This window comes from Candidatus Methanosphaera massiliense (assembly GCF_028890305.1).
In the GTDB taxonomy this organism is placed as follows: domain Archaea; phylum Methanobacteriota; class Methanobacteria; order Methanobacteriales; family Methanobacteriaceae; genus Methanosphaera; species Methanosphaera massiliense.
In genome coordinates, this window is record NZ_JARBXM010000001.1 from 1,376,200 (window position 1) to 1,433,870 (window position 57,671).

The following is a 57,671-nucleotide window of genomic DNA, read 5'->3' on the forward strand; positions in this document are numbered from 1 at the left end:
CAGGTTCATGTAAGGATAATCTTCCATTCATGTTACATGACTTTGGTTATCGTGGATCTAGTTCTAATGAATCATCAATCCTCGGAGGTTCTGCTCATCTATTAAGTTTCAGTGGTACAGATACCCTAACAGCACTTACTATACCATGTAACTACTATAACGATGATAATATGTATGGCTATTCTGTACAGGCTACCGAGCATAGTGTGATGACATCTATGGGTAAAGAAGGAGAAATAAAACAGGCAATAAATGTTGTAGAACAGGCTCGTGATGGTGTATTATCAATGGTTATTGATAGTTATAATTATCGTAACTTCTTATTAAATGCATGTAGTAAGGGTTACAAGTTATATGAAACAATATGTAACTTCCTCAATCGTACAGAGGGTAATAAAGTTGTATTCCGTCCTGATAGTGGTGAACCAGTAAGTACTACCATTGATTGTTTAGAGATAATTGGTGAGGGATTTGGTACATATCTAAATGATAAAGGTTACAAGGTGTTTGATGCTAATGTTGGATTATTATGGGGTGATGGATTAGATTATCATCGTATTCGTGATATTCTCTTTGGTATGAAATCCTCTGGATGGGCTGCTGAGAACATTATCTTTGGTATGGGTGGTGGTATTCATACTAATGTTAACCGTGACACTCAACGTAACGCTTTCAAGTGTTCAGCTCAATTACGTGATGGTAAATGGTATGATATATATAAAAAACCATTAGATAGTAGTAAGAAATCTAAATCGGGTCGTTTTAAGTTAATTATGAATAATGGTAGATATCATACTGTTAAAATTAGTGATGATGGTGAGGATTGTCTTAGACCAGTATTTCGTGATGGTGAAATTCTTGTAGAGGATTCATTTGGTGATATCAGACGTAGAGCTGAATGTTACATTAATCATCCCTTAAGTTAATCAACTTTCTTCTTATTTTTTATTACTTTTAATGTACATAATATACATTAGATACATATTATACTTAATGTAGTTTAAGTACATAAATATTTATAGTAACAACAATAAACTAGAGAGTATGAAAAATTACACGGTTAAAGCTAGGGCTAGAAAAGGAACTAACTCTATAGATCTTACATTACCCGCAGATATACGTAAAGAATACTCTATCAGTCAAGGAGATATCTTTAAAATAGATACAGTAATAGAAAAGGATACTTTGAAGCTAGAATACACGTTAATTTATCAGAATAAAATAGACAAGGAATAAAGAAATGAGTAATGAACCAAAGATTAATATATTCATCTGCTACAACCACATTGATGAATACTTTAAAAATAAATTAAATGAAATCATAGGCGATAAATTCACAATAAATTCATCACCACAAAGATATGATATAAAAAATGATTTTAACAAATATGTAGAGGAATTAAACAAGGAAAATACAGGAGACCGTAATATATTCATAGTATTAATGGGACCAGACACATATAAAAGTAAAAATGTAAACTGGGAGATAGACTACGCCCTACATCATGATGCATGCATGCTAGGATTATGCCTACCTACAAACGATGACTACCTAAAAAGGAATATTAACACAAGTAAAATGCCAAGACAATTTGTTAACAACCTACTAGCAGGATACATATCATACTTTGACTGGACAGATGAATACGATAATCTCGCTAATTATATAAAATTCTCATGTAACCGTAAAAATCACTGCCACGCATTAATATAAGAAAAAATATTAGATTTCTAGCCTAAACTTTATAATACGAGAAATAATAATCTATTAAGACTGAAAATAGATACCTACTTTTAATTTTTTTTTAAAAAAATAATTACTTATAATCGTTTTTACATTTGTTTTTTGATATTATTGGATATTACAGTATCTAATTCATCACCTATTCTTTCATTTTTATAATTTTAAAAAATTCATCATTTTAAAATACAACATGACTTAATACTTGCCATTCATAGTATTTGCTAGCATTAATTAATCTATTCCATGTTTTATTAAACAATTCCATTTTTTTTCTTTATTATTAAAATCAGCTGTGTTCCGTCTTAATTTATTTTATTTTTAATAAGATTTAGTAAACTATGATAATTTTTGTTTACTTTTTTTCAATACTTTATTGAGTTTAAAAAAAAAATCATATTATATAAAAAAAATAAGTAGGAGGGGTAGAATTAATTTAAAATAATGTACTCTACTAACAATATTTATTAAATTTTATGCAATATTATATCCTTCCCAATGTTCACCAGTTTTATGGTTATAATATTCACTATAACCTGTTTTTTTTGTTATGTCTCCATGTTATACTAGGATCTGGATCAGATCCTGCACCATATCCATATTCCCAATCATCATCTTCAGATTGTTTTTTAGTTTTTTGCTTTTTTGTAGTTGTTTTTTTCGTCGGATTTTTTATTGTTGTATTATTAGTTGTATTATTATTAAGTGTAGTTGTATTATTTTGTAGAGTAATATTTGTATTATTTGTTTTATTAGTAGTATTATTTAGCTTAATGTGATTTGTTATGTATGCTACTGAAATTCCTATAGTATACATATGAATATGAGTATACATAATATAATTACATTTTTTTCTTTCATTTTTTTTCCTAACCTTTAAAATTGTTTAATTATACTTATATCTGTATATATTTTTTCATGGTAATCTTAATTATTTTTCTAGAAAAAGATAATTGATTATAAAGTTACCATAATTACTTTTTATCATCATTTATATCATTTAAAGCCTTATTCTTGGAGATAATAAGATTATTCTTGGAAATCATTTCATCCTGTAACTTCCTGTATGATTCATGAAGATTTGATAATTCATTTTTTAATTTAGTGATTTCATCGGATAATTCTTTGTTTTCATCAATAAGATTATTTATAACATTATTTTCATATTTGGTAATATTGACAATACTGTCACCTGCTTCATTCATATATAGTTTAATAGGTTCTGGAATGACATCCTTGGAATCTCTGAATCTATTAAATAATAATAGGAATTCATTGATTAAATCAGTTCTATCACTAGATGAAACATCACTTTTTATAAATCTTTTACTCCAATTGTCCAGATGATTAGCAATAGCCCAATGATAACTTTCATCATAGTTATCTAGTATGTCACCAACTAAATTATATACATCAAGATAATAACGTAAATTATCAGCACTTAACTGGCTGGTAATGGATTCATCATCATCACGTTTAATGTAATTAAGCACTGGTCTGTTAATATATACTATACCCTCAGCTTTTGTAAGACAATAGTAAACAAAATATAAGTCCTCACTAGGTTTATTTTCCAGGAATTGTATATCATTATCCTCTAGAAATTCTTTTCTATAAATTTTAGCCCATACAGATGGTGGAACTCTAAGAAGATTAGGATTATCTCTTAAACGTTCTACTCTAATTCTGTTATTTTCAAGTTCTAGAAAATCCCATGATTTAATCTCATTAAATGTACGGCCAACAAACATGTAATTACCAGATACAATATCCACATCCTCATCCACTATAATATTATATAATATTTCACATGATTCGGGATTATATGTGTCATCTGGGTCAAGAAACATTATGTAATCACTAGTAGCATGTTTTAATCCAACATTTCTTGGTTTACCAGCATATCCACTGTTTTCTTCAAGATAATAGCTTTTAACATTATCATATTCATTAGCATAAAGTTTTATTTTTTCATCACTATTATCTGTTGATTTATCATCTACGAATATTACTTCAATATTCTCAAATCCTATTGTCTGAGCTCTTATTGATTCTAGTGCTCTATCCAGGTAGTTGTTAACATTATATACTGGTAATATTACTGTTAATTTGTATGTCATGGCTTTTCAACTCTTATTATTGGATTAATTCTCTATTTCCAGAATTTCAGTTTTCGTAGTGGCTTTGTTATCTTCCAGCTAGTAGAATTATATACGTCTTTTTTGAATTTTTCTAATTCCTCTTTTTGTTCTAGGAGTATTCCGATCTTCTCGTCTTTTTCCTGTTCCTGTACGGTTATATCATCCACTTGTCTTGTTAATTCATTGATTCTTTCATTTTTTTCTTGTTCCTGTATAGCTGTATCCTCTATTTGTCTTGTTAGTTGATTGATTTTCTCGTCTTTTTCACTGTTTTTATTTAGTAATTGTTCCTGTTCTTTAGTGAATTTCTTTTCAGTATTGATTAGTTCCTCTTTTTTCTGAAGCAGTTTATTATTAGCTGTTATTAGTTCATTTTGTAATTTCAGTAATTCCTTGTTTGTTGATTCAAGTGCACTGTTTTTGTTTTTGTTGTCTTCTATGTATTCTCTGGTTTTTCTGGATTGTATTTGGATTAGGTTATCCTGGTATCTTATTAGTTTTATTATTGAAGTTATTATTTTTTCTGTCTTTAAGTCTATTTTTTTAAGTTCTGCTACTAATTTAATGTATTTAAGGATTAATCTTCTTTTATCAGTGCTTGATATCTGTGAGTTTAGTAGTGTATCCGTCCAGTTATTAAGATAAGCGGGCATTATGTCTAGTTTATCAGTATCTTGACTTACAAGTAGATCTATTAATCTTTTAAATACTGTTAATTGTGTTTCAAGATTATTAGTACATTTATAGCTCTTATTGTTAATGTAGCTATTAATTAGATTTGTATTTATTTTTGCTGTTTTTACTGCGGTTAAAAGTGTTTTTGCTGTATAGTATAATTCGTCATCGTATACATCTTCCATGAATGTGAGATTATTTTTTTGGAGGTATTTCTTGTTATAGATTATTGTTGATAGTTTTGGTATTTGTTTATCTGTATCTGATTGTTGTGTTCTTGTTATACTGTCAGCATATACTAATCCTACTCTTATAACATCATTATCCTGTGTTAGGTATGGTTCTATTATTTCTACCATGTTACTTGCTAGTGTGGTATCAGCATCTATGAATAATACATGGCTACCTGTAGCATAGCTTAATCCATTGTTTCTTAGTTTGCCTATGCTTAAAGTATTCATATTATCTGTGAATATATTCACATTACCATATTTTTCATTGTATAATTTGATCTGTGTGTCTAGTTTCTTTATTGGATTGTTGGATGCTATGATTACTTCTATTTTTTCAAATCCTACTGTTTGGTTAAGTAATGATTCCATCACATTAGTCAGATGATTATTATCATTGTTTGCTACTAGTATTATGGATAAGAGGTACTCATTAGGACGTGGCAGTATATTAAAGGAGTTATCCTTGAAGTATAATATATGTGAATTCTCTATAAGGTATCTTTTATGATCGGATAGTGCTGCTGTATTTGCAAATTTATTGGATAGATATGTGTATATAGTATTATTCTTGGCATTGTTTTTCTTGTTTTTATCATCATAGTATGTTAATCGTATATGTATATTACATTTATCATCCTTTTTCAGTGGTATATGTATTTCGAAGTTATGCTTGTATTGCCATGTTCTTGAGAGAAATCTTTCATCTACCCTGTTATAGTATTTAACATATTCACCAGGATAGATGTTTATTTCTCCACCATAGGACTCTTTAACTGCATCTATTCCTATATTATCTATGTCAAAGTGACTATTATAGAATCCTGTGATTACCAGCTTATCTTCATCTAAGGTTACTTCATCTAGCCATAAATTATGGTTTTTAAGATTATCTATTGTATAATCACCAGTCTTTATAATTACAGTATCATCCCTGTATTCCCTGTGTAATTCATTATACTTCAGGTATATGTAGAAGGTCTTAAACACTGGATTTGTAATGTTATCATTATCAGCAATAGTAGTGATACTAAGATGATCTAACACGTAATGTAAATAATTCCAGAATTCATCTAATTCACCACTGGATTCAAATGGTAACTCCCTGCTTTTCAACATCCACTGAAGATCATATGCTAATGTATACTGTATAAATAAGGGTACTTCACCCTCCTTTGATAGATAATAATCAATTAATTCAACATAATAATTCTTCAACTGATTAGTGAAGAATAACTTATTATCCCTTGTATTATCAATAAGAGAATCACCATTAAACCTACGTCTATAATAATAGATACAGGAATCTACAACTCCATACCTATGCTTCTCACCTAATAACTTATTAATTAAAATACAATCCTCTGCATGAATAACATTAGATGGAAAACTATAGTTGTTTACTATTGCACTTTTAAAAAAAGATGAAGCACTTGATAACTGCGGATTATTAGGCTCGGCATCCAAATCAATGACACGTGAAGATTCAAACTTATAATTAAGCATATGTTCATGATTTAAACGTTCAAAATAAGTTATAGGTATAGATACTAAATCCACTTCATCATAATGTTTCTCAAAGAAATTATAAACATCCTCCAGAGTATTAGAGGAGATGTAATCATCACTATCAAAGAAATTAACATATTTACCCTGAACATACTTTAAACCATTATTTATTGCAGCAGCACGGCCACAATTTTCCTGGTGTAAAACTATTATATTAGCAGGATATTTTTCCTTGTATTCATTCAGTATCCTAAGAGAATTATCTGTACTTCCATCATCAACTAGTATTAACTGTACATTGTCTTTAAAATCCAATGTCTGATCTATCAATGAATCAATAGCATTATGCACATACTCTTCTGTATTATATACTGCCATTACGATAGAAAACTTGTACCTGCTTGAAATTTCTGTATCATTCATATTTAATGACCTCTTTAATAGATAATAATAGTTGACATGATAATTTAATTATTAATAATTATCTCTTCAATATAATATAAATTTATTCAAAAGAGACTCAATTAGTAATACAAATAAACAAATTGTCTAAAATCTGTTTTAAAAAATAAAAAAAGAGTAATGATAAAACACTGACAATACATTTATCAGTGTCTGCGTATCCAATCATAAACACGTTTACAATTTAATTTATCATGATATTTGAAGAATTTATCTACACGTTCCTGGTAAATACTTTCCATTCTACAATCATGGGATAGATAATATGATATTTTTTCAAATAAATCATCCTTATTTTCTACTACTTCTCCAAATCCCATGTCTTCATAACTATAATAGCTTTTACCATGATGATAATCATCAAATGGATGATAATATATAACAGGCTTCTTTAAATATGCAAAATCAAAGAATACTGATGAATAATCGGTTATCAGTAGAGATGATTCACTAAATAGCTTCTGATATGATTCATCATAACTTAGTCTGACATCTGGATTAATATCGATCAAATCAATATATTTCTTACCGCTGTCACCGGTTATATACTTATTTAATCTTGGATGTGGCTTGAAAACAATATCATATCCATACTTCTTGGATAATGATACTATTTTACTGTTAAGAAGATTATTTATGCTCTTAACATAATTTGAGTTTTTAAATAACTCCTCATTACCTTCAAGGTAATTACGCCATGTTGGTATAATTAATATCTGTTTACGTGGATGATTCTCCAAGTTATCAAATCGCGGAAATCCTAGTGTCTGAATTATCTCTTCATCATAATTATATCCTTTAACAAGAAATGAATCATGTTCTTTATCAGATACTGTTGATATTAATGATAAATTCTTATCATACTTTTTAAGGTAATTTGAAATATTTCCCAGTGTAACACCATGCTGTAGGAAGTATATTTTCGGATTTCCTATACCATTATATAATTCCCTTAAATCTTTATTGGATGTATCTGAATAAAATGGATTAATCACGGGTTCATCAGGATGTGATGTTATGATCTTATCAGCTAAGAGAAACATTAGTTTATGTTTGAATGACCCGTAGGGTATAACATTACTATTACCTGATAATCTCTTGAATGATACTGAATCCTTTTTTACAGTATAGTATTTAGATATATTATCGTCCTGATTTATAGCATAATGGAATAAGTGTTCACCATTATCATCAGCTTGCTCTGGACGGTCCATAAACAGGTATACTTGTTTATTACGTAAATTCTTAATAGGATAGGCTAATAAGAATAGTGCTCTGAGTTTTAATGCTTCTTTATAACCATATCTTTTATCATTTAATATCTTTTTAAATATACTGTATTCATATCTGAGTATTGATTTATAACTATAATCATGTACATGGAATGATTTACCTTTAAGAAGCACTATTTTTGAATCATAGATTGAATATATGCTTGTCTTTGAAATACGAACAGTTTCCCTGAATGATAAATTCATATACATGGATATTATATTATCCTCATCATAATTTGTTCTGTCTCCATCGATATGGTAGGTTGTTCTTATCTTTACCTGACAGTTTTCATGATCTAATACTGGTATCTTTAAGTCAAAGTTATGTTTATACTGCCAATTTTTAGACAGATACTTTAAATTAACCCTATCTGTATAAAACACTTGTATATCAGGGTATGTACCTACTACTTCACCATCAACTGATTTAACACCATCAATTGTGATGTAATCAGAATTGAAATTACTGTTCAGAAATCCTGATATTTGCAGGTTATTATCCTTAAATTCTACTATATCCAGCCAGATTCTATGTTTATTAAGATTATATATAACATGGTTCCTGGTTTTTAGTAATGCATTGTTCTTTTTTAATTCTACATGTAAATCCTTATTTTTTAATGTTAAGAAGAATGATTTGAACATTCCTCCTGTTATGTTTCTGTTGTTTTCAAAGATTTCCATGTCCAGATTATCTATCACGTAATATAATAGATTCCAGAATTCATTGATTTCTTCCTGGGATTCTAGTGTTAGTTCTGGTTCTTTTAGCATCCATTGAAGGTCATATGCTATTAAGTATTGGATAAATAATGGTACATTGTCTTCTTTTTCTTGACAATATTCTATTAATTCTATGAAGTAATTTTTAAGTATGTCTGTGAAGAATTCCTTTTTTGTTGTGGACTGGTCTATTGTTGAAGTTAAATCTGCCCGTTTACGGTAGTAGTATGTTGCCGTGCTTACGGCTCCATATTTTTTCTTGCCTAGCAGTATTTTGTTGATTAATATACAATCCTCAGCATGAACAACATCTGTTGGAAATTTATTTTCGGCAAATACCTCCTTCTTAAAAAATGCTGATGAAGCAGATAACTGCGGATTATTAGGATTTTCAACTAAATCAATAACATGAGTCTTATTAAACTTGTAATTTAACATATGTCCAGCATTTTTACGTTCAAAGAAATTTATTGGAATAGCAGTGATATCTATTTCATCATAATGTTTATTAAAGAATTTATATACATCCTCTAAAGTGTTAGATGATAATATATCATCACTATCTAAAAAGTTAACATAATCTCCTTCCACGTAGTTAAGACCATTATTACGTGCTGTTGCCTGTCCACAGTTTTTTTGTGTAACTACTTTAATATTTTCCGGATATTTTTTCTCATATTTTTTTAGTATTGATAGTGAGTTATCAGTACTTCCGTCATCAACAAGTATCAATTGAACATTATCCTCAAATCCTATTGATTGATTGATAACTGAGTTTATTGCTTCCTCCACGTAGTTTTCAGTGTTATATACTGCCACTACTATAGAGAAAATGAATTTGTTTACTAGTGTAAAATCTTTACCATTACTGATAAGTTTATATTTTCCTGCTAGTAATCTATCACGTTTATGATGGGTAATTGTAATGTTTTTCGTGTATTGCTTGTTATTATCTAGTATTATGAAATGATATTTATCATTATTATTGTATGGGATTTCTACTGTGAATTTATAGTAATTACTCCATTCTATTGGAAAATGATTAAGATTGTAATAATTATCATTGGAATAAGTAGTATGTTTACAGTTAAATGTCTCGGTTTTTTCCTTATTTTCTTTAATTAGATTTATTATTACAGAATCACTGGGATGACTTGTTCCTAATACACCCTTAATTGTCAGTGTTTCATTGTTTAGTTCTGCATCCTCAATATATATATTATCAGATGTCTCAGAATCATATTTTTTTGATTTATTATTTATAGTAGAAACGGTAATCACACTCCAATTGTTTGATTCAATAAAAAATAATTCTATTTAGAAAAAATAATTTGCTTCATATTATAGTATTATCAAAGAATGTATAAATAATTTTTCTAATTGCCTGTAATTAGATATTTTCGTGTTTTTTCTATTTAAACGTTGATATTATAGTATTTTACCAAATGTTTATACCTAAATATTCATTAACCCAATTTGTGTAAAATGATGTTAAATCAACTATTTTATAGAATTCACGTTCAAATATTTCTATTAATTTGTTTAAATTTTCATACATTGATTTATATATTTTAGATTTAATTTTACGCCATACATCTTCAATTGGATTTAAATCAGGGCAATATGGTTTTAAAAAGATTAAATTTATGTTCAATATTTCACAGGCTTTTTCAACAATTTTAGCATGATGTATTCTTGCGTTATCTAAAATAATATTTATTCTTTTTTCTTTTGAGTTTATTTCCATTATTTTTGGATTTGATAGGTTATTCAGTAATCTTAATCTTTTTTCATACCCTATTTTTCTTGAATTGTTGTTGTCTTCTTTCCTGCAAATCTTTTGAATTTTTTCTATGGAAATTTGTTTGGAATTGTCATTATATAGTTCATCATTGATTTTATTTATCAAATCCATTTCATTTAGTGATTTAGAGGATAGATATTTTTTTATTTTTTCATCAGATAAGTTTTCATTGTTTATTGCATCTTTGATTAATTGTTTACCTAATCTATTAGTCATGTTTTCAATACGGTAATGGCATAAGGTAATTACAAAGTGAAATGCATTGTTTTTTGTATTTACCTCCATATATGAGTTGCAATTGATTCCTTGAAATCCAGTTACATTTATTCCAAATTTTACTGGATGTTTTGTTTGTATATTTTTTTCTCCAGGAGCATATAATATTCTTGTAACATTTGGAACATTTTGACAAGATGTTTCATCTAAAAAAGCAAAATATTCTGTTTGTATGTCTGTTGTCTTTAGTTTTTTTTAAGATCTTCTTCAGGATTCTTAGGACGTGTGTTGTATTTAATGAATGGTTTTCCATAGTTTAAATTTAATTTTTGTCTTGTAATAACCCATACTTGCTTCTCACTATATGTTATACCATATTTTTCTTTAATTAAGTTTCGTACATCTTTTAAATTATATTTCTCTTCATTTCCAGTTATGATTTCATTCAATTCTTTTAATTGTTGATCAGTTAAATATGATTTTCTTCCACAATTGGAATAATTTGAAAATAAACCATCAACGCCATTTTCATTATATTGTTTGACCCAACGTTCGCCTGTTTTTCTTGAAATATTAATGTTTTTTGAGGCTTTAGCAATACTTTCACCATTTGCAACCATGTTAATTAACAAAAGACGCCTATAAACAGTGTAATATTCCTTGTACTCTTTCAGCATGTCTGAAATTTCTGAAAGTTCTAAATGTTTTTCAATTTTATTATTAAATTTTTCCATGAATATACATTTATAATCCATTAGGTATAAACTTTTAGTAAAAAACTATAATAGTATTTTTGTTTTTATTGAATTATTATAGTATTTAGGAGGTTTTAATGTTTTAAAAAAAAATAGTAGAAGAGTAATTTTAGTTTAATGTTTTTATACGTATATGTTTCTATGTCCGCATTTTGGACAGTACTCTAGTCTTGAGTCATATACAGCTCCACATCCAGGATATTTACATGTTTTCATGTATCCAACGTTTTTATCTACTCCTGCTTGTTCATAGGTTACTTTGTTTGATGAGCTTGATGCTTTTGATCCTGAACTTGACCCTGAGCTTGAACTTGAACTCTGTGATGAATCACTAGTCTGTGAATCATTTGTTGTATTGTTTTGTTGTGTATCATTTAATTGTTGTTGTACTTGTTGTAATGATTGATTGAGTTCTTCGTTTTGTTCCTGCATATCAGTATATAAAGTATATGCTCCAAATGCTACACAGCATATTATAACAACAATAACAGCTGTCAATACTATTTTCATCTCTGACCTTATGATAAAACCTCCCTTTTAACTATTATATACATGTATTTTAATTTAATATCCTTAAAAACAATAAAAAAGATATCTCAGACACTTATCTTATCAAAAATATTAACTGATATTAACATGTTTTAGTCTTAAATTTGTAATTTATAATTATTAAATATAACGTGATTATTAATGGAATTCACGTAATTAAATCATGTTTTCTAATAATAACAATTATAGATAATACTATGTAATACAAAATACTGGTAAAAATATTAAATGAATGTATATATACTTTATGTTTTATAAATTAATATATAAGATAAAATAAGAGTTATTAAAACTCTAAATATAAATTAATAAACTACCCTTTTTTTATAAGACTTAACCTAAAATTACAGGGTTAAATAATATACTAACAAGTATGAGGTAAAAGAAAATGACAACATCTCATAATAAAATAAAAACACAAACAAAAGCAGAAATCACTGATTCTGATACTCACATGTTCACAGTACATGTAACTGTTACAGAACAGGGAACAGGAAAACCTGTAACTAAAGGAAGAGTAACTATAAAATCAAAAAAGGGTAAAATAATTGGTACAGGTAAAATAAAAGAAGGAACAGCTGATATAACAGCATCAATAACCAATAAAAATTATAAATTAACAATAATCTACGAGGGAACAGAACATACCTATGATGAAAGTGTTACAAAGATTGACTTCCAGAAAGAATACCTATTCTATAAGACAAGCTCATACTTATGGATTGCAATCATTGCAGCACTAATAATAATAGTATACACGATAGGATTATACACATTATTAATAACAGCATATCCGCAATCCCAGCTAGCACATACACTAAGTAGTATTATACCATACGTAGCAGTATCCAACACTACAATGCAACACTTCTATCTAGCAAACCTACACTACTTACAATTCTTTGTTAATATTCTTATATGGATATTGATAATATCCTTTATTACAGCAGGAGTATATGCTACACAATTTAACAGTAATTTCCACAATATAATTCGAAAAAATGTAACAAATCACAGTGTATTTCAGCATTTCTTTGGATTAATCATAGTAATACTCATGATAATTACAATAATCACAGTGATAATAGCATAAAATACAATCCTAAACTCCTACTATTTTTATATATTCTTTTAAAAGAAAATACCAAATTAAAAAGAAATTCATTACATTAAAGAATTCTTATATGATAATGAAGTATTAATGAAGTTTAATAAATTCAAAACTATATATAAACATTAAATATTATATTATATTATATATTATAAGAAAAAAATTTATAATAATTATACACAGGGGTGTAATTATGAAAGTAACATTAGTTAATCCACCACAAACAGCATCTAAATACAAATTCATGGGTGTAATAGCACCACCACTTGGAATAGCTTATATGGCATCAGTACTAAGAGAAAATGGTAAAGAAGTGGATATACTAGATGCATCAGCAGAGGATTTAACATTCAGTGAATATAAAGAAGAAATCAAACGAAGAAACCCGGATTTAGTAGCAATAACAGCTTTAACTCCAACCATTGGAAGAGCACTGGAAGCTGCAGAAATAACCAAAATGGTATTACCAGATTGTCTAGTAGTAATGGGCGGATATCATCCTACATTTAATTACGAAGAAACACTGCAAGATGAAAGCGTAGATATGGTTATACGTGGAGAAGGAGAATATATACTATTAGATCTTGTAGATACATTAGAAAATGATGGAAATCTAAGAGAAGTAAAAGGTATAGTATACCAGGAAGAAGATGAGGAAGGTAACAAGAGTACTATCATCAATGAAATAGCACATCCAGAACCAGATCTTGATAAAATACCGTTCCCTGCATTCGACCTGCTACCAATGGACAAGTACCGATTACTAGACATGGACACACATATGACAACAATGATAACATCAAGAGGATGTCCAATGCAATGCTCATTCTGTTCATCAGCAGCTATGCATGGTAAATTTGTAAGAGAACGAAGTGTAAAAAACATAGTGGATGAAATAGAATTCCTAACAACACACTACGATATTGATACAATAGCCTTCATGGATGATACTTTCACACTAAATAAACAGAAAGTAATGGATATCTGTGATGAAATAATGAACAGAAACATTAAAATATGGTGGGGTTGCACTTCACGTGTAGATACATTAGATGAAGAAGTACTACAAAAAATGAAGGATAGTGGATGTATAACAATATTCATGGGAGTGGAATCAGCAGATCAACAAGCTCTAGATAATATGAATAAAAACACTACCATTGAAAAAATAGAAACAGCATTCAAAGTATCACGTAAACTAAAAATCAGAACAATAGCATCTGTAGCACTTGGAATGCCTGGAGATACCAAAGAAATAATGAATAAGACAATAAAATTTGTACACTCACTTAAACCAAACTATGCAATATACAGTCTTGCTACACCATACCCTGGAACAAGATTCTATCAAGAATCATTTGAGAAAAATCTTATTAAAGTAAAAGACTGGTCTAAATATACATTAATCAGCCCTATCATAGAAACAGTAGACTTTTCACTGAAAGACTTAAGAAGAATACAGGCAAAAGCATTTATTAAATTTTATTTAAGACCACAATATCTTCTAAGTCAATTTATAAAAGACGGACCATACTTTATTAAAACAGTATTCGGTGTAATAAAAACAGCCTTAGGTAAAACTCCTAACACAACAGATTATAACAAACGAGACATTAAAGCACTAGAACCATAATTATACTAATATTATGTTAAGCTTCTCTTCTCCCTTATTTATTTTACATACTAATTTTTTTATAATATAAACTTATTAAATAATATAAAATCTATACTTAATATATTAACACATATGAGTTGATTACATGGACAACAAGATATTATCAGCAATCATAGTAATCATAGTAATAATTATTTCTTCATTATATGGAGGTCATATTGCTGATAGTAATGATACAGGAAATATAACAGGTAATAGTACTGTAAGTGTCATGGAAGACGGACAATACACTAGTATGGAGGATGTATCAGCCTACATTAAAAAATATCATAAATTACCTAGTAATTATATAACAAAAGAGGAAGCACGTGATTTAGGATGGACTGGCGGATCACTGGAGCCATATGCCCCTGGTAAAAGTATAGGTGGTGATGTATTTACTAACAGACAGGGAATACTGCCACGCAGTGATAAAAAATATATTGAATGTGATATTGATGCTAATAATACTAGTCGTGGAGCAAAAAGAATAGTATACTCTACCGATGATTACAGAGTTTATTATACAGAGGATCACTACAACACATTCACAGAGGTATAATAATTAATAATCTTATTATATTGAATAAGGAGGGAATTAATAATTGACAGAATATATAGAATTAGACGGACATAAAATAAAAGAATATTCACATGAATACCTAATTAAGACACTTGATTTACCAGATTATTATGGTAGAAACTTGGATGCATTATATGATTGTCTTACAGATATATGTGAAGATACAGAAATACATTTATTTAATAGTAACGAGGTATCACTTGACCTGATAGATACATTCTTTGATGCAGCATGTGCTAATAATTGTTTAACATTTACAAATGACTAATTAAACAATTAGCCTCACCCTCTTTAAAATAGAATTTAAAACTTATTTTACAAAATAAAGTTCTGAATTGATATAACTCTTTCTAAGCAAATATTGATTTTTACTTTTTCTAAAATTAGAAGAAAATCTTTAGAAGAGTGTTTTAATACTCTCTTCGATTTCCTGGTACTCTATTTATATTAAGTACTACTATTTCGGAATGTGTTCCCAGTCTTATTGGTGCTGCAAATGCACCTACTCCCTCAGTAACTGACAAATATGAGCGATATGTTTTGTCTTTTACTGTTACCTGTCTGTTAAATAAACCATTGCTGTATTCGAACATAAGCTTTGAAACATAGTTTACTGGGAAGAATTGTCCTCCATGTGTATGACCTGATAATTGTAATTCTATTCCCATCTTTGAGAATTCATCCCAGTATTGAGGAACATGGTATATGAGAATATTATTCATTGTATCAGATATTGGTAATTTGTAGCTGTTATCCAAATCTAAGTTATCAAATGAGAATCTTAATCCTATGATATTAAGATTTACATCATCATATATTAGATTATCATCATCTAGTATTATTACTCCAGCATTTTCTAATGCTTTTTTCACATGATCTATTCCCTGATAGTAATCATGGTTTCCTGGCGTAAATATTACAGGCATTATCGCATCTTTAAATCCCATGAATGTATCGGGAAGTATTGGACTTGAACCATCAGCTACGTCACCTGATATTATTGTGATTACTTTAGTATTTTCTTTCTGTTTTTCTTCAGCTATTTTATTAATATTATTTACCAATTCTGTTATTGTAGACTTGTGTATCATTGATCCTATATGTATATCTGACACGTGTATTATTGTCACAGGTTTACTTAGTTTTTCTGATTTTTCCTTTAGATATATTTCATATCCTCTAATGTAGTTATGATGTGCTACGTAGTATCCTATTATCATAAATAGAGGTACTAAGAGTACTATTATTGTTTTAATTGTCAGTGATAATTGTATGAAAAATCCTATTATATATAAAAGGATTATCTCAAATAAGTACATGAATGATGCCCATAGCCATAATCCCGATATTTCGACTAGTATTTCTGTTATTCTATGACTTTTATTTCGTTCTATTGACATTGGAATTATTCTGATAGCTACTAGTATTATTACTAAGCTTATTATGATATATAAGTTTAAATTGATTTCTAGTATAGTTGATAGTGATGTTATTATAAAGTAGTTATATATCATTAGCAGGAATGTGAATAGTACTCCTTGTATTTGAAATCGGCGTTCAGCATAATCTATAGTAACACTTCCTCTTATCCTTTTTTTAAATTATTTGTTGTTTTGTTAATTGTTTTTATACATAGTTTTTCCAGTTATCTGATATATCATCGAATGTTCCTCTTGTTATTCCTAATGATAATTCCAGGTTGTGTGTCATTGTTTTTATTACTTCGTTTTCATGGGTTTCTGACCATAATGGTTGGGTGTAGAAGAAGAATGGAATTGTCACTGCTAGATTCATAAGTAGCAGTACTAAGGTTTCCTCTTCATAGATTGGTTTGAATATTTTATTTTTTATTCCTTCATCTAAGACTTGTCTTATTAGTGGTTTGAATCTTTCTATTCTTTCACAGATGATTTTTATGAATATTTCACCATCTAGATTTTTTACATCGTGCATTAATGTTTCTTCTCTATGCATAAGAGAAATTATTTCATAAACCATTTCCTTAATTTTGTCTATTGTTGTTAAAGCTTTATTATTTAATATTGTAGTCATATTCTTTATCTCTTTATCGAGATATCTATTAATAAGGATATTTTTAACTTCTTCTTTATTTTTAAAGTAATGATAAAAAGTTCCTTTTACAACGTCTATTTCATTAATGATATCTGTTACTGTTACGTTGTTATATCCTTTTTCATTAAATAATCTCTCTGCTGTATTGAGTATTTCTTCTTTACGTTCTTCTGGTGGTAGAGAGATTCTGGTTTTTTTCATGTTATCTATCCCTTCTGTTATTATCGATAACTATATATATTATCATATTTAAAATTTTTATACAAGTAGTCAATGACTAGTAGTCAATGACCTTTGGTTAATGAATTATTAGGAATGATAAAGAAGAAAAAAAATAAATCGAGGTATTAAAAATGGAATCAAAAGAAAGTCATGAGGAAATAGAAACAGACAAAATGATACGAACTTTTGAGAACATCATAAACAATGGACTATCACAAAAACTATTAAACAGTGCACTAAACTACTGTGATAAATGTCAAAAGTCACATCTAGAATCTGCACTGGATTACTACCTGGGAAAACAAGATGAAATCTGTACAACCTGTAAAATAACCTACAAACTAATACAAAAAATAATAAAAAAATCATTAGAAACATTTGACACATCAGAAGAAGCATTAATAGAAACCATGCAAAATCCAGTATGGGAACGAGGATTACTAAGCACATTCAAAGGAATGAGCAGATTCAAAGTAAGAAAACCATTTACACCTGGAGCACCGTATCAGATAGTCTGGAACATAACAAGAGCATGCAATTTTAACTGCATACACTGTTACGAAAATGCAGGACAAAAAGATGAGGACGAACTAACAACACAGGAAATTCATGAAACTATAGACTTATTAGCAGATATTGGAGTAGTTTCCCTGGCATTCAGTGGAGGAGAACCATCAATACATCCAGACATACTGGAATTCATAAAACATGCATCAGACAGAGGATTATTTGTAAGCATGGCATCAAATGGATATGTATTTAACACATACGAAAAAGCTAAGCAATTCAAAGATGCAGGATTAGAGTTCGTACAACTAAGTCTAGACGGCTTAAATCCTGAAACACATGATTCATTCAGAAATGTTAAAGGTTCATGGAACAGAGTAATAGAAGCAATCAAAAACTTCCAGAAAGCAGGAGTATATACTGGAATATCAACCACGGTAACCAAAAGAAATAAAGACGAAATACCAGACATGATAAAATTCCTAAATGATTTAAATGTAGATTGGTTCATGTTATATAACTTCATACCAACAGGAAAAGGATCAAACATAAGAGACATAGATTTAAATCCACAGGAAAGAAGAGAATTACTGGAATTAATATACAAAGCTAACGTTGATACAGACATGAATATCATGTCAACAGCACCACAATTTGCAGATGTAGCAGTGAATAATGACACCGGTACCCAGATGGTACCAACTCACTTCTATAATGTAAATTACGTAAATCCGGCAATGAAGCAACTATCTGAATTCATAGGAGGTTGTGGAGCTGGTAGATTTTACATGAGTATAGAACCTAATGGAGACATATATCCTTGTGTATTTTTCCCACATAACAAGGATGTATTATTAGGAAATGTTAAAGATAAGAATATAGAAGATATATGGATAAATCATCCTTTATTAAAAGAGTTCAGAAGTAAAGATATTCTCAAGGACCATTGCGGTAATTGTGAATCAAAATATATATGTGGTGGTTGTAGAGCCAGAGCATATAATTACTTCCAAGATATATTATCTCCAGATCCTGGTTGCATAAGAAATCAGGATGCATGGAATAAGTTAGAAACCAAATAAAGCATAATTAAATAATAATTTTCAAAGAATCTAGAGATGATCTTCTTCATTGGATTTTATCATTAGTAATTTAATATGTATCAATACCTCGATATAATAATCAAAAATACATCATATGAATAAGGAAAGTTATCTAATATTATATTTTTTTAGAATCATAAATTAGGAACATATAAAACCTAATGAAGAAGATAATTTTTTATTTTTTTTTATTTTTAGAGGTATTGAATTAAAAATATTTTTTTCTACAAATATACTATTTTTTAATAAGATTAGCGAAATTATTCTAATAAGATAATTACTCATTTTATTCTATTTATCTAGTACTTCTTCACTTTTGCTTATGGAATTTTATCTTCTTCAACATTTAATACATTCAGTCCCCTGTTTATTCATATACAACTTGTTTTATTTTATTTATCCTCTAATTTTTATTAAATATAGACAGGTACTATTTTAAATCTATTTTTTTAGATATAATATATAGAAGTGGGTTAGTATTGTATTTTTCATTATTAAAATACCACAAGTCATAACCTCTGTTATAGAAAAAAAACTGGAACTGGACTTGTTATTGAATTTATTATAACAGTTAGATTATATGAAAAATAGTTGAAAATAGGTGATTTGTAGTTGTTAATTAATGTATTCTACAAATCAGATTGTACAGGTTATTGAATAAAATATTTTTAAACAATTTTAAGAACATCAGAATATTCAGGGTTTCCAATCATTAAATTACTTGCATATGGACATGAAGGAACAATTTTCACATCTTCAATACGTGCATGTTCTATAACTTTCTCTACTAATTTTTTAGCAATTCCTTTACCTGAATAGGATTCATCAACTTCTGTAAGAGTTATAACCCAGTTATCTTTTAATCTGGCGAAGTGACATTGCCCAATTTGTTTATTTCCATCATATGCAATACTACTATTATCTTTTTCTGCAAATTCTATGTTAATATTATTTTTATTTTTTAATTCATATTTAAGTGCTCCTGATGGACATTTATCAATGATTTCTGCTATTTCTGTAGCTGGTGCTACATTAATATCTACCCATGGCCTTTTTGTTGTGTCAAAGACTAGACTGTTACCTCTTACACAGTTGGTGGAATGCTGACATATTTCGGGATTCCAGAAAATATTAAGTTCATTATTTTCATATGTTTTATATCCCTTTGATTCTAATTCTTTTCTCATTGACATTGTTTTTACTCCTTATAATATTACTAATAAATATTATTTATTATTATACTATTTCCATCTATTCATATGTAATTTATCAACTGTAAAAAAACTAATTTTTATAACATTAATATATTATTTAGGTAAATCTAGTTTTATTTTTGTTTAATGATTATTGTTGTTATTAGGATTTGCCATATAAGTATTTATAACAGCAGTTATAAAATATACATTAACAATGTGAAGTGATAAAATGAATATAGTAAATGATTGGGACCAAGATTACATAGACAATTTAAGAGAATTTGATAAAAACATAAAAGAATCATCAGTAACACTAAACTATGATTTCATAACAGAACACTACTTTGAAATGTATGAAGTAGCATTAAATGCCGGAACAATAATGCCCTACAGATTCAATACTATAGGCCTAGCATACAAGGGACATGACCATGACAGACCAACAAAATTCAAAAACTTCGACCCAAAAGTAAAAGAAAGACTAGAAAATGCATACAAAAAACGAACAGAACTACAATTCAAATTCGCAGACCCAAATTCTGATCAAAAAGCCAGATACGATGAATTCCTAGATAAAGAAATCTATGATTTTATTGAAGAATTCCCACAATTCAGGGATATAATCTACCACGATGACGATGAAAAACAGGAATAAAAGAAAACATGAACACAACTGAAGAAGTAAACAAAATACTAGAAAAAGAACAAGACAAAATGATAAAATACCTTAAATGGTATGAAAATCTGCCTGGTAAGTATGCAAGCAAGATAAAACTTAACAGAAAATATGCAACAGAAATCAGGGAACAACTAATAAACAATCCAGATGCATATCCGACAAAACTAGTCTATATTCTAAATGTTAATCCTATGGACTATAATAAAAAATATCCTGGAGCTGTAATGTATGAAAACTATAAAATGAAAGCATACCAGATACTATACCTAGAAAATAATGATAATATTACAGGATATGATGAAGATATAGGTTTTTCTATAGGTTTAGAATTAATTATGAAGGAATTTGTTGATAATCATCCGCAATGGTCTGAACTTATAAAGATATAGAATAAAATAATTCCCTTCAATCTACTTTTTTTTAAATATATTTTTATATATTACTTATTAATTTAAAATATAAATTATTGTATAAATATAAATAGTTTTAGATGATATTATGGATTTAATGAAAAATGTTAAAATTTGCAAAGCTCTTAGTGATCCTACTAGATTAGAGATTGTTACTATGATTAATGGCACAGAAAAATGTGCTTGTAGACTTCTTGAGCATTTTGACATAACACAACCTACATTATCACATCATATGAAACAGTTAACTAATTGTGGCTTAGTTGATGTTAGAAAAGAAGGTAAATGGTCATATTATTCCATAAATACGGATGTTTTAACTGAATTTAAAGACTTTGTAAACAGTCTTGAATCTAATATGAATGATACTTGTATTGAATGTTAATTTTTATTTAATTTTTTGGCTTATTTTTTGTTATTTTTCTTTTTATTCTGATATTATTATAACACTGACATATAGATAATTATCAATATATTTAAATAAAATAAATTAAAAAAAATACTATAACAATAACACATTGATGATTATCAATGTATAAGAAGGTTTAGAAAATGACAAACGAATCAAAAATTAGTTTCTTTAACAAATATCTAACCATATGGGTATTAATATGTATGGCTATAGGTATCTTCATAAGCCAATACATACCTATCATTCCAAATTTCTTAAAACAATTTGAATATGCTCAAATATCAATTCCTATTGCAATATTAATATGGATAATGATTTATCCAATGATGTTAAAAATTGACTTTAAAAGTATTAAAAACGTGAAAAATAATATAAAAGGAATAATACTAACGTGGTGCGTAAACTGGCTAATCCAACCATTTACAATGTACTTAATATGCACAGTATTCTTTTTTATAATATATCAAGGAATATTATCAACAAACATGGCAACAAATTATCTTATAGGAGCAGTACTTCTAGGATCTGCACCATGTACTGCAATGGTATTTGTATGGAGTGAATTAATGAAAGGAGATTCAGCATACACACTAGTACAAGTAGCTACCAATGATATAATAATACTATTTGCTTATGTACCAATTGTTACATGTCTCTTAGGAATTTCAAACATATCAATTCCATATGATACCTTAATATTATCAATAATATTATTTGTTGTAATTCCATTCATAGCAAGTATAATAAGTAGAAAATTTATTATTAATCATAAAAGTAAGGAATATTTAGAAAATAAGTTTATTCCGAAATTCGATAATATTACTACTATAGGTTTATTATTAACATTAATATTTATTTTCTCATCACAAGGAAATCTAATATTAAATAATCCATTAGATATTATATTAATTGCTATTCCATATATTATCCAAATATTTTTAATATTTGGTATAGGATATCTTGGTTCAAAAGCTATTAAGTTACCACAAAATATTGCAGCTCCTGCATCACTAGTTGGTGCTTCAAATTTCTTTGAATTAGCTGTTGCTATAGCCATAGCTTTATATGGTGTAAGTAGTCCAGTAGCTTTAGCTACGACTGTAGGTGTATTAATAGAAGTACCGGTAATGTTGACATTAGTACGAATTGTGAATAATACTAAAGACTGGTATAATTCAGGATTAAATGATAAAAAAATCAGTGATAAATATTATAATTAGCTATAATAATATATAGCTAACCATAATTTTCTTTTAAAATAATATAGAACTTTATTAATATTATTGATGTATATTATTAAAAACATGATTAAAAAATTATTGATATACATCTAATATTTAATTTTTAAGAGTTCTGTAGAAATCATGTATGATACTATTAACTAATTCAAGATTAAGAGTACTGTCTAGCCATTCACGTGGAATAGAATCTAATCCATAATATAATGCTGCAAGACTACCAGTTATTATACCATTAGTATCAGTATCTCCACCAAGATTAACAGCCTTTAAAACTGCATCCTTATAGTTGTCAGTATTATAACAACAATATAAGGCTACTTCAAGTGAATCAACAACATATCCAGTACTTGAGACTACTGTATCTTTATTATCTAGGAAATTTTTACTGTATAACTTACTAAAGCAAGGATATTTATCTTCAATGTCATAGTATTTTCGTGATTCATTTAAACCTCTTTTTATTAGAGTTTTAAAGTTCTTAGTATATCTGTCATGTAATATTTCCTGGACTATAAAGTTATAAATATTACATGATGCCTTACTTATACTATGAGCATGTGTTAGTGAGGAGATGTCATCTATTAGTTTTATTGATTCATCCACTGGTATATTATTTGTGTAAATATACAGAAGTATAGGCATGATTCTCATTAATGATCCATTACCGTTATTACGTTTTCCATCTCCACCACATTCTATTGGCTCAATTCCCTTACTGTAGTTTTCTATAGCATATTTCGTTGTTCTTCCAACATCAAATGTTTCACCAAGTGGCGTGTAATCACCATTATAGTACCATTTCTGGAAGTTATTCATAATATCATCATAATCTACTCCTTTTTTTAAACTGTCCAGTAATGCTATTGTAAGAGAACTATCATCAGACCATGTTCCTACAGGCATGTTATATGTACCGTGACCCGTCATACCAGTAGCCGGGTTATCTAACATTTCTTCATGTGACTTAAACTCGTATGGCACTCCAAGTGCATCAGCTACTACTCCACCATATATTGCAGCTTTTATGTCTGTTATTGTTAATCTATGACTATCTTTTACTAATCTTCTGAAGTTTGCTGATGATTCACGCGGATTATCATGTTTCATTATAGCAGATACTATTGCTACTCCGTCAAATCCATATTCATTTATTACTTGTGGCGTGTTGTATTCCTTTACTCCGCCAATTGCTACTCTTGGTATTGTGATGTTTTCATCAACTTTTTTAAGGTCTTCCTTGCTAATTACACTACAGTCCTCTTTTGTTGAGGTAGCTTGTATTGCTCCTATTCCCAGATAATCTGCTCCATCTTTTTCTGCTTGAAGGGCATCTTCATAGTTTTCTGCACTTATACCGATTATTTTATCTGGTCCTAGTATTTGTCGTGCTATTTTGCATGGCATGTCATCCTGTCCGAGGTGTACACCGCTACTGTCAACAGCTTGTGCCACATCAATTCTATCATTAATAATTAATGGTACATTGTATTTATCAGTTATTTGTTTAACCTTCACAGCTAAATTATAGAATTCTCTTGTTGTACTATTTTTTTCTCTTAGTTGAACTATACTGGTTCCACCAATTATAGCTTTTTCTATTATGTCAAGAAATTCCTGTTCTGTGAAGTCGAACTGATCTGTTACCAGATATACACTATAATCAATATTCATCATAAAATTTATTACTCCATCTTTGTTAAATTAGACATTGAAGTTAATGTTTCCTCATCCATTAATGATAATTCATCTATTAAATCCACACCAAAGCTACCAGTACCCCTACCATCAGTTTCTACTTTTATAGCTGCTTTTTGTCCGGCTATTCCCATTACTAATGTTCCAGTGATAGCTGCTACAAGTGGTGTTGTTATAGCTGCATATGAAGCTATTACGCATCCTAGCATACAGCCGGTACCAGTTATTCTGCTCATCATAGCATCACCATTTCTAATAGTATAAACACTTTCACCATCGGAGATTATGTCTATTGGTCCGGAAACTGCTATAACAGTGTTTAATTTAGATGCTATATTTTTTACTAATACTGCCTGGTCACTTATAGTTTCCTCATTAATCACATCAGTTTCTGCTACATCTACACCTTTAGCCTTAGTACATTCATCTAATATTCCATATAGCATTGCTATTGCCTTGATTTCTGATAGGTTACCTCTGATTATGGTAGGTTTTGATTCTGTTATTATATCAATTGGTGTTTGATTTCTTATTTTACTAATTCCTACTCCTACAGGGTCTAATACTAATGGTATGTTTGATTGTACTGCTTTTTTTGCTGATTTTTTCATTGTTTCCACTTGGCTTGTTGTTAATGTTCCAATATTTATGAGTAATGAATTAGCAATTCCTGTTATTTCCTCTGCTTCTTCTGGTTCATTAGCCATTATAGGTGAACCACCTACTGCTAGCACTGCATTTGCACAATCTTTGACTGTTACTACATTTGTTATGCAATGTGTTAGTGGACTATCCGTCCTTAGTTGTTGTACTGCTTCTATTACTTTATCATTCACTGAATTATCAATCATGTTTAATCTCCTTATCTATAGTAATATTTCTAGTCTTAATAATTATTAAATTTTATTACGTAAACACGTTTTAGGATGTTTAGATTTTATTTAAAATAATTAAATTATAAAAAAGAGTTTTTAAGAGAAATTATCTTCTTATAATATATTTACTAATAATTGGCTCGAGTTTATAGTATAATTTTTCTGTTAATGGCAGTGATATTAATATGTATACATATATACTTAGAATTACTGAAATAAGGTTAGAAATTCCACTGTAAGCATATAATTGCTGTGAAATAGCAGGATATATTGTTGCTAGTGATGATACTGCTGCTACATTCATACTTGTACTTCCTACTCCACAGGCTAGTGCATATGCATATGGATGCAATGGTATCAGTGTTGAGAGTACTGATGCAATTATGCTTATAAATATTGTTCCTAATACTGCTCCTATTAAGTATACTATCATGAATCCGTTTACTTCTGGTGAATTAAATCCATATTTATCTATTATTACTGCCATTTGTGGTTCACGGCATATGGAGCTTGTCATTCCTATAGCTTCTCTTTTGAATCCTAGCAGTAAAGCAACTGGTAATGCAACAAAAATTGATCCAAGGTCTCCTATTTCTTCAAGTAGTATTAATGGCCCTGTATTAATAAGTAAGGTTATATTTTGACCACTTATTATTGCTAGTTTTGCTATTAAGGGTCCTATTAGTAGTAGTAATAGTTTAGATGATGTTCTTGATTGTTTTTCATCTATCCATTTAAAAGGTTTTAACTGGTATAATAACATCGCCAGAACTAGTGCATAGATTATGGGCAATATTACAAGACTTACCCCTTTTATTAGATGTATGTGAAATATTCCAATGTATTCTGATATAACTACAATTATTAATATTGTTAGATGTAGTTTATAGTCAAACATGTCAATATTGTCTGTTTTATCTTTTTTATCCATATCAATACATCTTTCATAGTTTTTAATTCTTTAGTAGTATTATGTATAAAAAAAGTAATATATTTATTGTAAAAAGAGTTTTATTGGAGGTTATGTGAAGTATTATTCTCTTTAAATACTTCTTATATGATTCCTGTGTACATTAATACACCCTGTGCTATTATTGCTGATCCGAGATAAGTTCCTATGATTACAAAGAAAGTTACGATAATTCCTCTTATTCCAACCTTTTTAAATTCTCCTAAGTCTTTTCCCATTGCTACACCAGCATATGCTAAGAGAATTGTTGTTAAAGATACTAAATCTACTTTGGATGTATAATATATGATAGATCCAGATATAGGACACCATGGAACTGCTAATAGTAATCCTATTATGCTTATATATATTATTGCAGGGATGTTATATGGAACATATTTCTCTATTATCATACCTATTAATGTTATCGCACATAATATAAGCATTCCTACTAATGATTCTTCAAATGGGTACTGATATCCTACCCAATTTCCAATAGCTGACATTACAGAGAATATTAATAGAATCAATATCCATTCTAGCACTGTGTTAATTGATAATACTTTTGACACTATATCATATCCTCATCTTCACTATTTTTTCTAGATAACAATTTACTTATAGGCGGTTCTAGAATTTTATATAACCATTGTGTTAAAGGTATTGCTACTAGAATATATACATACATTCCTGTTACCATTGACAGCATATTTGCCATTCCACTGAATGCCTGTAGCTGTGTTGACATGCTCGGAAATATAGCAGATAATGATGCTACAGCTGCAGCATTCATACTTGCACTTCCTATACCGCACGCCATTCCATATGCATATGGATGTAATGGAAGTAAATATGCTAATACACTTACTAATAAACTTATAAAAGGTGTTCCTAGTACTGTTCCTATGAGAAATACTGAGAAGAATCCCTTTGTCTCTGGTGAATTAAATCCAAATTTATCTATTACTACTGCCATTTGTGGTTCACGGCATATGGAACTTGTCATTCCAATGGCTTCTCTTTTGAATCCTAGCAGTAAAGCAACTGGGAGTGCTGCAAATATTGTTCCGAGATTTCCTACTTCCTGTAGTAGTAATGCCGGTCCAGCATTGAATATTATTTCTATATTTTGACCACTTGCTATAGCTAATTTAGCTAGTAATGGACCTATCAATAGCATCATAATTGTACTTGCTTTACTTGATTGTTCCTCTTTTATCCAGGTTATTGGTTTTGCTAGATAGCATGCTACTGCCAGTACTAATGAATATAATAAGGGCATTAATACAATTCGTATTCCACCTAAATTCAGTGTATACATACCTATGTATTCAGCTATTATTATAGATACCAGAATTGTCATATGCAGTTTATAATCTTTTCGTGCTGATTTTAGTTCTTCATAATTATCCGAGTCCTTTTGTTCCATTACCATTGAGTATCCCCCAGTCATATAATATTGTTCTTATCCCTACAAACTTTTATTATTGTTATATCATATGGCTTTTTACAGGTTTTGTGAAATAAATTTCTTAATAATTAATATTAATATTATACTTATATAAAAACATTCAATAATAAAATTAATAAATACTATAAACATTTTTTATATTATATTACCATATTATAAAAATTATTTTATTAAAAAGATATTTTTATTATAATTTATTTATAGTTCACATAAACTCTTAAAACAAAAAAATAATAACATTAAAATTCAAAGAAAAATTCAATTCCTAAAATAAGTATAAAAAAGCTAAAAATAGTATAAATAATAGGAACAAAGTTATTCCTGATATAAGAATAAATCAACCAGTTATTGCACTTTAAGAGAACATATAGTTCTTAATATCATATAATAAGGATAATTAAACATTTTAGATAATTTAGTAAATAAGGCGTTACAAGTAGTTATATAACAAATAAAGAGTATTCTATCCTTATTTTAGTTTATAAAAGTTAATTGAAAAGGTATAGTTAAAATAACACTCTTAGAATTGTTCCTAAAAAGTGATTTATAAAAGTTTATAGTTCCTAAAAAGTGTTTATTATTGTGCATATTTATTCATTAAACATGAACTAAAATTAATAATAATTCCTAAAATAGGAACTATAATACTTATTATATACATAGCTAAAAACTAAAGAGAAAACACTTCCAAATCATCAGGAATAAATAATCTACCAGAAAAAAACATGCACCCTTCATCATAAAAACGCTTTTTCCTAGAATCAATATCATCATCAACAGTATGATACAACACCAAATTCTCAACATCTAATGATTCAGCAACTAAACAAGCATCCTTAACAGTAGAATGATTCTTCTCATAAGGATTAAAAACATCAGCATCACTAAAAAGACAGAAAGCCTCATGAAGAAGCCACTTACTACCATAAACATAATCCCTTACACACTCATGAAAAGGCTCATCACCACAACAGCTAAACTTACCACCATCATCCAAAATCATGGAAAAACCATACTGTAAAGTCCTATCTGAACCAACATCAAAAAATACAACATCATGACCATTAATAATACAATGTTCACCATTAACAACAGACACCAAATGAACAACTGTACCCATACACTCCAATTCAACAGGACGAAGCAGCCTGGCAATAAAATCATTGATAATACTAATTACTTCACTATGACCACGAATGAAAAGTTCACCATCATAATCACCTCTAACAGAATATTGACAAACCAATCTTATAAGCCACAATACTCCAAATAAATGATCCATATGTTTATGAGTAACAAAAACTTCACCAATATCCTTCCAGTCAATACCAGCATATTCTAATTGACGAAAAAGTCCACTGCCTCCGCCACCATCAACAAGAAAATATTTATCATCATTATTTAAAATAAAACAGGTATTATAGCAATTAGTAGCAACAGCATTACCCGTACCTAACATGATAAGATCCATAAAAACACCTCTAGAAATAAAAAAAATTACATCTAAGTATACATTTAAAACAAGAATTTAATAAAATTTTCAATAAAAAAAAATGGATAGTTAGTAAAAGAGTTTAGAAATAAAAATAGAGAATCTAATGGGATTAGATTTACTTTAAAAAAATATAAAAAAAAATAGTAAAATAGGTAATACTATTACTTATATTTATTTAGAGGCTGAAGTTGCACTTTGAGGATTCTCTACTTCTACACCTTTTATATAATCACTGAAATCACGGTCATATAATGAAGCTGCTAACATTACAACAGCACATGAACCTATGTTATGTACTAATGCTCCTGTAACTGGGTTAAGTAATCCTAGTATAGAACATATTATAGCAACTGCATTAATAATCATTGATATAGTAATACTTAAGTGTATTGTGAATAATGTGGAGTTTGATAGTTTTTTAAGATATGGTAATTTTTCAATGTTATCACCAAGTAATGCAATATCTGCAGCATCGATAGCTATGTCACTACCCATACCACCCATTGCTACACTTACATCGGCGGTTTTAAGTGCTGGTGCATCGTTAATACCATCCCCAACCATACAAACTTCTTTTCCGTCTTTTCTTAATTGTTCTACGATTTCAACTTTGTTTTCTGGTAGTAATTCAGAGTGAATATTAGTTATTCCGACCTGACTTGCAAAGTAGTTAGCTGCTTTATCGTTATCACCAGTTAATAGTTCAACATCAGTTTCAAGATCATCTTTTAATGTTGAAACTACTACTTTAGCATTTTCACGTAATACATCTGATAATCCAACTAAACCTATAACTTCACCATCATAAGCTACTACTATTGAAGCTTTTCCTTCATTACGTAGCATGTCAAGTTTGTTTATACATTTATCTGTTACTTCAATGTTACTTTCTTCTATGAATCTTGTTGTACCAGATAGAATTTTTTTACCATGATAATTTACAGCTACACCTTTTCCAGGTACCATTTTAAAGTCATCAGGTTCTGAGTATTGAATTCCTTCACTTCTACCATAATTTACTACTGCTTTACCTATTGGGTGTTCTGATTTTATTTCACTGATTGTCACATATTTTGTTAATTCCTGTGAACTTACATCATCTTTTAATGGTATTATATCAGATACTTCTAGGTCTCCATATGTTAGTGTTCCGGTTTTATCAAATGTTATACAGTCTACATTACCCATGTGTTCTAGTGCTTCACCAGATTTGATTAGTACACCATGTTTTGTTGCCTGACCTATTGCGGCCATAATTGCTGTTGGCGTTGCTAATATTAGTGCACATGGACAGAATACTACAAGTATTGTTACTGCTCTTTCTATATTCCATGTTATGAAGTATGTTACAATTGCTATACCTAGTGCTACTGGTACTAGCCATGTAGCCCATTTATCTGCTATTCTCTGTGTTGGAGCTTGTTTTTCATCTGCTTCTTCTACCATTCTTATGAGTTTTTCAAGAGATGAATCTTTTCCTACATTGGTTGCTTTTATATCTATTGCACCATATAGGTTTAATGTTCCTGAAAATACATCGTCTTTAATTGTCTTATCAAGTGGTAGTGATTCACCAGTCATAATTGATTGGTCTACTGATGTATCTCCTTTTATTATAACACCGTCTACTGGTATTACTTCTCCAGGTAGTACTCTTAGTATATCACCTTTTTGGATGTCTTTAGCATCTATCTGTTTTTCTGTAGTTTCGCCATTTTCAGTGATTAGTAATCTACCTTTCTGTGGTTTAAGGTCAATTAAATCCTTAAGACCTTGTTTTGATTTGTTTACTGTGTAGTCTTCAAGTAGTGCACCAAGTGCCATTATGAATACTACTTCACCAGCAGCGAATATTTCGCCTATCATTATTGAAGCTACCATTGCTATACATATAAGTAGTGCTGATGATACCCAGTGTTGTCTTACTAGTCTTTCTAATGCTAGATATAATAGTGGTAATCCACAAATCACTATTGTTACCCATGCTGGATCAACGGGTACTTGTATGTTTAATAATAGTATTATTAAACTAAACAATAGGAAAACTCCTCCTACTATGGTCATCTTCAGACCTTCAAAGAAGTGCATTAGTTGTTCAAACTTATTCATTAGTATTACCTCCTTTATATACTTTAATTTTATAATTATTACTATAGTAATACTAGTATATAAAGGAATTTACTAAAAAGTAATACTATTGTATTACTTAACCCCTTGAAACTAAAATATTATATAAAAAATAGTGAAAAATAAAAAAAATTTTAAAAGTAATTCAAATTATGTATAATAAGAAAGGATTAATTTCTAATCCATTCCATTATACTTCTTAGTAAAAGTAGTTTTCTTCTGATTCTTACAGTTAATAAAGTAAGTCCACTCTATCTTGTCACCATCATGAAGCCTGTAAGCATCAATAATCTCAGAAGGAATTTCTACATACATTGGTTTATCTTCATCATCATTTTCTCTGATAACTTTCTTACTAAATGTTAATTCTACCATGTCAACCACCCTTATAAATTACTAATCTCTTCATCAATATCTTTTATTGATTCTTGCTTCTTAGCAATGTCAGATTCTAATTCTGTGATTTGATCCTTTAAATCCTTAATTTCCTGATTAAGAATGAATTTCTGAATTTCCAATTTGCCTTCCTTTGTTTCTGACCATTTCTTAGCATTTTCAATAAATTCCTCTTTTGTCATGCCCATATCTTTCAATGATTCCTCTTGGTCATTTGCAAAGCTGGTAAATATATCTTCTAATCTATCCATAATATACTCTCTTATATTACTTGTAATATTACTAAAATATTATATATTCTATATTATTATAATTTTCCAATAATACTTTTCCTATCTTTAACTTTAATTTTAACACGAATCATTAATAATAACATTACTGCTAATAATATTATACCAAATATGAAAATATTATCCATACCTGTCAGGAACTCTTGTATACCTGAACCTCTTATTATAGTATTTGTAAGTAATCCCTCTGGAATTGATAAAGATAATATAATACTACCATAACTAGATGCCATAGCTATACCCATAGACCTAAATAGTGTTAGAATTGAAGATGCAGATGTCTTATTATTTATTGATACAATAGACATTACAACCTTATTAATAGGTGCCTGAGCAAATGCAATTCCTATACCCATAATTGTATAATATACTACTAATTCTAATATAGTACTATGTTCATTCAATGTTAATAATAATAGGAATGAAATTATAGATAAACTAAATCCTATGACTACAGGTAATATAGATCCAATCTTATCAGCTATGTAACCGCTTATAGGTGTGAATACTATCATTACAATTGGTGCTGCTGATAATACTATACCAGTCATTGAGGAACTTATACCTAATATTTTTTCTGTGTAGAATGGTAACACATAAAGTAATACGTACTCGCAGATGTATAATACGTGGAAGCTCACATTAAATGATGTGAATGTAAAATTCTTCAGTAAGCCCCAGTTAACCATTGGACTGTCAGAACGTTTCTCAACATATAAAAATGATATCACTAATATAATTGATATTATACCATACAGTGATGCCTTTATGTAATCTCCTAATTCTACTATACTTAATGTATATATAATAAGCGCTACTGCTATTAATTCCAGAAATCCACCTAGGAAGTTAACATGTAATGGTTTATTAATTTTCATTTGAACATATTTTATAGATAATGGTAAAACTATTAAACATACTGGTATATTTACTAGAAATATGGCTCTCCATCCAAAGAAATCCTGAACTAATCCGCCAACTACCGGACCTAAACCTAATCCAATAGCTACCATCATACCATAAACTCCCATTGCCCTGCCTAACATATTAGTAGGGAAATAATATTCAATAATTACTAATGGACCTGCTAAAATCATGGAAGCTGCTAATCCCTGAAGTAGTCTTGATCCTATTAGAAAATCTATCGAAGGTGAAATACTACATAGTATTGAAGATATCAGAAATAGTAATATGCCTATAGAAAATATTCGTCCATGACCTTTAAAATTACCAATATCTGCAAATAAGGTTACAAGTCCTACATATGTTATAAAGTATGAAGTAATAACCCATTCGGTCTGATTAAGTGAAATAGTAAAGTATTCACTTATTGCTGGTAGAGATACATTAGTAATACTCATGTTTAATGAAATAATCATTACTCCTAGACAAACAGTGAATAATACAATCCATTTATTGTTTGGATTATCATTGATATTGTTATCTACAATAAATAACACCTTCTCTATTAATGTTATGTAATCTTTAATATAAATATGTTAAAAAAAGTAAAGAAAAGGGGAGAGAGAATGTTTATTTAAGTTTAAGACTACTTAAAGTAACATTGAATGAAGATTGAGCCTCATCATAAACTGTTGTTGGTGCTTGGCTTAATACACGGTAATAATGGCCATTTGCTTCAATCCATGTATCCTGGTATACTGTATATGATACAGTGTATACAAACTGATGTGCTGTATGACCATTTATATCAAATGTTGTCTGATTATTTAATTGGAAATTACCTGTTCCTTCCATTAATTTATATATACTATCAGACTGGTATGCATTATCTATAGTTGTTCCGTTTGGTAATGAATCCATTTTTGTAATTTCTGTCTGAACAATAACTACATCAGTAGCATTAGTTGCACTAGTATTTAATATTGTACCATTACCTGTCTCGTTAAGAGTACCATTAGAATAACTGTACTCTGATTGATTAGCAGGATTAATAATTATATCCTTTGGATTATTAGATAAGAATGGTGTTTTTATTGGATCATCATACTCATAAACAGTCCAGGCAGCAGGTAAATCAAAAGACATATCTCCATCCTCGAAATGTTTTAAATCACCATTAGTCTGTATATATGATGGAGTTAATGCAAAGAATCCTGCAATCAATACAACAGATGCAATTAAAAGAATTGGTAGAATTATTTTTGTTTTCAAAATTAATCCCCCTTTTTTAATCGTCACGTTTATACAAGTTATTATTATTAGAATCCATTGTAACAATTAGAGGTCCAAATCTTTCAACATCTAATTCCCATATAGCCTCCGGCATTCCTAAATCCAGCCAGTGAACAGAATCAACTTTATTAATACTACTTACATATAATGCAGCACATCCACCAACAGCTGTGAGAAATACACAGTTATTATCAACTAATGCTTTCTGAGTATTATCATCCATACCACCTTTACCAATAATAGCTTTAACACCCATTGAGAGTACTTCAGGCTCATATGGATTCATACGCATACTAGTTGTAGGACCAATAGCCACAATTTCATAGTTATCTTCACCGGTTTTCTTTATGATAGGACCTGCATGGAATAATACAACTCCTTCTAAATCAATAGGAGCTCCTTCTTCTATTATTCTTTTATGCGCACTATCACGAGCTGTGTATATCTTACCTGTTAAATAAACTGTGTCTCCTGCTTTTAATTTGTTAATATCATCATCATTCAATGGTGTTTTTAATTCATGTTCCATTATTATCCCCATTTTAGTTAATAAATAAAATTCCATTAGAAAAATTATATACTTAAATATATGTTTTTTACAGATAATATATTTTTATTAGTATTGAATAGAAATAAAATAAATAATTTAATATAACATATAATAAATACTAATATAAATTATAGGGAGGTATTTAATGGCCGTTTCAGATAGAATTATGGATGCCACTAAATATATGATTTCACTTCCGAAAACTGAAATATCAGTATTTCTAATAATAATTGTAAGTTTTCTATCGGGTTGTTTTGTAGGATGCCTGGAACCTAACCCTTCAGCACATGCAATGGTATTTTCAGTTTTTAGTGAAGGTACTACAGCCTTTTTTCTATTAGGACTTACAGGAATTGCTTCAGGTGGAATCATACACGGGTCTATAAATCATTTACATAAACGTCATATGAAACTAAAACAAGCAATGTTTGTAGCATTTGTAGGAACTTTAATACCTAGCATATTCTACTTAATAGGATCAATTCTTTCAGTAATATTTCACAATTCATTGACCCTTAACATATTATTATTAGGCGTCTTATTCGCATTTGCAATAGAAGTACTAGTATTATGGTCAACATCAAACATACGATACATAGAAGGAGTAGTTATAGCAGCAATACAACCAGTGTTAATACTCAGCATGCTAGTACTGATAAATTATGTGACAGTGACAACAAGTGCCAGCGCAATACTATCATTATATCTTAAAGCTATAATAGGAGCATTTGTTTTAGCAGTAGCAGTTTATGCCTTTATATCTATTGTTCAAACACCTATAAAAAATAATCTTGGAGTTGGAGGATTAGAATTATTAAGCTTATTTATAGCTCAAATTACTGAAGGTTCCAATGCAATGGAAGAGATATTTAATGTTATGGGAGAACCTATTGATACTAGTGTTAGTCTTATTAGCTTCAGAACAAGTAAGGGAATTAAAGCAAATTACATATCACCACATGTACATCCAGGACCTGTTGGTTCAATAGGTGGAGGAAACTTACCTACCATAGTAGCAAATCAATTAGATGACTTTGCAATAATAGCACATGGAGCAGCAACTCATGACTTTAATCCTGTAAAGGAAAGTGAAATACAGAAAGTTACAGATTCTATTAATAATATACTAAAAGATCTGATATATAGTAAAACAGCAAGTAAATTCCAGAGATATCAAGCAGGAGATGCGAAAGTAGGAGCACAATTCTTTAATAATGGACTTATACTACTAACAACCTTCGCACCAAATCCTGGTGATGATATAGATTACGGAGTAGGAAAAACATTAATGTATGAAGCACAATACTTAACAGGAGCAGATGATGTAGTATTTGTTGACTGTCATAACTGCCTGGAAGGAAACTATGATCGATTACTACCAGGACATAACCGTGTAATACAATTAGAGGATGCAATAAAACAGATAAAAAAACCAGAAGAATATCCTATAAAAATGGGATATGCATATGATGCTCTTAATGAAATACCCGTAAAGGACGGTATTGGTGAGAGCGGAATTAAATTAATGTTAACTGAAGTAGATACTCAGAGAATGTTATATGTAGTAATTGACGGAAATAACATGAAAAAGGGATTCAGAGAAGAAATAATAAAAACAATCAACAATAAATACCCCGACATTGACATGATAGAAGTAATGACAACTGACACACACCTAGTTAACACAATATCCGGTGGAGGAGTAACAGTTGGTGAAAAACACTCCGAGGAAATTATCAATGCAATACTAAAATTAATACCTGAAGCAGTAAATGACCTTGAATACGTAGAAGTTGCATCAGGAACATCAAGAATAAATATTAAAACACTTGGCCCTAACAATTCAACAGAATTAATGACAACAATAACATCCGTATTATCTATAAGTAAAATACTTGCCCCATTTGTATTCTTTGTGGCAGCAATAATTACAATACTATGGATATTCTGATGTTTTCATCCCCCATGACTTTTTTTATTTATTTTTATATATTCTAAAAAATATATATTATAAAATTTATATAAAAACTACTTATATTATAATCAATTTAAATATAAGAAAGGATAATATTAAACAACCTAAAAATTATTACTAAAATAATAAAAAATGTAATACATAAAAAAATAAAATATAACAATATTTAAATACATGAGAGATTGATAAATAGTATTATACTAAAATATATATTATTTCAAAATAAAATATATTTAAAAACAGTAGGTGATTTTAAATGGTAAAAACATTAGAAAATTTATCAAAAGCATTCGTAGGAGAAAGTCAAGCTAGAAACAGATACACAATGTATTCTAAAATAGCAAAAAAAGAAGGATACGAAAAAATAGCAGAAATATTCTTATTAACAGCTGATAACGAATTCCAACATGCAAAAGTATTATTCAAAATGATACAAGAATTAAAAGAAGACATAGACGCAGTAACAATTGATACAGACGTATGCTTAGATTATGGAACTACAGCAGAAAACCTTGCATCAGCAGCAGCTGGAGAACACGATGAAGCAACATCAATGTACCCAGAATTTGCAGATGTAGCAGAAGAAGAAGGATTAACTGCAGTAGCAGCAAGATTAAGAAACATTGGAAAAGTAGAATCACACCACGAAGAAAGATACCGAAAATTATTAGCAATGGTTGAAGGAAAAACATTCTTCGAAAGAAGCGAAGAAATCACATGGGTATGCAGAAAATGTGGATTTGTATACAAAGGAGAAAAACCACCTGAAAAATGTCCAATCTGTGAACACCCATCCAGTTACTTTGAAAAATTAACAGATGACTTCTAAATAAGAAAATAGTAAATATAAAATATTAAGGAGCATGAACAAATGGCTAACTTTGATTACACTGATATAGTAAGATGTAAAAACAGTGGAAACCTTCTAGAATTAATTTACCCAGGACCAGAAGTAAACGTAGAAAACTTAAACATTGAAGAAGCAAAAACCAGCGGAGAAGGAGAAGCTAAACACAAACCTGTAATCACAAGAGTAGATGACGGATACAATGTAAAAGTTGGAGAAGTAGAACATCCAATGGATGAAGACCACTACATTGCTGTTATTGAACTAATTGCTGATGGTCAAGTACATAAACAATACTTAAATCCGGGAGATAAACCAGAAGCAACATTCAAAATACCAGAAGCAACAGATTTAAAAGCTAGAGAATTCTGTACTAAACACGGCCTATGGCAATCTTAAGTATAGAATATTAATCTCCTATAACCCCCCTTTTAAAACTAATTATTTAATCATGAATTATTACACTATTTATTTATACTAAGATAATTTTTTACTAAACAAGATTTATATTCTATATGACTCTATATACTCGTTTTCCAGTAAATAACCCCTATATAACACTATTTTAAAGTTTTATTATAAAAATAATTATCAATATCAATTAACAGCACTTCTTACATGTTAAATTATGGTATAATCTTAATTATAATCAAAATAATATTTCTTAATAGATTAATCTTCAATAAAAATATAAATAATAAAATAAATATTATTTTAGTAGTGAATAGTGAATATTCCTATAAAACTTAAGGAAGAATGAAAATATGATAATAAAAGCAAAAGCACCAAAAATTGCAGATGATATATATTTTGTAGGTACAATTGACTGGGACAGAAGAGAATACCACGGATACACATTAAATGGTACAACATACAATGCATTCCTAGTATTCTGTGGAGATAAAACTGTATTAATTGATAACGTATACCCAGGAGAAGTATACTCAGCACAAATGTGGGGAAGAATCCAAAATGCATTCGAAGCTGAAGGAAAAGAAATGAAAATTGACTACATCATACAAAACCACGTAGAAAAAGATCACAGTGGAGCATTATCACAGATACATGCAAAATTCCCTGATGCACCAATTTACTGTACACCAATAGCAAAACCAGGATTAATAAAACACTACCCTGACCTAGCAGATGCAGAATTTGTAACAGTGGAAACCGGAGATTCACTAACAGTAGGAGACAAAACATTCGCATTCATGGATGCAAAAATGTTACACTGGCCAGACAGTATGTTCACATTCTTACAGGAAGAAGGAATACTCTTCTCTAACGATGCATTTGGACAACACTTATGTAAAATGGACAGATTCGACTACGAAGTACCAGAATCAGAACTAATGGAAGCAGCACAAAAATTCTATGCAAACCTATTAACACCATTAACACCATTACTCAACAAAAAATTAAATGAAATTGTAGAACTAGGATTACTAGACAAAATTAAAACAATTGCACCATCACACGGTCAAATCTGGACAGAACCAATGAAAATTATCACAGCATACCAAAACTGGGCTAGTGGAGTATGTCAAAGAGATCAAGCAACACTCGTATATGATACAATGCACTTCTCAACTGAATACATGGCACATGCAATTGCAGAAGGATTAATGTCACAGGGAGTAAATGTAAAAATGCATTTCCTCAAAGAAGATGAAAGAAGTGAAACAGTAAAAGATATGCTTGAAAGTAAAGCAGTACTCATGGGAGTTCCAACATTATTCAACAAAGTATTCCCAAGTATAGCAGATGTATTATTATACACTGATGAATTACAGTTTGCAAGAACTGGAATCAAAAGACTAGGAGCAACATTCGGTTCATACGGATGGGGTGGAAACGGACCTGCATGGTTAAATGATAAAATGGCAGCAGCAGGATTTGAAATGGTTGACAATCTAGAAATCAACTATGTACCTACTGATGAAGAACTAGAAAAATGCTTCGATTTAGGAGTAAAAATTGCAGAAGAAATGAAAAAGATGTAAATATAACATATTTATATCCCCCTCACCTTCTTATAATAAATAAAACTATTTTATACAAATAATTTGTTTAAAAAATTAGAATTAATTTTATAATTACAAAATAAGTATTAATCTGATAATTATATTTAATTTAATAAAAATAAGATGATTTTAAAAAAAAAGAGTAAAAAGAAATTAATCTGCATCGTTTTCTAAAGTTTCTCTTTGTTTTTCTTTAATGATTTCCTCAATCATTGTATCAATAGTATTTGTTACCTCAATATTCTCGATAACCGGAGTGTTATGTTTATGAGCTTCTCCAACAATGTAATCATGTGTCTTTCTTATAGCTGAGAAGTTTTTAAGATATCTTTTTAATGGTCTGCGTGCCCATAATTGACGACACCTTGAATAAAATCTACTTTTATGTACTTCTTCATCAGATAATGATAAGACAAATAGATATACATTAGGTTTACTTAGTAATTCCTCGTTAACAAATCCTGGAACTATATGAACTCCTTCAATAACTATACTAATACCTTCCTTTAGAGCACGTTCTATTACACCAGTCAATCCTACATTTACAGTAGTAACATGATCCTTAAATCCGATTAAAGTTCTATCAAACTCTGGAGGTGCAGGTGTTGTAAGTGCATCTGCAGCTGTGTAACTTGATTCAAATAATGTTGGACATAATTCTTTAGAAACGATTTTTCTCATTACTTCCCTTACCATGTCAGTACTTAACATGTTTTTAATTCCAAGTCTGTTTGCTAATTCAAAAGAAATAGAGGATGTTCCTATTCCTGATGCTCCTCCTATCAATATTATTAACGGATCCTCAGACCTTCTGATTTCCTTCCATGTTAAGTATTTCTTTGCTAATAACGGATCTTCCTTTTCTAATCTTTCTTTTACTTTTTGAATTAAATCTGTTAATGAAATTACAGTAGTACCGTCTTCTTTGATTGATTCTTCTATTTCTGCTGCTATTTTGTATGCTCTTTCCGGGTCTACTTCTGAACGTGTCAATGATTTAGAGAGTATTCCTTTTGAAAATGGTTCTCGATATTTTTTTCCACCAATTTCACCTTCAACTAATAACATTCTTCACCGCCTTAGCTATTTTTTAATTAATAAATATCAATATTATATTTGATTATTATTTAATTTAAAGGTTATTATTTAGTTTATTAAAAATAACGGTTTAATGAAAATTTTTTATTGAATATAAAACAAGATAGAACGTAATAATATAAAATATGTAAAAATATTAGAACAAGTAATAATTATTAGTTAAAATAAGCTTATAAAAAAAATAAGAGTAATAGAATTTAAATTCTCATTACATCTATTCTACTTTTTCAAACATGTCTTTTGATGCACCGCATAAAGGACATTTCCAGTCATCTGGTAAATCCTCAAATAATGTTCCTGCATCAATTCCGTGGGCAGCATCTCCTTTTTCTGAGTCGTATACCCATCCACATAACATACATTTATATTGTACCATATTTTATCCTCCTAAATATTATTATACTAATAGGTTTTATTCTCTTTATTTATATAGTTAAAGTTTTTATTTTTAACCTTAATAATATTTTTAACAGTCTATGTATTTTAAATGAATATTCTTATTGTATATCTACAAAGATATTATATGCTAATTCCTTGTCTATGTTAACTTCTTTTGATTCAACTAATACATTAACAGGTCCATTTAAAGGTGTTGAATTCAACAAGGTGATTTCTGTCTCTAATGTAATGCCTAAATCTAATAATTTTTGTAATTTATCTTTGTCTCCTCTGATAAATTTTACTTTACCCCTTTGATTCGGCATCATGTTTCCCACAGCTATTAGATTTTCTATTCTTTTTGGTATTTCTGAGATATCAGATATCTGTGAACATTCATAACAGGTTGAAACGTTAAGGTTACATACTGGAATTACATTATGATCATCTGGGCACTGGTCTGGATAGTTGAGTAATTGACAGATTTTTCTTTCTGCCTCATCGGATAATGAATGTTCCATTGCACATGCCTGTTCATGTAAATCTTCTATATTAATTCCCAATATCTCATAGAGGAATGTTTCTAATAATCTGTGTTTACGTACAATGCTTCTTGCAATTTTATATCCTTTATCAGTAAGTTTAACTCCTTTATATTGGTAGTAGTTAACATAGCCCTCTTCTTCTAATTTTTTAAGCATCTGTGTTACACTACCTGGAGCTATGTCTAAATCTTTAGATATCTCCGTGGTTTTAGCCATGTTATCTTTAAGACTTTTTTTGTAGATTGTTTCAAGATATTCTTCTACATTTTCACTTATTTGTTTTCCATGCATTTTTTAACACATTCCACAAGATATATACTTAATTTATTATTGATATTCTACATCATTTTATTTGAATTTCTATATTACTATATTAAACAAATTCTATTATATATTTTTTAACTAATAATAGAAGTGAATATTATTCTATAGTAAAGATATACTGAACTAGAATTTATTCATAGAACTGCTTTCTTAGTTCTCTTCTAAGTAATTTCCAACCATTTACTCTTGGCAATGTATCTGTTGAGTATATTTTACGAGGTATTTTATATCTTGCAAGGTTTTTTCTTGCAAATTCTAGTAATCCGCTGACATCTTCCTCGTCTTTCCATATTACTGCTGCTACTGGTATTTCTCCTCTATGCTCATGAGGTATGCTGAATACTGCTATTTCATCTATTTTATCATATTGAAGCAATACTTCTTCTACTTCTGTTGGATATATCTTCCATCCTGACATGATTATCATATCTTTTTTACGGTCTGTGATAAATAATCTGTTATCATCATCAATATATCCGATATCACCACTTAAGAACCATCCATTTTCTAGGAATGTTTTCTTGTTTGCCTCTGGTTTATTCCAGTACCCTAGTGCTACTGATGGTCCACGTAATGCAATTTCTCCTGGCTTATTTCTTTCCATTTCAATTTCTGGGTCATCTGTATCCACAATTTTTATTTCACTAAAGCATACTGGATGACCTACACTTTCAAATCTATCAGCAAATGCATAGTCTTCCGGTCTTATTACAGTTCCTGTACCTATTACTATTGTTTCTGATGAACCGTAAGCATTTAGTACTGGTATTCCGTATTTTTTATAGAATTTCTTCCATATTTCCTTATGTAATGGTCCTCCACCTGATATTATGCTTTTTACTGTGTATAATTTATTTCCTACTAGTTCTGGATTAGATACTATGGAATGTATTACTGGCGGCATTCCTGTTGCATGTGTTACTTGATTTTTAAATATTATGTCAAGATATTCCTCGAATGTATACTTGTTTTTGGTTATGCATAGTGCTGCTGCTCTTAGTGCTGATATTGCCCATGATATTCCTACATGTGCCATTGGATATATACAGAACATGACACTGTTATGATCCATTTTCAGTACATCACATTCATTTTGTATTGCACTAAACCAGTTACCATGTGTTAGCATTGCACCTTTTGGTTTACCTGTTGTTCCACTAGTATATTGTAGTTGACATACATCATCCCAGCTTGTATTACATGCTTCCAGTATTGGTGCATCCTTATATTCATTCATGTTAGGCATTATATAGGAATCCACTGATAATTCATCCATTTCTTGGTCGGTTATTATTAGTTTTGCATCAGAGTCATCAATGAAGTATTGTAGTTCAGGAACTGTATATATCCTATTAGTTGGTACTGCAACAGCACCTATACGCCATAGTGCAAGAAAAGAAAATAGATATTCCGGACTGTTATCTAGATATATTAATACTCTATCTCCCCTTTCTATTCCTAAATCTATTAATCTTCTTCCTATTTCTGATATGATTCCTAGTATATCTCTTGAACTATATCTCATTTCTTCATCTATATTATAATATACTGGTTTGTCTAATCTACATGCATTAGCATCTAAAAAAGTCGTTATATTTATCATAAAAATAAGTTCCTTCCATTTATAATCTATTATTATATATCTAATTAATTTATATTAAGTTATACACATAATTATATTATAATAAATTATTTCTAAAAATTAGTATCTTTCTAACTATAGACTACAATGATAACATGAATGTAACAACAAGAATAATAAAGAATTCAGGGTTACTGATACTAGCTAGTATAATTAATAACTTAATGACCTTCATTCTAACACTATTTACAGCTAGATATCTTGGAACCTATGACTATGGTATTATATCATCAGCAACATCACTTGTTGGTGTTTTTGGTATATTTTGTGACCTCGGACTTGCAACATATGCTATACGGGAAGTGTCACGGGATAAACAGCGTACTAGCGTATACTTCGGTACAGTATTCTTCTTAAGGGTAGTGTTTTCACTGATAACACTAGGTATATATACAATATTCATACTGATGAGCCACTTTAATCCAGTGGAAACTGATGTAATGCTATTATTTGGTTTATACATGGTATTTAACTCATTAACATTATGTTTATACTCATTATTCCAGAGTAATGAGAAGATGGAATACCAGACAATAGGTAACGTGATTTATAGTGTATCAGTGCTGTTAATAATACTACTTCTAATATATATCCATGGAGATGTGAAAGTAGTAGCATCAGGATACCCTATAGCAATAGTATTATCATTTTCATACTCACTATACATCACATATAAACACTACCCTAGACTTAGCATATCATTAGATAAATCATTCATAAAGGAATTATTTGTCAAAGGAATACCATTTGGTATAACATCAGTATTCACATCAATATACTTCTGGATAGCTCTAATCCTGTTAACATTTCTATCAGGAAGCTATGCAGTGGGATTATTCAGCTCATCACAGAAACTACTGCTTGTATTCTCAGCTATATTCACATTAATATCAAATGCAATCTTCCCAGTAATGAGTGATTTATACATAAAAAACAGGGACGAACTAGCAAATGTATATCATAAACTAATGAAATATATGCTAATGCTAGGATTACCAATAGCAATAGGATCAGCAATATACTCAAAGGACATTATATACATAATCTATGGTAGTGAGTATGTGGTAGGAGCTAATGCTTTAACAATACTAATATGGGCTGGTGTTTTCATGTTCCTAAGCAGCACCTGTTCAACATTACTGGGAGCAATTAATAAGCAATTCACTGCTACAAAAATAGCTGCTATAGGTGCAATGTTCAGTGTAGTTCTAAATACGTTTATGATAATGAAATTTTCTTATATTGGTGCTAGTGTATCAACAGTATGCACAGAATTTGTGATATTATTATTAATGCTATTAACACTTAGAAGAACAGAGTACAGCATATCTCCACGTAAATCAGTTAAACCTGTGATACAAATAGTACTTGCTAATATTATTATGACAATAGCTATTGTTTATCCTCATTTAACTTTCCTGGCAGCTGTTCCTGTAGCTGCTATAGTATATGTTGTGGCTCTTCTAATTACTGGTGGAATTAATAGAGATGATCGTGAGATAGTCCTGGATTTTATTGATAAATTCAGAAATAGAAATAGATGAAAAAAAATAATATTGTTAGATAAAGATAGGATTTATATTCTTTACCTAATTTTCCGTTTTTCTACATTAAAGTGTAGTTTTTTTTATAATACTTTTTTTAGGATATTCAAATACGTTAATATTACTTTTTGTTAGGTGATAAATTAGGATAATTTAATTTATGAGCTTTTATTTAGTCATATTGTTAAATCATTACCTTATGTAATGAAAATAGTGGGAGTAGAGGTTGGGGGTTAGTATAATAAAATTGGTGATATAATACTTGCATATAATTAAATTCTATTCATAGTAGAGTTTTGATAACCAGTCAACACTAAGGTATCTTTCACCAGTATCTGCAAGTATTGCAACTATTGTTTTTCCTTTGTTTTCTGGTCTTTTAGCTACTTCTAATGCAGCGTGTACTGCTGCTCCTGATGATATACCTGCAAGTATACCTTCTTTTTGTGCTAATGCTATTGTACCGTTACCAGCATCTTCATCGGTTACTGTTATAATTTCATCGATTACGTCAAGATCTGTTGTTTCTGCTACAAATCCTGGGCTGATTCCCTGTATTTTATGTGAGCCTTTTTCTCCTCCACTGAGTACTGGGGATGATGCTGCTTCTACTGCTATTGCTTTGAAGTCTGGGTTTTCTTTTTTGATTGCTCTTGCAATACCTGTTACTGTTCCACCAGTTCCTACTGCTGATATTAGTATATCTACATTTCCGTCTGTGTCTTTTAGTATTTCTTGTCCTGTTAGTTTTTCGTGGATTTCTGGGTTTGCCTGGTTTTCGAATTGCTGTAGGATAATTGAGTTATCTATTTCATTGTTTAATCTTTCAGCTTCTTTGATTGCTCCTGGTATTCCGTCTGCTGCTGGTGTTAGTACTAGATCTGCTCCGAATATTTTTACGAGTTTTCTTCTTTCTATGGAGAATGATTCTGGTAATACTATTTTTAGTTTGTATCCTTTTGCTGCTGCTGCAAATGCGAGTGCTACTCCTGTGTTACCACTTGTTGGTTCGATTATTGTTGTATCTTTGTTTATTTTTCCTTTTTTCTCTGCATCTTCTATTAATGCTACTGCTACTCTGTCTTTTACACTGCTTACAGGGTTGAAGGATTCTACTTTTACTAGTACTTCTGCATCTATTCCTTCTGTTAATTTGTTTAATCTTACTAATGGTGTGTTTCCTATTGTTTCTGTTATATCATTTGCAATAGGCTTTTTGAGTATTTTTATATTTTCTATTGCCATGTTTTCACTTCCGTTTTTTATTTTTTCTTTTAGTATATTATTATTTTTATTTTGATTATTTTAAATTAATTTGTTTTTTGTGTTATTTTGCTAATAACAAATAATTAACAATGTTAATTTTAATTTATTAATATATCATATTCATATAATAGTTATGTTTTATGACTATATAAATATAACTATTGTTATATTTTTATAACTATTGTTATATTCTTCATCATAAAAAAATAATTAAATTCATAATTAGAAAATAATACTTATAATTAAATTTAAAATACAAACTATATAAAATTAACGATGTTAATTAATTAATTATTCAATAAAAAAGAAAGAATATTTTATAACAATGTGAACATAGTATATAATAGAATCACAACAAATTACTAATAATAAAAAAATCAAATTTCTATATAATAAAGAGGAGCAAAAAATGTTTGATACCATCAAAGAAGATATACAAACCGTATTCTCGAATGATCCTGCTGCCAAAAGCACAATAGAAGTCATACTATGTTATCCAGGATTACACGCACTATGGCTACACAAAATAGCCCACTGGTTCTGGATAAGAGACCACCGCCTAACCGGAAGGTTTATATCACATATAAATAGATTTCTAACCGGAATAGAAATACATCCCGGAGCAACAATAGGCAGAAGATTCTTCATAGACCACGGAATGGGAGTAGTAATAGGAGAAACCACAATAGTAGGAGACGACGTACTACTATACAAAGGAGTAGTACTTGGAGGAACAAGCCTAGAAGATAAAAAAAGACATCCAACAATAGGAAACAACGTAGTAGTTGGAACAAACGCAATAGTTCTAGGAGACATAGAAATAGGAGACAACTGTAAAATAGGAGCAGGATCAGTAGTAACAAAACCAGCACCACCAGGATCAACCATAGTAGGAATACCAGGAAAAACATTAGACTCCATCAAAAAACAAAACAAACGCACACACGACCTAGAACACGGAAAAATACCAGACCCAATAACAGAAATACTAAACTCAATAATACAAAGACAAGAAGACCTAGAAGAAATAGTATACCATGAAAACCGTTCAGCAGAAGATAGAAAAATAATGTACAGAGAACTAAAGGATTTAGCTGACAATACTGATGTCTGTGAAGAATTACATAAAAAACAAGAAAAAAAAGAAGAAAAATAACAAACTATATTCCCCCTCATCTAACTCCTCACCTAACCTTTTTCTATTTAAAATACACATTAACACTATCATACCCCTTAGATGAATTAATCCATTTAACCTCCGTATTATAATACCAGCGCTTATTAAGATAAGAATAATAATAACCAGGATTATTATTAAAACTAACCTTACAAGGAACCTGAACCCTCACCTCTTTTGTAGAATTATCTGACAGTAACACATACGTGTAAATATAATGCTTATTACTAATAGATTTATAATAAACTCTGGATTTTATAGGACAATCCACACTAATAGTACGTACACTACCATAATCCGATGAATAAACCATGTTAACAGTACCAGCTATATTAACCAGCATATTCTTAGCCTTAACACTGCTAGCCACATCATTGACATTATTAATTTCATCACTAACAAGAGGAACTGATATTGTTGAAAGAATAATAAGCACAATAAAGAATATTAACATATACTCCATGGCAACCTGACCTCTTCTATCCAATTAGATCAACTCCATCAATTTTATTATAAGAATACCTGTATTTCCAAACACTAATGTCAGAATCAATCCTGATAATATAAATGGAGCAAAAGGTAAAGCTCTCTTAATAGGAATCTTATCAATCATATTACTATTACTAAGAGTAGTTAACAGCACTATATCCTCATTATTTAATCCAGCAGCATTATTAGAAATTATCCTATTACCTTCAGATTTATTAAACAAGTTTCCTAAATTATTTCTCAATGAGTAACTAGAAAAATAATATTTACCATTACTAGAATATAAGGGATTTGATAAAATCATTCCCTCCTCTAATTCATTTACATCATAGTAATCAGTGAATACTTCACTAACTATACCAGTACTTATCAGATTTTTAAAGATTAAAATAAATTCCAGGATAATAAATTCTATTATATAAGATATTAACTGGCCAGTATACACCTGCTGTGAAATTACAGGTATGGATGTTAAGATGATGAAATTTCTGTTATCACCTATTATCTTTTCAACTAATAATGTGAATAATAGCATAAACACTATTTTTATTATAGGATTATCTATATTTAATAATGAAAAAATCCAATACCCAATGATTAATAGATTTAAACTCTTTAAACACTCACTTATTTTAATAGTATCAGTTAACTTTTTAATTAAATAAGGCTTTTTATTAATAATAGTATAGTTAATTACACAGGTTAATAGTGGCACTACTGAAAATATACTATTAACAATAACCCATAACGTAGGTATACTAAAGCCACTAGAAACCAAAGGTAACCTAATATTAAACAAGAAACACCCTGGAATAATATCCATAAAATCAGGTGTTAAAAGTGTAGATATTGCAGTGAATAACTTGACATCACCACCAGCCCACACACCTAAAATCCACAGGATATAAGAAAATATGAAAACTAATACTACAGACAAGTAATAAAATAAGTTAAAACTACCAGTCAATAGATAATAACAAGTAACCAGCACTAATCCCACAATGATTGCAGATACTGTCAACTTATTAGGTATTAAACCATATTTAACATCGGTATATGTTGCAATTATACAACAGATTACTAAAATTGTTATTCCAAAAAATTTTATTAAATTTAATATATCCATAACTTACTTCTAAAAAAAAATATTAAAAAAAAGGGAAGAGATAAATTATATTTTATTCTGTTTTTTATCCTTAGCAGCTTTAATGAATGACTTGAATAATGGATGTGGTTTATTAGGTCTGGATTTAAATTCTGGATGGAATTGACATCCGAGGAACCATGGATGATCCTTCAACTCTATCATTTCCACTAAGAAGTTATCAGGAGAAGTACCTGATATTACAGCACCAGATTTCTCAAGTAAATCCCTGTATTCATTATTTACTTCATACCTATGCCTATGTCTTTCTGATATATTAGTATCCTTATATGCATCATATGCAAGAGTTCCCTCTTTAATAGTACATGGATATGCACCAAGTCTCATAGTACCACCCATATTCTTAATCTTCTTCTGTTCTTCCATCATATCAATAACAGGACATGTGGAATTTTCATCAAACTCTGTACTGTTAGCATCAGGATAACCATTAAGCTGTGCAAGAGCTATTGTCATAGCATGTAAACCTAGACAGATACCAAATATCGGAACATTATTCCTAATAGCATACTTAACCGTTTCAATCTTACCATTAATACCTCTTTCACCAAAACCACCAGGTATAAGTAATCCATCATATTCATCAAGAATATCAAGGTTAAAGTCATTATCAGCTTTTATCCAGTCAATATCAACTTTAACTTTATTAGATGCACCTGCATGTTTTAATGACTCACGTATACTAATATATGCATCCTCTAATTCAATATATTTACCTACAACTCCAATTTTAACTTTCGGAGTTTCAATTTTCAAGTCCTCTACAATCTGACTCCACTCATAGAGATCCGCTTTTTCTGCCGGTGCATCAATATTCAATCTGTTTAACACATAACTACCCACATTAGCAGAGTACATTATTAATGGTACTTCATAGATTGAATGAGCATCAGGAGTGTTTATCACTGCTTCTATTGGCACATCACAGAAATGTGCAATTTTTTCTTTAATATTCTGGTCTAATGCTAACTCTGACCTACATACAATCATATCAGGATTTATTCCCAGACCTCTAAGCTCCTTAGTACTATGCTGTGTTGGTTTTGTCTTAAATTCCTTTGCAGCCTTCAAGTATGGTACATATGTTACGTGTACGAACATACAATTATCATGACCCTCCTCATTCTTAAGCTGTCTCACAGCTTCAATGAAAGGCTGACTCTCAATATCACCAACAGTTCCACCAACTTCAACCATGACAACCTCAGCCTTAGTTTTTTTGGCAACATTCCTGATCATCAATTTAATCTCATCAGTAATATGAGGAATTATCTGAACACAGGACCCAAGATATTCACCTTTTCGTTCCTTCTCAATAACAGATGAATAAACTTTACCAGTTGTAATATTAGCCTTTCCAGATAGTTTCACATCAAGAAATCTTTCATAATGACCAAGATCAAGATCACACTCCATACCATCATCAGTTACATATACTTCACCATGCTGATAAGGATTTAAAGTACCAGAATCCCAGTTGAGGTATGGGTCGATTTTAATTGCTGTTACATTAACTCCATAAGACCTTAAAATTCTACCAATAGATGCAGATGTAATTCCTTTTCCAATAGAACTAACTACACCACCAGTTACTACTATATACTTTGACAAAATTATCAACTCTTCCCTAAATGTTATAATATTATCAATATAATTATTATTTTAATAAACAATACAATAATAATTATACTAAAACTATGTTCAATATTTAATATAAATCTTTGTAAAAATTAATTATTTAATATTAATTAAATATTTCTCTCAACTTATATTTACTATTTTAGAAAAAAGTATTCATAAAAAATAGAAACATTATACTAATATAAATCTAAACAACATGAATAAATAAAGATAATCTAAAAAAAATAATTATAGTTTTTTACTAAAAGTTTATACCTAATGAATTATAAAGATATATTCATGGAAAAATTTAATAATAAAATTGAAAAACATTTAGAACTTTCAGAAATTTCAGACATGCTGAAAGAGTACAAGGAATATTACAATGTTTATAGGCGTCTTTTGTTAATTAACATGGTTGCAAATGGTGAAAGTATTGCTAAAGCCTCAAAAAACATTAATATTTCAAGAAAAACAGGCGAACGTTGGGTCAAACAATATAATGAAAATGGCGTTGATGGTTTATTTTCAAATTATTCCAATTGTGGAAGAAAATCATATTTAACTGATCAACAATTAAAAGAATTGAATGAAATCATAACTGGAAATGAAGAGAAATATAATTTAAAAGATGTACGAAACTTAATTAAAGAAAAATATGGTATAACATATAGTGAGAAGCAAGTATGGGTTATTACAAGACAAAAATTAAATTTAAACTATGGAAAACCATTCATTAAATACAACACACGTCCTAAGAATCCTGAAGAAGATCTTAAAAAAAACTAAAGACAACAGACATACAAACAGAATATTTTGCTTTTTTAGATGAAACATCTTGTCAAAATGTTCCAAATGTTACAAGAATATTATATGCTCCTGGAGAAAAAAATATACAAACAAAACATCCAGTAAAATTTGGAATAAATGTAACTGGATTTCAAGGAATCAATTGCAACTCATATATGGAGGTAAATACAAAAAACAATGCATTTCACTTTGTAATTACCTTATGCCATTACCGTATTGAAAACATGACTAATAGATTAGGTAAACAATTAATCAAAGATGCAATAAACAATGAAAACTTATCTGATGAAAAAATAAAAAAATATCTATCCTCTAAATCACTAAATGAAATGGATTTGATAAATAAAATCAATGATGAACTATATAATGACAATTCCAAACAAATTTCCATAGAAAAAATTCAAAAGATTTGCAGGAAAGAAGACAACAACAATTCAAGAAAAATAGGGTATGAAAAAAGATTAAGATTACTGAATAACCTATCAAATCCAAAAATAATGGAAATAAACTCAAAAGAAAAAAGAATAAATATTATTTTAGATAACGCAAGAATACATCATGCTAAAATTGTTGAAAAAGCCTGTGAAATATTGAACATAAATTTAATCTTTTTAAAACCATATTGCCCTGATTTAAATCCAATTGAAGATGTATGGCGTAAAATTAAATCTAAAATATATAAATCAATGTATGAAAATTTAAACAAATTAATAGAAATATTTGAAGATGAATTCTATAAAATAGTTCATTTAACATCATTTTACACAAAATGGGTTAATGAATATTTAGGTATAAACATTTGGTAAAATACTATAATAATGGAACTAATATCTGAACACCAAATGATTTTTAAAATACCCTGAAATTAACTCTAAAATAATAATTTTCTAAAAATAATATAATAAAAAAAATAATAATCCTGTAAAAAAAAAATAAAAAAAAGACTCTTTGAAAATCACACTTTTTTTATATAACTCCGTTATAGAGGAATTATATTATTTTTAAAATACTATTTTTTCTTAAGTATATTAATAATATGATTTTGTAGAGAAAATATATTATTTTGGACTAAACATCCATATAATCATTGGCATTAATTGCCAAAAGATACTGAGAGGTCCATAAACTGAATAACCTTTCTGGGATCTAATATCATATTCAAAGTGTTCATTAACTTTTTCAGGAAAAATTAACAATGTAACATTGAAAAACTCAAATAAAAGCAATATAAACAACCATATATTATATGGAAAATGAGTCATAAAATTAATTGACTGGATAGCCATAAACAATGAACATATACCCAAAGTTGCTAGAGGTTCATAAACTAGTTCATAATATCCGATACATACTAAATCCTCCTCATCAGTACTGATTCCACTATGAGTCCGGGGAATACCTGCTACACCAAAATCTACTGGCTCGTCATAAACAGATTCTTCACTAAAAATATGAGGTCTGAAATAAATACCTAAACCAAGATATAATATAGATAATCCGAAAGTCATTAGACCAACAAATAGCCATGCTATAAATAATAATGGAATAACACATATTGTGAAATAAATACCCATATGAATGATAAAATTAACACTAGGGTTTGTTATAAGTTTAATATCATGGTGAGAGTACATATATGATCTAAATTTATCCATAACTTTAAGTTTACTTATGATTTTTACAAATACAATATATCCAATAAGTATAATAAACCATAAGATAAAAATACGATACACGATATCCATCATTAAAACCTCCATTTAAGTTAATGTTTCGCTCCTATTCTCAGAAGGACTGATATGATTAATCAGAATTTTTAATGAGTCTTTTAACATTTTAGATCCTAACTTTTCATTAGCAACTACGTAAGATGTTATCAGGGATATTATAGTATTTTCTTTATTAATTTTATAATCTCCTTCAAGAATTTTTATTATTGTTCTTTTTGATTCATCTGTTTTTATCACAGTTTTAATACTTTTTACCATGTTTTTATCCAACATTGTTGATTTGCTAGGAAGAGAATTTAAGAATATATCTATTCCTAATTCTTCATCTGTTTTCCCTGTTGTTGCTTGAAGAAATGATTCACCGACATAGGTTATAGCCCCATGGAATACTACGTTACCAAATACGCCTAATTCACCAAAACTATAATCATTAAGTGTATCTATCAGCACTCTTCCATATCTACTCATATTGTATTCTTGTGCAAAACATCCTTTTCCATCAGCATCTAAGAATAGTCCTGTTGCAATTAATGGAAAAGAATAGGGTCCTATTGCTGGCATTAATATAAATCCTGCTGTGATTAGCACATTACCTATCATTTGCTCGTACTGTGCCCATTTTGAATCTAATTTAAATCCTAGTATGGTTTCATTTTCATCTTTATTCCATTGTTTATATAAATCACTCTTACTATAATCACTAATGCTGTCTATGATTTCTGTTCCATTTACTGTGGGTGCTGGTGTGTTATTGATTGGTGAGCTTTCCGTGAAATTATATAATACTTGTGACATGTTTGAGTTTTCTAATATGTCTGTTAGGTTTATTTCCGTGTAATTCATGGTTTGTTGGTATATTAATGGAATTACTATTTTGATTATGTTTTCAAAGGATTGTTTATTCGTGTTGTTTGTTGTTTGTATTGTTATTGCTAGTGAGGAGTCCAGTACTTCTAAGTCTAGTTTATTAGTGTTTGTGTATGTTAATATTATTGTTGTTGTGTTTCTGTACCATGATGTATTGGTGTTTGTTATTTTTTCTATAGTATTTGCAAATGTATCTGCTAGGTATAGGAATTCTAGTCCTTTATAGAATGTTTGGTATATTGCATTGTTTTTGTATGTTGAATTTTTATTTATCCATTCATCTATGATTGTGTTGTTTATTTTTATTTTTGTAGCTGTATATGTTTGTATTGTGTCTATTGTTTTATTGTATATTGAATTCTGGTATTTAATTTTTTCTTGTTTAGATATTTGTAGTCTGTTACATTGGAACTGTGTTAAAATATATTCTGTAAGATTATTTTTAAGTAATTTGTTAGAGGAATAATTCACTCTTTCCTTTGTAGTTGTGTAATTAATCCTTGGATAATTAGCCATTAGTTTTGTATATGTTATTGTTTCGAAGTTTGCTGTTTGTTTTGTTTGTTTATATATTTGATATTTTAGTCCTGTGTCATCGTAGTTAATTCCTTCTGTAAATAGTATTTTTGTCCTATTTTTATTATTTACATTTATAATCATTTGTTCTGCATATAATGAATTATTAATTCTTGGTAAACTATTGTTATCATATGTTTTACTTATTGCGCTAGATATGATGCTAAATTGGTTTATGTTGTTTATTAAGTTATTATGATATTTGATTATTATGTTATCGTTTTGTGTGTATATTAGTAATCCTTCTTTTATTGATGGATAGGTTATGCTACAATTCATTTTTCCATCTTTTGTTATGAAACATGCAGTTTTTCCTAGATTATGAATAGAGTTAGTTATATTTTTATTACTTAGGGTGTATGTTTTGTTTGTTTCTGTAAAGGTAATGTTTATTATTCTCGTGTTAGGTATTTTGATTATTCCATTAGTTCCTGTTTTTATTATATATTTATCATATTGAGTATTATTTGTTTTTATCACATTTGGCAACGTTATGTTTGTATAGCAGGGTATTGTAATATTATAGTCAATTGGTGTTTCGCATGATGTTTTTGTTAGACTTGTTATTTTTATTGTTTCAGGCAGTTTTTTATTTTGGTATAAATAATCGACTATTTGTGTATATAAGTATATAGTATCATTGTAACTTAAATATCCAAAATTACTTTTTATTATTGTTGGAGTTTTTCCTATTGTTTTATAACTGTTTAATAGGATATTTGCCAGTGATTTATATTCTGTTTTATTTATTGTGGTTTGTGTGCAGGATGTTGTTGTGTATGTTGTTGTATTATTGAATTTACCATTGTAATATGTGTTATTATTTGTTACTAGATTACATAGTAAGAATAGATAGTCTGTTGTTGTTATATTTTCATTTGTTATGTTTATATTATTTGGTAGTTTATTATTTTTAATATTTATTTTTGTCCAATGAGCACTTTCAAGAACTTGGCTGTACGTGTATTTCTTCATGTTTTCTGTTATTCTTAAGTACACAGTTAAATTAGATCCCTTGCATAAATCATTTTCATTATATGTTATAGTTATTTTATTTATTCCAGTCGTATTTACTTTGAATGATAATTTTGATGTACCATTTATTATTTTTGATAATCCTATTTTTTGATTGTTCATTGTATAATTTAATGTACCCTGTGTTATTGTATGGTTATTTGCATCCTTAACTGTACTTGTTATGTTAACTATTGTATTGTTTGTTATTATCCAAGAATTTGAAATTATTTTTGTTGCTTTTTTTATCATGTTTAAAGTAGCGGTTGTATTAGCAGAGTTATATTCTGTTGTTCTAAAAGTTTTTATCAATAGATTTGATGTTTTCACTGTTTTTGGAGTGTATGTTATTTTTGCTACTCCATTAATTATAGGTGCTGTACTTATTGTCACACCATCTATGATAAATGTTGCATTTAATCCATTTACTTTATGATTATTTAGGTATGTGAAGTTTGCAATTAGTGTTATTGTTTCATTTACATAACATGTTCTTGATGCTGTAGTAATGTTTATTGATTGTCGATTATAACATACTTGATAGTCACGTACAGTTGCATAGTTTGGAAGTCTACTATTAGTTTTTTCAAATTGACTAATTCCTGAAAACAAGTAGGCTGCATCCTCAAAGCTTAGATTATAAGTATCATATGTAATTTTATCAGGATTTGTACCATATATTTCATAACTTTCTATTATATTTTTAGCAATTTTAAGGTAATCCTCCTTGTTAATTTGTTCATAGTAACAGTTTGTCGTGGTTGTAGTTTTTGTATGGAAATAATTATTATTTAAAGTGATTATTGAGCTGTTATATAAAGTTTTACATGTTAAGTATAGGAAATCATTTACTGATAATTTATCTTCTTTTACTGTTACATAGTTAGGTAATCTATTATTATTTGAAACAAAATTTCTAAAATTATTTGCTGCAGTAAGTATTTGTGTTTTTGTATAATTACCTGGCTTATATATTGTTAATGTTTGATTTATTATTTCATTCTTGTTTATTACTTGAACGCATAATGTTAAATTTCTAGAATCTATTGAACTTAAGTTTAAATTAGTCGTTATTGTATTTATTTTTATATTAGTGATTTTTTTAACTAGCTTATTATTTATATAGAAGTTTATTGTTGCATTTGTTATGTTATTTGAGATTATTTTTGTTGTTACTTCTAATGTTGTGTTATTTAAACTTGTATTAACTTTGATATTCTGATTTGTTTTTATGGTATATGTGTTTAAACATGCAATATATTTATA

At 29.1% G+C, this 57,671-nt stretch carries 52 protein-coding genes (2 of these 52 only partly in view); 20 read left to right on the forward strand and 32 right to left on the reverse strand.

The features are described 5' to 3' along the window. The 3 genes from OTK55_RS06655 to OTK55_RS06665 form a co-directional block, all read left to right on the forward strand. Positions 1–926 carry the 3' portion of a nicotinate phosphoribosyltransferase gene (locus tag OTK55_RS06655; RefSeq protein ID WP_274871367.1) on the forward strand. 493 nt of this gene lie to the left of the window's left edge, so the window shows 926 of its 1,419 coding nt (coding positions 494–1,419); its start codon lies beyond the left edge, outside the window; its stop codon occupies positions 924–926. Between the two features lie 118 nt (positions 927–1,044). Beyond that, positions 1,045–1,236: a hypothetical protein gene (locus OTK55_RS06660; RefSeq protein ID WP_274871368.1), complete on the forward strand. Its 192-nt coding sequence runs from the start codon at positions 1,045–1,047 to the stop codon at positions 1,234–1,236. 4 nt (positions 1,237–1,240) lie between these two features. After that, complete coding sequence (locus tag OTK55_RS06665; RefSeq protein ID WP_274871369.1) at positions 1,241–1,714, forward strand: TIR domain-containing protein; 474 nt, start codon at positions 1,241–1,243, stop codon at positions 1,712–1,714. A gap of 556 nt (positions 1,715–2,270) precedes the next feature. Here the strand turns inward: OTK55_RS06665 and OTK55_RS06670 are convergent. The 7 genes from OTK55_RS06670 to OTK55_RS06700 form a co-directional block, all read right to left on the reverse strand. Beyond that, positions 2,271–2,576, reverse strand: coding sequence for a hypothetical protein (locus OTK55_RS06670; RefSeq protein WP_274871371.1), 306 nt, complete (start codon positions 2,574–2,576; stop codon positions 2,271–2,273). Positions 2,577–2,715: 139 nt separating this feature from the next. Then, positions 2,716–3,861, reverse strand: a complete 1,146-nt coding sequence (locus OTK55_RS06675) for a glycosyltransferase family 2 protein (RefSeq protein ID WP_274871373.1) — start codon at positions 3,859–3,861, stop codon at positions 2,716–2,718. A 32-nt stretch (positions 3,862–3,893) separates the two neighbouring features. Then, on the reverse strand, positions 3,894–6,719 hold the full coding sequence (locus OTK55_RS06680) for a glycosyltransferase (protein WP_274871375.1): 2,826 nt from the start codon (positions 6,717–6,719) through the stop codon (positions 3,894–3,896). 185 nt (positions 6,720–6,904) lie between these two features. Further along, on the reverse strand, positions 6,905–10,036 hold the full coding sequence (locus OTK55_RS06685; RefSeq protein WP_274871377.1) for a CDP-glycerol:glycerophosphate glycerophosphotransferase: 3,132 nt from the start codon (positions 10,034–10,036) through the stop codon (positions 6,905–6,907). Between the two features lie 157 nt (positions 10,037–10,193). Continuing rightward, positions 10,194–10,844, reverse strand: a complete 651-nt coding sequence (locus tag OTK55_RS06690; RefSeq protein WP_274870718.1) for a transposase — start codon at positions 10,842–10,844, stop codon at positions 10,194–10,196. 176 nt (positions 10,845–11,020) lie between these two features. Continuing rightward, positions 11,021–11,509, reverse strand: coding sequence for a helix-turn-helix domain-containing protein (locus OTK55_RS06695; protein WP_274870716.1), 489 nt, complete (start codon positions 11,507–11,509; stop codon positions 11,021–11,023). 144 nt (positions 11,510–11,653) lie between these two features. Further along, entirely contained in the window at positions 11,654–12,040 is a 387-nt protein-coding gene (locus tag OTK55_RS06700) for a hypothetical protein (protein WP_274871378.1), read from the reverse strand. 427 nt (positions 12,041–12,467) lie between these two features. On the opposite strand from OTK55_RS06700, the gene OTK55_RS06705 reads away from it, so the two are divergent. The 4 genes from OTK55_RS06705 (at position 12,468) to OTK55_RS06720 (ending at position 15,695) form a co-directional block, all read left to right on the forward strand. Beyond that, entirely contained in the window at positions 12,468–13,172 is a 705-nt protein-coding gene (locus OTK55_RS06705; RefSeq protein WP_274871379.1) for a DUF2462 domain-containing protein, read from the forward strand. A 211-nt stretch (positions 13,173–13,383) separates the two neighbouring features. Further along, positions 13,384–14,823, forward strand: coding sequence for a B12-binding domain-containing radical SAM protein (locus OTK55_RS06710; protein WP_274871381.1), 1,440 nt, complete (start codon positions 13,384–13,386; stop codon positions 14,821–14,823). A 127-nt stretch (positions 14,824–14,950) separates the two neighbouring features. Then, complete coding sequence (locus OTK55_RS06715; protein ID WP_274871382.1) at positions 14,951–15,406, forward strand: ribonuclease domain-containing protein; 456 nt, start codon at positions 14,951–14,953, stop codon at positions 15,404–15,406. A gap of 43 nt (positions 15,407–15,449) precedes the next feature. Continuing rightward, the gene (locus OTK55_RS06720) at positions 15,450–15,695 is read left to right on the forward strand and encodes a barstar family protein (protein ID WP_274871383.1); all 246 of its coding nucleotides are present in this window, start codon (positions 15,450–15,452) and stop codon (positions 15,693–15,695) included. 142 nt (positions 15,696–15,837) lie between these two features. Here OTK55_RS06720 and OTK55_RS06725 read toward each other — a convergent pair whose 3' ends face one another. Continuing rightward, on the reverse strand, positions 15,838–16,827 hold the full coding sequence (locus OTK55_RS06725; protein ID WP_274871385.1) for a metallophosphoesterase: 990 nt from the start codon (positions 16,825–16,827) through the stop codon (positions 15,838–15,840). Positions 16,828–17,053: 226 nt separating this feature from the next. Further along, positions 17,054–17,701, reverse strand: a complete 648-nt coding sequence (locus OTK55_RS06730; RefSeq protein ID WP_274871386.1) for a TetR/AcrR family transcriptional regulator — start codon at positions 17,699–17,701, stop codon at positions 17,054–17,056. 152 nt (positions 17,702–17,853) lie between these two features. Here OTK55_RS06730 and OTK55_RS06735 point away from each other — a divergent pair, with 152 nt between their 5' ends. After that, the gene (locus OTK55_RS06735; protein ID WP_274871388.1) at positions 17,854–19,311 is read left to right on the forward strand and encodes a radical SAM/SPASM domain-containing protein; all 1,458 of its coding nucleotides are present in this window, start codon (positions 17,854–17,856) and stop codon (positions 19,309–19,311) included. A gap of 689 nt (positions 19,312–20,000) precedes the next feature. On the opposite strand, the gene OTK55_RS06740 is transcribed toward OTK55_RS06735, so the two are convergent. Next, positions 20,001–20,525: a GNAT family N-acetyltransferase gene (locus tag OTK55_RS06740; RefSeq protein ID WP_274871390.1), complete on the reverse strand. Its 525-nt coding sequence runs from the start codon at positions 20,523–20,525 to the stop codon at positions 20,001–20,003. A 232-nt stretch (positions 20,526–20,757) separates the two neighbouring features. Here OTK55_RS06740 and OTK55_RS06745 point away from each other — a divergent pair, with 232 nt between their 5' ends. The 4 genes from OTK55_RS06745 (at position 20,758) to arsB (ending at position 23,249) form a co-directional block, all read left to right on the forward strand. Then, entirely contained in the window at positions 20,758–21,183 is a 426-nt protein-coding gene (locus tag OTK55_RS06745) for a hypothetical protein (protein ID WP_274871392.1), read from the forward strand. An 8-nt stretch (positions 21,184–21,191) separates the two neighbouring features. After that, positions 21,192–21,596, forward strand: coding sequence for a hypothetical protein (locus OTK55_RS06750; protein WP_274871393.1), 405 nt, complete (start codon positions 21,192–21,194; stop codon positions 21,594–21,596). 109 nt (positions 21,597–21,705) lie between these two features. Further along, entirely contained in the window at positions 21,706–22,002 is a 297-nt protein-coding gene (locus OTK55_RS06755) for an ArsR/SmtB family transcription factor (protein ID WP_274871394.1), read from the forward strand. 167 nt (positions 22,003–22,169) lie between these two features. Then, complete coding sequence (gene arsB, locus OTK55_RS06760) at positions 22,170–23,249, forward strand: ACR3 family arsenite efflux transporter (RefSeq protein WP_274871395.1); 1,080 nt, start codon at positions 22,170–22,172, stop codon at positions 23,247–23,249. A 117-nt stretch (positions 23,250–23,366) separates the two neighbouring features. Here the strand turns inward: arsB and thiE are convergent, their stop codons facing one another. From thiE to OTK55_RS06820, 12 genes are all read right to left on the reverse strand, one after another. Continuing rightward, positions 23,367–24,944, reverse strand: a complete 1,578-nt coding sequence (thiE, locus tag OTK55_RS06765) for a thiamine phosphate synthase (protein ID WP_274871396.1) — start codon at positions 24,942–24,944, stop codon at positions 23,367–23,369. Between the two features lie 8 nt (positions 24,945–24,952). After that, positions 24,953–25,816: a hydroxyethylthiazole kinase gene (thiM, locus tag OTK55_RS06770; protein ID WP_274871399.1), complete on the reverse strand. Its 864-nt coding sequence runs from the start codon at positions 25,814–25,816 to the stop codon at positions 24,953–24,955. A 130-nt stretch (positions 25,817–25,946) separates the two neighbouring features. After that, positions 25,947–26,771: a DUF3100 domain-containing protein gene (locus tag OTK55_RS06775; protein ID WP_274871400.1), complete on the reverse strand. Its 825-nt coding sequence runs from the start codon at positions 26,769–26,771 to the stop codon at positions 25,947–25,949. 122 nt (positions 26,772–26,893) lie between these two features. After that, positions 26,894–27,361 carry a hypothetical protein gene (locus OTK55_RS06780; protein WP_274871402.1) on the reverse strand — a complete coding sequence of 156 codons (468 nt, stop codon included), beginning with the start codon at positions 27,359–27,361 and terminating at the stop codon, positions 26,894–26,896. Next, positions 27,361–28,224, reverse strand: a complete 864-nt coding sequence (locus tag OTK55_RS06785) for a DUF3100 domain-containing protein (protein ID WP_274871403.1) — start codon at positions 28,222–28,224, stop codon at positions 27,361–27,363. The genes OTK55_RS06780 and OTK55_RS06785 overlap by 1 nt, the downstream gene beginning before the upstream one ends. 706 nt (positions 28,225–28,930) lie before the next feature. Continuing rightward, positions 28,931–29,731, reverse strand: coding sequence for an MBL fold metallo-hydrolase (locus tag OTK55_RS06790; protein ID WP_274871404.1), 801 nt, complete (start codon positions 29,729–29,731; stop codon positions 28,931–28,933). A 195-nt stretch (positions 29,732–29,926) separates the two neighbouring features. Further along, positions 29,927–31,864, reverse strand: a complete 1,938-nt coding sequence (locus OTK55_RS06795) for a heavy metal translocating P-type ATPase (RefSeq protein WP_274871405.1) — start codon at positions 31,862–31,864, stop codon at positions 29,927–29,929. 195 nt (positions 31,865–32,059) lie between these two features. Continuing rightward, the gene (locus tag OTK55_RS06800; protein ID WP_274871406.1) at positions 32,060–32,257 is read right to left on the reverse strand and encodes a hypothetical protein; all 198 of its coding nucleotides are present in this window, start codon (positions 32,255–32,257) and stop codon (positions 32,060–32,062) included. 11 nt (positions 32,258–32,268) lie between these two features. Beyond that, on the reverse strand, positions 32,269–32,529 hold the full coding sequence (locus tag OTK55_RS06805; protein WP_274871407.1) for a hypothetical protein: 261 nt from the start codon (positions 32,527–32,529) through the stop codon (positions 32,269–32,271). 56 nt (positions 32,530–32,585) lie between these two features. Further along, positions 32,586–34,028: an MFS transporter gene (locus OTK55_RS06810; RefSeq protein ID WP_274871409.1), complete on the reverse strand. Its 1,443-nt coding sequence runs from the start codon at positions 34,026–34,028 to the stop codon at positions 32,586–32,588. A gap of 73 nt (positions 34,029–34,101) precedes the next feature. Further along, positions 34,102–34,743 (reverse strand): hypothetical protein, encoded by a 642-nt coding sequence (locus OTK55_RS06815; protein ID WP_274871410.1) that lies wholly within the window; start codon positions 34,741–34,743, stop codon positions 34,102–34,104. Positions 34,744–34,759: 16 nt separating this feature from the next. After that, positions 34,760–35,293 carry a FumA C-terminus/TtdB family hydratase beta subunit gene (locus tag OTK55_RS06820; RefSeq protein ID WP_274871413.1) on the reverse strand — a complete coding sequence of 178 codons (534 nt, stop codon included), beginning with the start codon at positions 35,291–35,293 and terminating at the stop codon, positions 34,760–34,762. 166 nt (positions 35,294–35,459) lie between these two features. On the opposite strand from OTK55_RS06820, the gene OTK55_RS06825 reads away from it, so the two are divergent. The 4 genes from OTK55_RS06825 (at position 35,460) to OTK55_RS06840 (ending at position 40,139) form a co-directional block, all read left to right on the forward strand. Further along, positions 35,460–37,265, forward strand: a complete 1,806-nt coding sequence (locus OTK55_RS06825; RefSeq protein ID WP_274871414.1) for a DUF2070 family protein — start codon at positions 35,460–35,462, stop codon at positions 37,263–37,265. 280 nt (positions 37,266–37,545) lie between these two features. After that, positions 37,546–38,118, forward strand: coding sequence for a rubrerythrin (gene rbr, locus OTK55_RS06830; protein ID WP_274871415.1), 573 nt, complete (start codon positions 37,546–37,548; stop codon positions 38,116–38,118). A 42-nt stretch (positions 38,119–38,160) separates the two neighbouring features. Beyond that, complete coding sequence (locus tag OTK55_RS06835; RefSeq protein ID WP_274871417.1) at positions 38,161–38,535, forward strand: desulfoferrodoxin family protein; 375 nt, start codon at positions 38,161–38,163, stop codon at positions 38,533–38,535. Between the two features lie 371 nt (positions 38,536–38,906). After that, positions 38,907–40,139: an FprA family A-type flavoprotein gene (locus OTK55_RS06840; RefSeq protein WP_274871784.1), complete on the forward strand. Its 1,233-nt coding sequence runs from the start codon at positions 38,907–38,909 to the stop codon at positions 40,137–40,139. Positions 40,140–40,313: 174 nt separating this feature from the next. On the opposite strand, the gene OTK55_RS06845 is transcribed toward OTK55_RS06840, so the two are convergent. The 4 genes from OTK55_RS06845 to OTK55_RS06860 all read right to left on the reverse strand — a co-directional run bounded on the left by OTK55_RS06845 (position 40,314) and on the right by OTK55_RS06860 (position 44,108). Beyond that, positions 40,314–41,228 carry a 2-phosphoglycerate kinase gene (locus OTK55_RS06845; RefSeq protein WP_274871419.1) on the reverse strand — a complete coding sequence of 305 codons (915 nt, stop codon included), beginning with the start codon at positions 41,226–41,228 and terminating at the stop codon, positions 40,314–40,316. A 244-nt stretch (positions 41,229–41,472) separates the two neighbouring features. Continuing rightward, the gene (locus OTK55_RS06850; RefSeq protein ID WP_274871420.1) at positions 41,473–41,634 is read right to left on the reverse strand and encodes a rubredoxin; all 162 of its coding nucleotides are present in this window, start codon (positions 41,632–41,634) and stop codon (positions 41,473–41,475) included. A gap of 121 nt (positions 41,635–41,755) precedes the next feature. After that, positions 41,756–42,472, reverse strand: coding sequence for a metal-dependent transcriptional regulator (locus OTK55_RS06855; protein WP_274871422.1), 717 nt, complete (start codon positions 42,470–42,472; stop codon positions 41,756–41,758). Positions 42,473–42,635: 163 nt separating this feature from the next. Beyond that, positions 42,636–44,108, reverse strand: a complete 1,473-nt coding sequence (locus OTK55_RS06860; protein WP_274871424.1) for a class I adenylate-forming enzyme family protein — start codon at positions 44,106–44,108, stop codon at positions 42,636–42,638. A 134-nt stretch (positions 44,109–44,242) separates the two neighbouring features. Between OTK55_RS06860 and OTK55_RS06865 the strand changes: the two genes are divergently transcribed. Continuing rightward, on the forward strand, positions 44,243–45,691 hold the full coding sequence (locus OTK55_RS06865; RefSeq protein WP_274871426.1) for a flippase: 1,449 nt from the start codon (positions 44,243–44,245) through the stop codon (positions 45,689–45,691). A gap of 279 nt (positions 45,692–45,970) precedes the next feature. Here the strand turns inward: OTK55_RS06865 and cysK are convergent, their stop codons facing one another. Next, positions 45,971–46,930 (reverse strand): cysteine synthase A, encoded by a 960-nt coding sequence (gene cysK, locus OTK55_RS06870; protein WP_274871785.1) that lies wholly within the window; start codon positions 46,928–46,930, stop codon positions 45,971–45,973. A gap of 403 nt (positions 46,931–47,333) precedes the next feature. On the opposite strand from cysK, the gene cysE reads away from it, so the two are divergent. Then, entirely contained in the window at positions 47,334–48,113 is a 780-nt protein-coding gene (gene cysE, locus OTK55_RS06875) for a serine O-acetyltransferase (RefSeq protein WP_274871786.1), read from the forward strand. A 43-nt stretch (positions 48,114–48,156) separates the two neighbouring features. Here cysE and OTK55_RS06880 read toward each other — a convergent pair whose 3' ends face one another. Genes OTK55_RS06880 through OTK55_RS06890 form a run of 3 tightly spaced genes read right to left on the reverse strand, consistent with a single transcriptional unit; the run spans position 48,157 to position 51,408 of the window. Continuing rightward, the gene (locus OTK55_RS06880; RefSeq protein ID WP_274871428.1) at positions 48,157–48,621 is read right to left on the reverse strand and encodes a class III signal peptide-containing protein; all 465 of its coding nucleotides are present in this window, start codon (positions 48,619–48,621) and stop codon (positions 48,157–48,159) included. Further along, on the reverse strand, positions 48,622–49,749 hold the full coding sequence (locus OTK55_RS06885) for a prepilin peptidase (RefSeq protein ID WP_274871429.1): 1,128 nt from the start codon (positions 49,747–49,749) through the stop codon (positions 48,622–48,624). It lies immediately after the preceding gene. 45 nt (positions 49,750–49,794) lie between these two features. Further along, a complete protein-coding gene (locus OTK55_RS06890) occupies positions 49,795–51,408 on the reverse strand; it encodes a CTP synthase (protein WP_274871430.1) in 1,614 nt (537 codons plus the stop codon). 300 nt (positions 51,409–51,708) lie between these two features. On the opposite strand from OTK55_RS06890, the gene OTK55_RS06895 reads away from it, so the two are divergent. Continuing rightward, complete coding sequence (locus OTK55_RS06895; RefSeq protein ID WP_274871431.1) at positions 51,709–52,197, forward strand: helix-turn-helix domain-containing protein; 489 nt, start codon at positions 51,709–51,711, stop codon at positions 52,195–52,197. A gap of 176 nt (positions 52,198–52,373) precedes the next feature. Beyond that, positions 52,374–53,024, forward strand: coding sequence for a transposase (locus OTK55_RS06900; RefSeq protein ID WP_274871432.1), 651 nt, complete (start codon positions 52,374–52,376; stop codon positions 53,022–53,024). A 252-nt stretch (positions 53,025–53,276) separates the two neighbouring features. On the opposite strand, the gene OTK55_RS06905 is transcribed toward OTK55_RS06900, so the two are convergent. Beyond that, entirely contained in the window at positions 53,277–53,966 is a 690-nt protein-coding gene (locus OTK55_RS06905; RefSeq protein WP_274871434.1) for a hypothetical protein, read from the reverse strand. Positions 53,967–53,978: 12 nt separating this feature from the next. Next, positions 53,979–57,671, reverse strand: partial view of a C1 family peptidase gene (locus OTK55_RS06910; protein WP_274871435.1) — the 3' portion only. It continues 2,010 nt past the right edge of the window; 3,693 of the gene's 5,703 nt are visible here — the last part of the coding sequence; its start codon lies off the right edge, out of view; it ends in the stop codon at positions 53,979–53,981.

Bases quoted from the DNA above. Each gene is read 5' to 3' on its own strand.
- OTK55_RS06680 (WP_274871375.1), bottom strand. From the start codon at position 6,719: ATGAATGATACAGAAATTTCAAGCAGGTACAAGTTTTCTATCGTAATG.
- OTK55_RS06895 (WP_274871431.1), top strand. From the start codon at position 51,709: ATGGAAAAATTTAATAATAAAATTGAAAAACATTTAGAACTTTCAGAA.
- OTK55_RS06670 (WP_274871371.1), bottom strand. From the start codon at position 2,576: ATGTATACTCATATTCATATGTATACTATAGGAATTTCAGTAGCATAC.
- OTK55_RS06905 (WP_274871434.1), bottom strand. From the start codon at position 53,966: ATGATGGATATCGTGTATCGTATTTTTATCTTATGGTTTATTATACTT.
- OTK55_RS06885 (WP_274871429.1), bottom strand. From the start codon at position 49,749: ATGGATATATTAAATTTAATAAAATTTTTTGGAATAACAATTTTAGTA.
- OTK55_RS06675 (WP_274871373.1), bottom strand. From the start codon at position 3,861: ATGACATACAAATTAACAGTAATATTACCAGTATATAATGTTAACAAC.
- OTK55_RS06900 (WP_274871432.1), top strand. From the start codon at position 52,374: ATGGAGGTAAATACAAAAAACAATGCATTTCACTTTGTAATTACCTTA.
- OTK55_RS06845 (WP_274871419.1), bottom strand. From the start codon at position 41,228: ATGTTATTAGTTGAAGGTGAAATTGGTGGAAAAAAATATCGAGAACCA.
- OTK55_RS06690 (WP_274870718.1), bottom strand. From the start codon at position 10,844: ATGGAGGTAAATACAAAAAACAATGCATTTCACTTTGTAATTACCTTA.
- OTK55_RS06700 (WP_274871378.1), bottom strand. From the start codon at position 12,040: ATGAAAATAGTATTGACAGCTGTTATTGTTGTTATAATATGCTGTGTA.
- OTK55_RS06860 (WP_274871424.1), bottom strand. From the start codon at position 44,108: ATGATAAATATAACGACTTTTTTAGATGCTAATGCATGTAGATTAGAC.
- OTK55_RS06740 (WP_274871390.1), bottom strand. From the start codon at position 20,525: ATGTCAATGAGAAAAGAATTAGAATCAAAGGGATATAAAACATATGAA.
- rbr (WP_274871415.1), top strand. From the start codon at position 37,546: ATGGTAAAAACATTAGAAAATTTATCAAAAGCATTCGTAGGAGAAAGT.
- thiM (WP_274871399.1), bottom strand. From the start codon at position 25,816: ATGATTGATAATTCAGTGAATGATAAAGTAATAGAAGCAGTACAACAA.
- OTK55_RS06660 (WP_274871368.1), top strand. From the start codon at position 1,045: ATGAAAAATTACACGGTTAAAGCTAGGGCTAGAAAAGGAACTAACTCT.
- OTK55_RS06695 (WP_274870716.1), bottom strand. From the start codon at position 11,509: ATGGAAAAATTTAATAATAAAATTGAAAAACATTTAGAACTTTCAGAA.
- OTK55_RS06835 (WP_274871417.1), top strand. From the start codon at position 38,161: ATGGCTAACTTTGATTACACTGATATAGTAAGATGTAAAAACAGTGGA.
- OTK55_RS06865 (WP_274871426.1), top strand. From the start codon at position 44,243: ATGAATGTAACAACAAGAATAATAAAGAATTCAGGGTTACTGATACTA.
- OTK55_RS06745 (WP_274871392.1), top strand. From the start codon at position 20,758: ATGAATATAGTAAATGATTGGGACCAAGATTACATAGACAATTTAAGA.
- OTK55_RS06785 (WP_274871403.1), bottom strand. From the start codon at position 28,224: ATGGTAATGGAACAAAAGGACTCGGATAATTATGAAGAACTAAAATCA.
- OTK55_RS06665 (WP_274871369.1), top strand. From the start codon at position 1,241: ATGAGTAATGAACCAAAGATTAATATATTCATCTGCTACAACCACATT.
- thiE (WP_274871396.1), bottom strand. From the start codon at position 24,944: ATGATGAATATTGATTATAGTGTATATCTGGTAACAGATCAGTTCGAC.
- OTK55_RS06710 (WP_274871381.1), top strand. From the start codon at position 13,384: ATGAAAGTAACATTAGTTAATCCACCACAAACAGCATCTAAATACAAA.
- OTK55_RS06730 (WP_274871386.1), bottom strand. From the start codon at position 17,701: ATGAAAAAAACCAGAATCTCTCTACCACCAGAAGAACGTAAAGAAGAA.
- OTK55_RS06800 (WP_274871406.1), bottom strand. From the start codon at position 32,257: ATGGTAGAATTAACATTTAGTAAGAAAGTTATCAGAGAAAATGATGAT.
- OTK55_RS06755 (WP_274871394.1), top strand. From the start codon at position 21,706: ATGGATTTAATGAAAAATGTTAAAATTTGCAAAGCTCTTAGTGATCCT.
- OTK55_RS06805 (WP_274871407.1), bottom strand. From the start codon at position 32,529: ATGGATAGATTAGAAGATATATTTACCAGCTTTGCAAATGACCAAGAG.
- OTK55_RS06715 (WP_274871382.1), top strand. From the start codon at position 14,951: ATGGACAACAAGATATTATCAGCAATCATAGTAATCATAGTAATAATT.
- OTK55_RS06705 (WP_274871379.1), top strand. From the start codon at position 12,468: ATGACAACATCTCATAATAAAATAAAAACACAAACAAAAGCAGAAATC.
- OTK55_RS06820 (WP_274871413.1), bottom strand. From the start codon at position 35,293: ATGGAACATGAATTAAAAACACCATTGAATGATGATGATATTAACAAA.
- OTK55_RS06795 (WP_274871405.1), bottom strand. From the start codon at position 31,864: ATGAATAAGTTTGAACAACTAATGCACTTCTTTGAAGGTCTGAAGATG.
- OTK55_RS06725 (WP_274871385.1), bottom strand. From the start codon at position 16,827: ATGTCAATAGAACGAAATAAAAGTCATAGAATAACAGAAATACTAGTC.
- OTK55_RS06790 (WP_274871404.1), bottom strand. From the start codon at position 29,731: ATGGATCTTATCATGTTAGGTACGGGTAATGCTGTTGCTACTAATTGC.
- OTK55_RS06735 (WP_274871388.1), top strand. From the start codon at position 17,854: ATGGAATCAAAAGAAAGTCATGAGGAAATAGAAACAGACAAAATGATA.
- OTK55_RS06855 (WP_274871422.1), bottom strand. From the start codon at position 42,472: ATGCATGGAAAACAAATAAGTGAAAATGTAGAAGAATATCTTGAAACA.
- OTK55_RS06825 (WP_274871414.1), top strand. From the start codon at position 35,460: ATGGCCGTTTCAGATAGAATTATGGATGCCACTAAATATATGATTTCA.
- OTK55_RS06850 (WP_274871420.1), bottom strand. From the start codon at position 41,634: ATGGTACAATATAAATGTATGTTATGTGGATGGGTATACGACTCAGAA.
- OTK55_RS06775 (WP_274871400.1), bottom strand. From the start codon at position 26,771: ATGGATAAAAAAGATAAAACAGACAATATTGACATGTTTGACTATAAA.
- OTK55_RS06750 (WP_274871393.1), top strand. From the start codon at position 21,192: ATGAACACAACTGAAGAAGTAAACAAAATACTAGAAAAAGAACAAGAC.
- arsB (WP_274871395.1), top strand. From the start codon at position 22,170: ATGACAAACGAATCAAAAATTAGTTTCTTTAACAAATATCTAACCATA.